Here is a 47583-nt window from a genome sequence, read left to right as displayed (position 1 = left end):
CCTGTCCGCTGAAATTCAAATGCCAGCGAAAGAGGATCATCTTTTGCTGGGGATCGTTTCGTCATGCTGCTTCCCGCTTTGGATAAATTGGGCCGGTCGAACTGAGCCAAGCCAAAGTCTCATGAGACTCCGATGCCTTAGGTTTGTTAATCTCTAACAAAAGAGTGTTTCGAAATCCTAACTGTGGGGAGTGGCGTTATGTTGGGCGGATATGCGGGGAAACTACTACGGGTCAATCTGAGTAGGGGGAGTTGCGAGAATCAACCGTTGCCGGACGAAGCCGTGCTGAGGAAGTATGTCGGCGGAATCGGCCTCGGGATGCGTATCCTCCTCGATGAAACTCATGCCGGCATGAATGCGACAGACCCGGATGCACCGTTCATGATGATGAACGGCCCCCTGGCCGGGACTTCAGCGCCAAGTTCGTCCAATCTCGCCATCGTCTCGTTGAATTACGACACGCCTTACGCGGTGGCGACAGGCCATAGCCACGGCTTTTGGGCGGCCTATCTCAAACATGCCGGCTATGACGGCATCGTGTTCACCGGCAAGGCCGACAAGCCGGTCTATCTTTGGGTCGATGATGACAAGGTCGAAATTCGCGATGCGTCACACCTTTGGGGCAAGGACACGCGCGAAACGGAGCGTCTGATCAAGCGTGAGTTGGGCGATGAAGAGAAAATCAGCGTCGCTTGTATTGGCCCGGCGGGGGAGGCCATGCTGCACGGCGCCTCGGTAAAGAATGACCGCAATCACGGCGCCCATAAAGGCGGCATCGGTGCGGTCATGGGTTCCAAGTTGCTGAAGGCGGTGGCAGTGCGTGGCACCGGCACGCCAGCGCTGGTTGATGCCAATGGATTCGCTGACGTGACGAAGAGATGGGACGATTCAATTACCGCCGAGCGCAAGCCAGGGGAAGGCACACCGGCTGTTGGTTCGCTGCTGAAGGAAGGCGGCATTACCCGTATTTATACCTATGTTGCGGCAGAGAGCATGATCGGCTGCAAGAATTTGACCGATCCGAATTGGGGCGAGAGTTATGCCCAGAAGTTTGTCGACAGGGCGGCCGAAGATTGGACTGTGGTGCCGAAGGAATCCTACAATTGCAGCATCGCCTGCGCCTATGACTGCACCATCAACAGCGGCAAATTCGCCGGCTTTACCGCGAGCATGTGCGGCGGCGGTGAGAATATCGAAGGCGCGGCGGCAATGATTGGTATCGAAGATCCCGATGAAGCCTTGGCGTTGACCGATCATTTTGACGGCATGGGGATCGATTCATCGGTCGCCGGAGCCCTGATGGGCATGTGCTATGAGCTTTACGAGCGCGAGCTATTGTCGCCTCAGGACACCGGCGGCCTCGAGCTGAATTGGGGAAATTTCGATTCTGCGGTGACGCTTATCGACCAGATGTGCAGCGGCGAGGGGTTCGGCGGGCGCGTTCTGACCAAAGGCCTCAAGGAAGCGGCGGCGCTATTGGGCCCGCCGGCGGAAGCCTGCGTTCTTCACATCCGTGGCAGCGGCATCAATTTACATGATTGGCGACCGGCTTGGAGCGTCCTACTCGGCCAAATTGTGGCTGGAGCTGGCGTTTGTTGGCAAGGTCCGGGCGTTGATGCGTGGACCACAGAACCTGACCTCGGCTATACCGAAATCGCCGAGCCCTTCATTACCGAAGGCAAGGCCGAGGCAGTAGCCAAGACCCAAGCGAAAAAATTATGGGAAGATTCGCTCGGCGTGTGCTGGTTTGCCTGTTGGGGCGTGAAGGGCGTGCTACCTAATTCTGCCAAAGCCATTGAACTGGCCACTGGTTGGAAGGGTTTTGATCAGGCCGAGGCCCTAGCGGTCGGTGAACGCTTGATCAATATGCAGCGCATCATCGCCATCAAACGCGGCTTTACGGCCAAGGATGAGTTCGATGTTTCCGACCGGCTGTTGGAAGCGCCGACCGAAGGCAGGGCGGCGGGAAAGACCATCAAGCCGCATCTTGAAGGCATGGTGAAAGATTATTACGGTCAGATGGGCTGGGAAGATAACGGCCGGCCAACCGTGGCGACGCTGGAGAGGGTCGGCCTCGCCGGCGAGCTCTAAAGCACGGCTTAGGGGCAGCTCGGCATTTGTGGGCCGGGGCCGCCGAGCGCAAGGTAGCGCTCGCGTCCTAGCCCCAGAGTCTGATCGACGTTTGTGGCGACATAGACCACTTCATGATGCAGGCGATTGTCTTCGCCAAGCGTGATTTCGAGGACGTAATTGTTGGCAATCGCCTGACGGTTTTCGTCGAGCGAAACGCGCCCCGCCGGGGTCTCGAAGCTCAGCTCTGCCAGCGCCTCGCGAAATACGGTCTGCCCGCCAGAAAGCTCGCCATCCACCGCATCCAAGGCCAAGAGCGCGGCCTTGGTGTTGACGTAGTAGCTAAAGGCGAAGAGGGACGGTACCTCGGCGGCGTCAGGATACCGCGCGCGATAGTCAGCAACGAATTGTTGCCAGCCTCTGCCCCGATCGCCGTCGGCAAGCGGAGACGCGGAAATCGCACCCGACAGGTCAGCATGAAACAACGAGTTGCGGCCGAGCAGGGCGGGATCGAAGGTAACTGACCCGCCGATGATCGGAAGCGTGCCGCCATCTTTCCAATATTGCGTGAGAAATTCCGCCGTGGCGCTGCCGTCGAGCGTGATGAATATCGCATCGGCTTCGACGGCGGCGAGCTGCGCAGTGATTGCGGCATAGGGCTTATCGCTGAGCGGCAACCAATAATGCTCAGCGACACTGCCTCCCAGAGCGCAGAATTCAACCAGGAACCCCATCACTTGGATGTAGGGAAAAGAATAATTTTCGCCCAATGTGACAATTCGGCGATAGCCTTTGTCAGCATACGCGTATCTGCCGAGGCCGGCCATCCATTGCGCCGCATCCGTGGTAAAGCGGAAAAAGTTTGCCGCCGGGTCGAGCAAGGTTAGGTCGCGCGCCGCTGAGGCGCCGTTCAAAAAGGTGATCGCGGGGGCGGTTTTAGCGAACGCCTTGAGGGCCTGGCCTTCGCCGCCGCTGAGCGGGCCGACGATAATTTTCGCCGCGCTTTCTGTCGCCAGGGATTGCGCCCGAGCCTGGACCGCCTCGGGCGCGCCATCGCCGGTTTCGAAGATGAGTTGCACTGGCCTGCCGCCGGCACGGCCGTCGAATTCAGCCAACGCCAGTTCAGCGCCGCGTTTGGCCTCAATGCCGTATTCGGCATATGGCCCGCTCTGCGCCGCTAAAACGCCAATATGGATGGCGTCTTCGGCTTGTGGTGCGGTGGCCGCTAACGCACCGCCTAAAGAGCTTACGGCGAGGAATATCAACAGACGGAAAAAAGCGGTCATAGGCGGATATACGTATCGCAGGCGGGGCGAAGGATTCGCCAAATTGATCGCTGCCAAATGGCCGGGATGAAATGAAAAGACTGGCGAACTGTAAACACGGCGCTGGGAATTTCGCAATGTGAATTGAAATTAGATCGCCGGGAGATACGCGATATAGTTGGCGGCGATATTTGCGTCGCGGCGAGAAAATGGCTGAGCCTTATGAAATACAGAATCGCTATCGATACCGGCGGTACCTTCACCGATATCGTCGTCGCCGATGACAACGGCGCGCTCACCCTCGGCAAAGCGCCGAGCACGCCGGAACGCAGCTCGGGCGGCGTGATCGACGGGCTAAAGGATGCGGCGCGCAACATGTCACTCGATCTAGCCGGCTTGATCGGAGGCACGGAAGTCCTGATCTACGGCACGACGTGGGCGACCAATGCGATCATCACCGGTAGCACCGCCAAAACAGCGATGCTGTTGACCGAAGGCTTTCCGGATATCTTGGTCTACCGCCAAGGCGGCAAGCTGCATCCGTTTGAAATGCAGATCGACCCGCTCAAGCCCTATGTACCGAGAAGCCTGACCGTTGAGGTGCCGGAGCGCATCAATGCCGAAGGCGGGGTTGAGAAGGCGCTTGACGAGGCGGCGGTGCGGCAATCTCTAAAGCGCCTCAACAAGCTCGGCGTTGAAGCGGTAGCAGTGTGTTTGCTGTGGTCGATCAAGAACCGGGCGCACGAGGTGCGCGTTGGCGAGCTGATCGAAGAAGAGATGCCGGGCACGCCTTTCACGCTGTCGCATCAGCTCAATCCGATCTTGCGCGAATACCCGCGCGCCTCCTCGACGGCCATCGATGCCTCGCTCAAGCCGCGCATGCAGGCGCATTTGAGAGAATTGCAGGGCGATTTGAATGCCATTGGTTTCGCCGGGGAAATGCTTGTCAGCACCGTCTCGGGGGGCGTGATGCATGTGGCGGATGTCGCCGAGCGGCCGATTTATATGGTCAAGTCTGGTCCGGCTATGGCGCCGCGCGCCGGCATCGCCTATGCCGAGGCGGAAAAACTCAGCACCGACGTGCTCGTCGTTGATACCGGCGGCACCACCTTCGATGTCAGCTTGGTGCGTAATGGCGAGGTCAAATTTACCCGTGAGACGTGGCTCGGGCCGCTTTTTTACGGACATAATCTCGGTCTGTCTTCGGTTGATGTCAGAAGCGTCGGCGCCGGTGGCGGGTCACTTGCGTGGATCGATTCAGGCGGGCTGTTGCGTGTCGGGCCAGGCAGTGCCGGCGCGGTACCGGGACCGGCCTGTTATGGGCGCGGCGGCACCGAGCCGACGGTGACCGATGCCGCCGTGGTACTGGGCTATGTCGACCCCGATCATTTTCTTGATGGGCGCATGCCGCTCGATAGTGAAGCGGCGCGTGCGGCGGTTGGCGGGATCGCTGCGGCGCTTGATTTGGCGCTTGATGAGGCGGCGTTTTCAATTCTCCGCATCGCCAGCGAATCGATGATCAAGGCGATCGAGGAAATTACCGTCAATGAAGGCGTGAACCCGCGCGAGAGTATTCTTGTCGCCGGCGGCGGCGCGGCCGGGCTAAACATATTGCCGATCGCCGAAGCGCTTGGCTGCCGTCAGGTGCTGCTGCCCAAGACAGCGGGCGTGCTGAGCGCCTGCGGTGCGCAATATTCCGATATCGTCGCCGAGTTCAGTGCCAGCCAATATGTCCGCACCGATCATTGGGACGGCGAACTGGTGGCCGACACGCTGGCCGACCTTGAAACCCAAATGGAGACTTTTGCCGACGGCTTGCGCAAGCGCGGAATCGTCGAGTTCCACAGCCAGTATTTCGTCGATGCGCGCTACCTCAATCAACAATGGGAAACCGAGATTGAATTGGCCGGAACCGATTTCGGCGAAGCTGGCGCGGTCGCGGCGCTAGTCGAAAAATTCCATGAGGTGCATGAGCGTCTCTACGGCGTCAAAGAAGAGAACGGCATGCTTGAATGCCTACATTGGAAAGCTCGCCTGACCGCGCTCCTGGAGAGGCCTTCGCCACAATCCTCGGGTGCCGAACGTGGTGGCGTGGCGAAGGCGGCGCGCCTCAAGCAAGCCTATTTCGGCGCTCATGGCCGGCTTGATACACCCGTCTACCGCGGCGCCGATTTGGCACCGGGCGCGGAATTTTCAGGTCCCGCCCTGGTCGAGGAACCGACCACCACCATTGTCGTCTATCCCGGCATGAAGGCACGGGTGAGTGCTGCCGGCAATTATATTCTCGACACGGCACCCGATGCGAAAGCGATACCTCTAGCTGATGATGCGCCGATAGATTCAGTGGATTTGGCGATCATGGCCAATCGCATCGACGCCATCTTGCGCGAAATGCAGGGCGTCGTGATGCGCACGGCACGCTCCGCCGTGATCGGCCAATCGCGCGATTTTTCCTGCTCCATCGTCACCGCGGAAAACGAATTGCTCGCCACCGCCGAGGGCATACCGGCGCATATCTTTGGCTCGCACCTGCAAACCGCGTCGATTGCGCGCGAGCATCCGGGGTACCGCGAAGGCGATGCCTATCTCCACAACGACCCCTATGACGGCAACAGCCATGCTGCCGATTGGTCGATCATGGTGCCGATGTTTCATGACGGCGAACATCTGTTTACCGTCACCGTCAAAGGCCATCAGGCGGATTGCGGCGATTCGATCCCCACCACCTACACGCCGCGCGCGCGCGACGTTTATGAAGAGGGTGCGCTGATCTTCCCGTGTGTACGCATTCAGCGCGATGGCAAGGACAATGAAGATATCATTCGTATCTGTCGGCGCCGCATACGGGTGCCCGATCAATGGTATGGCGATTATCTGTCGCAATTGGGCGCGGCTCGCATCGGGGAGCGGCGGCTGAAGCAGTTTACTGACAAATATGGCGTCGCCCGGGTGCGTCAGTTTGTCTCCGATTGGTTCGATTACGCCGAGCGCCGCGCGCTGCATGCCATTCAGAAGCTGCCTAAGGGCACGCTGATCAATTACGGCACGCATGATCCGGTCGAGCCGTTTCTGCCTGACGGAGTGGATATCACCGTCAAAGTGGAGATCGAACCGGACGCCGGCATGATCACAGTGGATTTGCGCGACAATCCGGATTGCATCGATGCCGGTCTCAATCTCACTGAGGCTTGCGCCAGCGCCAACGCAATCCAGGGCGTGTTTGAGAATTTGGAACCTGACCTGCCGGCCAATGCGGGCAGTTTTCGTCGTGTGAATGTGCTGTTGCGCGAGAATTGCGTTGTCGGCATTCCGCGCTTTCCGCATTGCTGTTCGCTGGCGACGACGAGCATCGCCGATGTGGTGGTGAACCTCACCCAATCCGCGTTCACCCAGCTCGGTGATGGCTACGGCATGGCGCAGGGCAATCTCTGTTTCGCTGCCGGCATGGGCGTTATTTCGGGAACCGATTGGCGGCGCGGCGGGGCGGATTATATTAATCAGGTCTATGTGATGGGCGGCGGCGGCCCGGCGCAGCCGGCCAATGACGGCATGATTTATCTTCTGACACCGGGCGGCGCTGGTCTGTTGCACCGCGACAGTATTGAGTTCGACGAACAGCGCTTTCCGGTGATGGTCCGCTCGCAACGCCTATTGGCCGATTCAGGCGGCGCTGGGCGGCAGCGCGGCGGACCCGCGACCGAGGTGATCTTCGGCCCCAGGCATGACCCGATGACGATCAGCATCATGGGCGGCGGCACGATAAATCCACCGCAGGGCGTTCTTGGCGGGCATGACGCCAATCACGCCTATCACGGCCATATAAAAATAGACGGTTCGGAAGAATTTCAGCCCAACGGCGTGATGCTGACACTCGGTGCCGGCGAATTCGTGCGCTCGATAGACAATGGCGGCAGCGGCTATGGCGAGTCGCGCAGCCGCAAGGCCGAAGCAGTGCTAGAAGACGTCGTGGAAAAATTTGTTACGCACGAGACTGCGGAAAACCTATACGGTGTGGTGCTGACCGGCAGCGCTGAAGACGGCACCCTGGCGATCGACGCCGATGCCACAATCGCTCGGCGCGGCGCGCTGGCGGCAGAGTAGGGGAGGCGCCGCCATGAATCTCTATCGCTTGCTTGCCCAGCGCGCGGAAGAAGGCCGGCCAATCCGTATCGGCATTATCGGCGCCGGAAAATTTGCCACCATGTTTCTTGCCCAGGCGCGGCACACCCCGGGCATGCATGTGATGGCGATTGCCGATCTCGATGCCGAGCGTGGACGGACAGCGCTCGCCGCAGCCGGGTGGCCCGCCAACGCCGCCGAGGCGCCGAGCTTCGCCGCTGCACGCAAGACCGGCGCCACACATATCACCGACGACGTCGACGCGCTGATCGCTGCCGACGGCATGGAACTCGTGGTCGACGCCACCGGCAATCCACCGGCCGGCATCGCCCACGCTCTGGCTTGTCTCGAGCACGGTCGTCATATCGTGATGGTTAATGTCGAGGCCGACGCCCTGGCTGGTCCGCTATTGGCGCGCCGGGCCGAGGCGGCCGGGCTGGTTTACAGCCTGGCTTACGGCGATCAACCAGCGCTCATCGCCGAGCAGGTGGACTGGGCACGGGCCAGCGGCTTCGAAGTGGTGGCGGCAGGGAAGGGCACGAAATATTTACCGGGCTATCATCATGTTACGCCCGACGATGTCTGGTCGCATTACGGCATTGATGCCGATCATGCAGCGGCGCATGGGCTTAACGCGCAGATGTTTAATTCCTTTCTCGACGGTACCAAATCGGCGATTGAAATGACCGCCGTCGCCAACGCCACGGGCTTGACCCCGGCGCCTGGAGGATTGAGCTTTCCGGCATGTGGGGTTTCCGAATTGGCCAAACAGCTTCGCCCGACTGCGGATGGCGGACTCCTCCACCACAAGGGACAGGTGGAGGTCATCTCCAGTCTCGAGCCTGGCGGCGGTGATGTTATCGGCGACCTGCGCTGGGGGGTATATGTCGTGTTCGAAGCGCCGAGCGATTACGCGGTGACAAGTTTTCAGGAATACGGCATCCCGACTGACCCGAGTGGACGCTACGCGGCAATGTTCAAGCCGTTTCATTTGATCGGCTTGGAGCTTGGCATATCGGTCGCCAGTGCCGCGCTGCGCGGTGAAGCCACCGGCGCACCCAACGGTTTCCGCGGCGACGCCGTGGCCACAGCAAAAAATAATTTGAAGGCCGGGGATACGCTCGACGGTGAAGGCGGATACACGGTTTACGGCACGCTGATGCCGGCGGCTGCGAGCCTGGCGGCGGATGGCCTGCCGATTGGCTTGGCACATGGTGTTAGGCTCAGGCACGCAGTCGCCCGGGATGAAAAAATCCGCTGGTCCGACGTCGATATTGATTTAACATCGCAAGCGGTCACAATTCGCCGTGAGATGGAAGCAACCTTCGCGCCTTCAGAGGCGAAAGCAAATTAAGGAGCGGGCCATGCCCAAGGTTTTGACTGACGCAGCCATCGCGCAATATGAGAGAGACGGCTTCTATCATCCGATCCGCGCGCTGGACGCGAACGAGGTGGCACACTGCCGGCGCGACGTGGAAATGGTCGAGCGCGAACGCATGGAGGAGATCGGCGGCGCCTTTCGGCATAAACCGCATCTACTGTTGAAGAGTCTCGACGCTGCGGTGCGCAACGAGACCATCCTCGATGTGGTGGAAGATTTAATTGGCCCGGATATATTTTGCTGGGCGTCCCTGTTCTTCAACAAAGATCCCGGTAATTTGCGCTATGTGGGATGGCATCAGGATTCGACTTATTGGGGTCTGAGCGGGCCCGAAGTGGTCAATGTGTGGTTGGCACTATCGCCAGCGACCGTGGCATCGGGCGCCATGCGGATGATTCGCGGCTCACATTTGGAGGGGCAGTTATCGCACCGCGAGACGTACAATAAGAATAGTTTGCTGACCCGTGGCCAAGAGGTTGAAACAGAAATCGACGAGGACGCGGCGGTGGATATCGAACTCGAGCCGGGCGAGGTTTCACTCCACCATATTCGCACCATCCATGGCTCCGGTCCAAACAAGGGCGATGATCGGCGTATGGGCTTTACCATCCGCTATATCCCGACGCATTTGCATCAAATTCACGGTCGGGACCGCGCGCTGTTGGTGCGCGGCAAAGACGAATTCGGCCATTTTGACCATGAAACGCCCCCAGACGCCGACCTGTCGGAGAACGCCATCGCGCACTACATCGCGGCAAATGAGAGCCACAATGCGATCCTCTATAAAGGCGCGGCCGAAAAAGGCGTTTATAACCCTAAGGACGCTATTTCTGCGCCTTGACGACTCGCTTCACGGTACGCAGGAACGCGACCAGCGCAGCGATATCGGCCTTTTCCATGTTGGCATACAATCCGTATGGCATGAACGGGTGGATTTGACTGCCGTCGGGGCGTACGCAGTTAGTTAACGCGGCAATGATTTCCACATTGCTCCAGGCGCCGATACCGGTGGCCAAGTCGGGCGTTATTTTGGGAATGCGCACGGTGAATGGCTTTTCCTCGAGGACAAGGCCGCCGGCAAGCTCCATATTCACGATGAGGCGCATATCTGGGGGTCGCGCATGTTGTGACAATTGCCGCAAGTGACGACACCGTTCACGAGTTAGGCGCCGCGCCCGAGCAGCGCGTCATTTGCGTGCGACGCAGCGGCGCTCGTGAGGCTCATCGCCACGACGATAAATCCAAATATTGCTCTGCGAATCATTTTCAAGCCCCATTTAGCGGCAGCCATTTTTACGTTTTCTTAACCGCTATATTACAAATGATATTTGCTATATCCCAAATGGAATCATAGCGGACACCGGGGTCGTCGAATTTTGGTGGAAAATCACAAGAAAGAGGATTTGCATAGAGAGTCGGCGCGCAGGGTCGCCGAGGCGGGCCGTTTGCGCCGCGCCGGAGATTTGCGGCAGAGCGAAGCTGCGGCGCGCGAAGCGGTGGAGATTGATCCCGATAATCGGGCGGCGGCGCTGACTTGTCTCGGACAGGCATTAAGCGATCAGGGCCGCTTGGAGGAAGCCGTCAACGTCTATCAGGAATCTCTGTTGGTGAATTTCAACCAACCGCTGGTTTATGCAGCTTTGGCTCGCGTCTTCTTAAGCCATAGAAAGCCGGAAGAAGCTCTTCCCTTGGCAGACAAGGCGTGCGAACTGGCGCCCGGCCTCACCCCGACAAAAATCATACGGGCGGATGTGCTTGAGCATATGGGACGAGAGGAAGAGGCCTTTGATGAGCTACGTCTCGCGTTCAGCAAGGCTTCCCGCGATCGTGAAATTATCATCGCACTTAGCGAGTTTGTGGCCAGACACGGTTTGAGCGATGACATGCGTCGGCGGGGCGGCTGGCAGGAATGTGAAGCGGCTGCTATCGCCGCTTTCCACGGCGGATGCATGGATGGCCGAAAATTGGCTGCGGCGGCAGGTGAGATTCTTTCAGCCAAATATGGCCTCCAGACCGAGCACGGCAAGATCGATAGCGGGATCGTGGAGCGGCTCTCCGAGGACGAGCTTTTCATTCGACTGATGCAGGAGTGCATCAATTGCGACCCGGTGATCGAATCATTTTGTGTTCGTTTGCGGCGCAAATTGTTGATGGATTATCGGGGCAGCGAGGAACTGCCGCCGGCGGTTGCGCGCTTGACCGCCGCCGTGGCGTTGCAAAACCATCTGAACGGCTATGTCGCCTGCAGCGCTACGAAAGAAGAAATTATTTTGGAGGCGGAAGAGCAGCGGTTGGGTAAATTCGTTAAAAACTCTCGAACCGGCGTAAGTGGCGCGGCGCGGGCCGCGCTGCAGCTCTACGCGATGTACCGGCCTCTAGCGGCGCGACAAGACGCTAACAGGTTGCTGGACCTGCCGCTCGGCGGCGAGGCGGGGCGACTGATATTGCTTACGGTACGAGAGGGGCGCGACCTGGCGGCTGAGGCCGCGCGCATAGAAGCATCATGCCCCTCTGTGAGCCGGGCACAGAGGGTACCGGAGCCGGCGGTACTTCCCTGGCTGCATATCACGCGGCCGCAGCCGGGGTTACTAATGTCCTTCCTACGCCACCGGGTTCCCCGGTTTACACCGCCAGAGTGGAGTGCCGGAGCGTGCGACATTCTGTATCCGCGCTGTGGCTCCGGCCAGGAAGCTGTCGGCACGGCATTGGCCATGCCGGGTTGCCGGATATCAGCCGTCGACGCCAATATCGAAGCGCTTGCCTATGGCGCCCATCGGGCGCTCAAGCTCGGCGTCGGCAACATTGTGTTTTCCGCGGAAGACGCGATATCGGCGGCGGCTGGGCAAAAATACCATTTTATCGATGCGCGCCGAGGCAACAGCTTTGCGTCGCTCCGCATTCTGGCCGGTCTATTGCTGCCTGGCGGTCTGCTGCGATTTGACGTGGCCTGCACGGAGCGCAGTGCAATGTTGCGATCGGCATTCGAGTTTGGTGCCCAGCATGCGCAAGGCAGCTTGCAGGCTGCGCGCCGGGATATTCTGCGGGATAGCGGTAGTGCCAGCGTATTTTTACAGCGGCGGAGAGAGTTTTATGACTTGAGCGGGTGTTTTGGCCTCATCGCTGAGGCTGAACAGGGCGGGGCGGGCGCAGAAGAATTAGCCGATGCGCTGTCCCAAGAAGATTTGCTGCTCGTTGGGCAGTTCGCATCTTCGGCTTTGCGCGCGGAATATCAAACTGGTCGCCCCGACGACCCCGACATAAAGGACTTGGCAAAGTATGAGGCGTTCATGCGTCAAAATTCTGAGATAAGCGGCGGCATGTTTCGACTGCTGTGCCAAAGACAGGAATAATCCAGTCCCATGGCACCGCGTTTGCCCTCAAACCGCATATTCCGTTAGCATGGCGGTAGATTAGATTTTCATCCAAATTGGGGAAAACGCATGACCAGAACTATGATCGCCGCCGTGGCCCAGATGGGCCCAGTCGCTCGGGATGAAAGCCGCGTCCACGTTGTTGACCGGTTGATTGCGCTAATGCGCGAGGCGCATGGGCGCGGCGCTAAACTTGTCGTTTTTCCCGAACTGGCGCTTACCACTTTCTTTCCTCGCTGGTTATTGGATAGCCAAGAAGAAATAGACAGCTATTTCGAGACCGAGGTGCCGTCAAACGAGACCCAGCCGTTGTTTGAAGTCGGCAAAGAACTGGGTATTGGGTTTCATCTTGGATATGCCGAAAAATTGACCGGCGACGACGGCGCGACGCATTATTTCAACACCGCTATTTTGGTTGATGAAAAAGGCGAGATTGCCGGCAAATATAGAAAAGTGCATCTGCCCGGCCATTCCGAACCGCAGCCCGGCCAATCGCACCAGCATTTGGAGAAACGCTATTTTGAAGTCGGTGATCTAGGATTTCCAGTGTTCCGTTCGATGGATGGAATCATGGGCATGTGCATATGCAACGATCGCAGATGGCCGGAGACTTACCGGGTCCTCGGCTTACAAGGCGTTGAGGTCGTAATGCTCGGCTACAACACGCCGAGCACCAATCCGTTCGCCAAGACCGAAGCGCCGCATCTGGGCATGTTCCACAATCATCTCTCCATGCAAGCTGGCGCCTATCAGAACGGCACCTGGGTGCTGGCCAGCGCCAAGGCTGGAATCGAAGAGGGCATCCATCATATGGGCGGCAGCTGCATTATTTCTCCGACCGGGGAAATCGTTGCACTGACGGCGACCGAGGGCGACGAGGTGATCACCGCCGAATGCGATCTCGACCGCGGCAAATATATCCGCGAGACGATTTTTAACTTCGACGCCCATCGCCGAATCGAGCATTACGGTCTCATTACTGAACGCACGGGCGCCATTCCACCGCCCGAAAAATAACCAAATCCGGCCTGATAGGCGCGGCCATCACGGTCGGCTAACGGGTCGTGATACGGGTGTCGGCGCGCCGACTCGATGAACATCCAATTGGCAAAAGTGAATCGAAATCGGTTAACTTCTGCCCGCAAGACACCCATCAGTGCATATATGCCATATCCGATGTAAACGCGTTGTTGGCATCACATATGAACCACGACGGCGTATATTAAGGCCTTAATCTTTCCTGCGAAATAAACTGTAACTATCTGAAAGAAAATGGGTTATCAGAATTTTGTCTGGAAAATTTACGACTTTTTCGGGCAAAACAGAAATTTGTTGAAATACTTGCCATCCACAGGCTTAGAAATTCCATCGCAGATAGCTTGTTTACAAATCGAACGAGATGATGTCGGATCAATCATCGGGTCTAGATTATTCTGATCATCATCCGATTACCTTGGAATTAACGAGGGAAGTAGGGGCATGCCTGACGTATTAGATACTGTAAAGAAATGGATGGGACAACTTGTCGAAGTGGGCATGTTGCTCATCGCGCTCGGCATAGTTCTTCAAATCCTGTTTGGAAGAACTGTGGCCTTCTTACCGGGCGATATTGTCGGCAACATCACGCGTGTTGTGGGCGAAATGGGCGACGATGGATTGGCCGGACTGATTGCCTTAGGTATCGTCATCTGGCTCTTCTGGCGGCGTAAAACACTGTCCAGCTGAGGCTAGGCGACACAAAGAAAAGGCTGCTCGCTTCCGTGCACCGCGCGACTTTTATTGCGGTGCATGAGGCGGAAGCCGAGTTACAGACGAGAGAACCGGGTTGTCGGACTGTTCCGGCAACCCGGTTTTTTTAATTGGAGAAACCGAACTGGGGTATGGCGGTCATCCACCAGGGCGAGCCCATGATGATGACCATCGCGATGACCGCGAAGATTAATTTTTTTCTATTCCCGCCGGGCTTTGAGTCACCGTCGGACTCACGCCAGCCGTAGTTGGAAGAAGATTCCGGTTCTTGAGAGCTCATGGAATTGCGCCTCATCATAAATGTTCAATAACCGAATCATCCGATAAATTGCTTTAATATTCAAGACTGAGTTATTTTTATCATTGGCTTTCGAGACTTTTAGAATAAATTTCGCTCTTGCGTGACCCGGGCACCGGCCAATTCGCCGTCAAATCTTCTGCGAAAACTTCGTTCGGAACTCAATCCTTAGGGGCCATCGTGGCACGAACGGCAGCAAAATCGCCGCGCGGATTCTGCGATGAGGGAAGCGCCTTTACGAACGGGAAAAGTTCGATTTTGGCGACCTCAAAAATACGCCGCAACTCCTTAACCGGGTCGGGATGCTCATCGACTCGTAAATCAACAAGCGGGAAGACTTCCGGTCCGCGGACGATTACTGCGGCGGATTGGCGGCCGCGGCGGTCGCCGCCGGCCGCTTGGCCGGCCTCGAGCGCCATTAAGAGACGCTCCCCAAGAGTTGGCGCGGTGGCGCATAAAAACACTCTTTCCATCGCAGCAAGGGTGTCCTCGCCGACCAACATATTGCCTTGCACGCTGTAGTCCGCCCCCGTCCGGTGGCCGGACCAGCCGTCGGTATCGCGCCCGGTAAAGGCGGCCGAGCCGCCGTTGACATCCACTACCCCCAGTTGGCGCAGTTCGGCATCGGTTTCTTCGGAAATCACATGGTCAAGCGCTTGGTCCGCGCTTTCCCCTCGCGCCATGCGGTCGAGAATCAGCGGTCCGAGACTGGGATTGACCCAAGCTTGGGTGGAAACAGCGCCGGCGCCAAAGCGAACAAACGGGCACAGACTGCCGACAGCTGGAACTTTGGTGGAAACCGCGACGCCGAGGGTGCCGTCGTGGGGGTCCCGCGCGGAAATGGAAAATGTTGTGAGATTGAGGGCCATATGCACTCCGGTTGATAGGAGAAAAAAGGTTTATAGCGCCGTAAGAGCGCTGAGAAACAGGGTAAAGCGCTTTCCCTTAAGCTGACGCTCCCCCTGAGCGGTCAAATTTGCTATGGTGCGGGCCGTTATCGGACGTAGGGCTTAGATCAGGAGCACGCCTAATGGGAATTCGCCTCGGTATGATTACACCGTCGCTCAACACCGTCTTGGAGCCGGTGACGTATGGGTTGCTGCATGATTTACCCGATGTGAGCGCGCATTTCAGCCGTGTCCGGGTGACGCAAATCTCGCTTGATGAAAATTGTGCCGATCAGTTCGCGGCGGCGCCGATGATCGAGGCGGCGCGCCTGCTGATGGACGCCCATGTCGATGCCATCTGCTGGAATGGCACCGCCGGCGGTTGGCTCGGCGTTGAGAACGATGCCGCGCTCTGTGCGACGATCAGCGAGGCGGTTGGTGTTCCGGTAACCAGCGCTACCCAGGCCGTAACCGGCCTGTTCCGCGAAGCTGGAGTAACGAAATTTGGCCTGGTCACGCCCTATGTTGACGAATTGCAGCGCCAGATCGTCGCCAAATATTCTGACGCCGGATTCGAATGTGTCGGTGAAGCGCATCTTGGCCGCGATGACGGCTATAATTTCGCCCAGATCGAAGACGACACGTGGAGCAGGTTGATTCGCGAGGTCGCCGCGAGCGGGCCGCAGGCAATTACCACCATGTGTACCAATATCAGCGGCGCACCTTTGGCCGAGCCTATGGAACGCGAAACCGGAATCCCGTTGGTCGACAGCATTTCGGCCTCGCTCTGGGATACGATGAGGCTGGCTGGCGCAAATCCGGCGCGTATCACCGGCTGGGGCAAGATGTTTGCCGGTTTTTCCGCTGCTGCCTGACGGTAAATTGTTCACCCGATTGTCCCGCTTTGCATTGTGGCTTGCCGTTGTAATGCTGATCGCCAATCCGCTTGGCGCCGAATCGGCCGACGAACAGGCTGCATCGACGGATTGGCTGCGCAGGCTGGCCGAAAGCGGCACCTCAGAAGGCCAAATGATCCTGCTCGATCAGGCCATGCAGGGTTCTGCCGAGGCGCAGTACGCGCTGGCTATCCTTTTTCGCGGCGACTCTGGTATTCCCGCTGACATGAATCAGGCGCGGCACTGGTACCAAGCGGCAGCGTCGCGGGGCCATGCGGCGGCATTGGAAAGCCTGCGCTATCTCGCCAGCGAGGGCGACGGCGCGGCGTTTTATGCCTTGGGTGTGCTTAACCGTGACGGCCTCGGCGTGCCGCGCGACTTAGATAAGGCGCGGCAAGCCTTCCTTTGGGCAGGCGAGGCTGGTCACGTTGAGGCGCTGTTCGCAGCCGCGGACATGTTGTCAAACGGCATGGGCGGCACCACCGACACCGCCACGGCGCGCGCTACCTATGCGCAGGTTGTGCGCCTCTGCCGGAGCGCCCTGAAGATGGACGGCGAGGGAAACAACGACGATCGCGCTGCGATCGACATACGCACCGCGGCACAATATTGGATCGCCAAAGTATATCTGCTCGGGGCCGGAGAATTTGAGCGCGATGCGGTAGCGGCGGCTTTGTGGTTTGCTGATGCCGCGAGCTCGGGGCTAGGTTCTGCACAGTACGAATTAGGGCGCCTCTATCTGCAAGGTCGCGGCGTGCCGCTCGATCGGGAGAAAGCGCTGGTCTGGCTCGAATACGCGGCAGCACAAGGCGTCAAGGGCGCGGCCGAAGAAATCGCTCAAATCAATAACTAGGGGAACATTCATGACCGGCTTCAACATCGTGGCAACCAATCACACCAGCTTCACAGTGTCCGATATGGATCGTTCATTGGGCTATTTCTGCGATGTGCTCGGGTTTGAGCTATTGAACCGCTCGCCGCGCGATATTGCCTTTATCGAACGCGTCGTGGCGATTCCCGGTGCCGATATCGAGGTCGCTTATGTCCAGGCGCCTGGTCATCGCTTGGAATTAATCGAATATCGCGCACCGGACGGCCGCCGTCAGGTGGAATCACGCCCCTGTGATACCGGCTTCGCCCATGTCGCCTTCGATGTCGATGATATCGACGCGGTTATCGCCGCTTCCGAGAAGGCCGGCGTCAGGCCACTTGGGCCGCCGCAGGATCTCCATCACGGGCCGAACAAGGGTGGCCGGGTTGTTTATACGCGCGACGCCGACGGCATCACCGTGGAATTCATCCAGCCGCCGAAATAGCGCTGCTTCGGCGCATTTCACACCACCGGCGAGCCATAACCCCAGCTGTAGGGCACCGGTCCAGAGAGCGCCACGACGTCGCCGTCCTTCAGCAGGTGCCCGATTTCGATGCCGCCGTTCAGGTCAGGCGTCACGTCGCGACCATTGACCATGGCGATATGTACCCGCCCTGCCGGCAATGCGATTTCGCGCAGCAAATCGCCAAGCGTGCTGCCGGCGGCCATGCTCAGGGTTTGTGGCTCCAACGGCGCGTCATTGTGATGCGCCAAGGAATTGAACAATCTCACTTCAGTTTGAATAATCAGGCTGGGCCGATTGTGGCCGATCGACGGCGTACTCATAAATCCTCCCGCTTCGCGTGGTTTACACGCCGTAGATAAACCATTTGATCGGGAGTTTTATTGATTCGGATCAAAGTAGAGCGGCGGCGATCTCGTCCCATTCCAAAGAGAGGTCGCCGGTATGAACCGGTTCGCCGGCGCGGCGATACCAATATTTGGCGTTCGAAAGATCGCCTTCGACGCGGTGTAAATAGGCATGTACCCAATCGCCGGACTTGCCCTTGGCCGCCTGGGCCAGTTCATGCGCACGGACCCATTCGCCTTTCGCGGCGAACCACAAGGCTTGTAGCCCCAGATCGGCGATCTCTGCCGGCGGTGCATTGCCGCCAACCGACTGTTTGAATTCAGATATATTCATCGCCCACGCCGCCGCTCATTTGGTGCCGGCTGCAGGGGTCGAACCCGCGACCTCGTGATTACAAATCACGCGCTCTACCAACTGAGCTAAGCCGGCACTGGGCGGAAGATAATCGTCCCTCGGTGCGCCGACAAGCGTGGATGAAGCGGGGCTGGTGAGAGATAGTGGCGCTGAACGAGGGATGAGGAATGAAGCCATGGCTGATTCGTTGCGCTTGCCGGCGTTGGATCCGATGACCGTCGCCAACAGGCGGGAACCCGACTACCCGGGGGAGTTTAAAAATATTGTCGCGGGGCGGGCACGTCGGGCGCTTGGGGACGCAGTTGGATTGCAACAATTCGGTGTGAATTTGGTGATGTTGGCGCCGGGAGCGGCCTCAGCGCAACGCCACTGGCACAGCAAAGAGGATGAATTCGTGATAATTCTGAACGGCGAAGTCGTGCTGATCAGCGACAGCGGTGAGCAGACCCTCAAGGCTGGCGATACGGCGGGATTTCCTGCCGGCACCGCGGATGGCCATCATCTCGTGAACCTGGGTTCAGAAGATGCCCGATATCTCGAAATTGGCAGCCGGGTCGCCGGCGATGTGGTGAGTTACCCGGATATCGACTTGGTCTATCTGGGTGACGAAGGAATATTCACTGACAAGCTTGGAAAGGCATACTAAAAATCTTATCTAAAATATTCGAAAAATTTTTTAAACCATTGAATAACAAATAGATTAATCACTTTGTGTTAGCTGGTAAAGCGCCACTGCGGCGGCGTTGGAAACGTTCAGGCTGTGCATGGAATCGGTCAGTTTTATCGCTGCCAGGGTGTCACAATTCTCGCGTGTTAAGCGTCTCAGACCGCTGCCTTCAGCGCCCAACACCAGTGCCACCGGATGTCTCACCGATTCTCCGCCAAGCCGTATGCCGGCTGCCGAATCGAGGCCGATTAGCCAATACCCCATATCCTGTAACTGGCGCATGGCGCGTGACAGATTGGTGACTCTCACCAGAGGTACGGTTTCGAGCGCTCCGGAGGCCGCCTTGGCCAGTGCACCGGTAGCGGCAGGGGAATGGCGCTCTTGAAGGATCACGGCGCGCGCGCCGAAGGCGGCGGCGGAACGCAATATCGCTCCGACATTGTGCGGATCGCTCACCTGATCGAGTAGCAGCACGGGTGCTCTGCCGCCGTCGCGTGAGCAAGCTTCATTCAGGGAAAGAGCGGGTAAAGGCGCGCATTCGAGGAGAAGGCCCTGATGCACGGCTCCTGAAGGCAACATGGCGTCGATTTCCGGGCGTGCCACGGTCCGGCACTCTTTCACGCCGCTTTCCAACTCCGACAATTCGGGCAACTCAGCGTTATTTGCGAGCGAATTTCGCGCTTCGGGGGTGATCAGCAGACGTCGATTTCGCCGCGCCGGGTTGGTGAGCGCCGCCACCACTGGATGAAAGCCGTATATTTGTTCCGCCGCCGCCGATTTGGCGGTCTTTTCCTGCGGATTTTTGGCACGATGGTTTATTCGTCTATTGCGGGTCATGTTGGTGGCTATTATATTGCCCAACAGAACATCATTCTAACTATTCCGAGGCGTCGATTTGACGGGCAGACGGCGGGTGCCGTACGCCCGGATTGTGCGTTGACAAACTAACGTTTCTGCCCATTATGCGCTGTTCCGTATTCTGGGGAATTCCTCGCTTGCGCGGAGGGGTGGCCGAGTGGTTAAAGGCAGCAGACTGTAAATCTGCCGACGTACGTCTACGTAGGTTCGAATCCTACCCCCTCCACCAGGCCGTGATGACCTGATGAAGAGAGTAAGTTCGGCGTTGGACGGCGAAATGGAGGGTTAAAGAATTTTCAGGCGGGTGTAGCTCAATGGTAGAGCTCCAGCCTTCCAAGCTGGTCACGTGGGTTCGATTCCCATCACCCGCTCCAAAAATTCCGATCTCGGCCTGCAGAGGTGCCGAGGCGAAGGACGCGAAGGTGAGACGGCCCAAAGGCGAAAATCGCGAAGACAACAGTTTGAAGACAGCGGTATTTAGGACGAAAGAAAATGGCTAAACAGAAATTTGAACGTACGAAGCCGCATTGCAATGTGGGCACGATTGGGCATGTCGATCACGGCAAGACGACGTTGACGGCAGCGATCACCAAGGTACTTGGCGAGGCAGGCGGTGCGGTATTTGTTCCGTTTGATCAGATTGACAAGGCGCCGGAAGAGCGGGAGCGCGGCATAACGATTGCGACGGCGCATGTTGAGTATGAAACGACGGCGCGGCATTACGCGCATGTTGATTGCCCGGGTCACGCGGATTATGTGAAGAACATGATCACGGGCGCGGCGCAGATGGACGGCGCGATTTTGGTGGTGTCGGCGGCGGATGGCCCGATGCCGCAAACGCGCGAGCACATTTTGCTGGCGCGTCAGGTTGGTGTCCCGGCGCTGGTGGTTTTCATGAACAAGGTCGATCAGGTAGACGACGAGGAGATTCTTGATCTGGTTGAGCTTGAGGTTCGCGAGCTGTTGTCGATGTACGATTATCCGGGCGACGATATTCCGATTGTACGGGGTTCGGCGCTGGCGGCGCTTGAGAGCCGTGACGACGCGATCGGCAAAGAGATGATCATGGAACTGATGCAGGCGGTGGATACTGCCATTCCGCAGCCGGACCGGCCGATCGACAAGCCGTTTTTGATGCCGATTGAGGATGTGTTCTCGATCTCAGGGCGCGGCACGGTTGTGACCGGGCGGATTGAGCGCGGTGTCATCAAGGTTGGCGACGATATTGAGATTGTCGGCGTTAAGGACACGATGAAGACGGTGTGCACCGGGGTGGAGATGTTCCGCAAGCTTCTGGATTCGGGCGAGGCAGGCGACAATGTGGGCGTTTTGTTGCGCGGCACGAAGCGCGAGGAAGTAGAGCGCGGCCAGGTTCTGGCGAAGCCCGGGTCGATCACGCCGCACACCAAGTTTGAAGCGGAGACCTATATTCTGACCAAGGACGAGGGCGGCCGTCATACGCCGTTTTTCTCGAACTATCGTCCGCAGTTTTATTTCCGTACGACCGACATCACGGGGACGATCGAATTGCCGGAAGGCACGGAGATGGTGATGCCGGGCGACAATGTGAATATGAAAGTTAACTTGATTGCGCCGATTGCCATGGATGAAGGCCTGCGCTTCGCAATTCGCGAAGGCGGCCGTACCGTGGGCGCAGGCGTTGTCGCTAAAATTATGGAATAGAATACCAGCCGCGGTCACCCCAGGGTGGCCGTTTTTGGTTTCACAACAGGACCTTGAATATGGCCATAGATAGCCAAAATATACGCATCCGATTGAAAGCGTTCGATCATCGAATCTTGGATTCTTCAACGGGTGAAATCGTCAATACCGCGAAGCGCACTGGTGCACAGGTTCGTGGCCCAATCCCGCTACCGACACGGATTGAGAAATATTGTGTGCTGCGCTCACCGCATATTGATAAAAAATCACGTGAACAGTTCGAAATCCGTATACATAAGCGCTTGCTCGACATTATCGACCCGACACCGCAAACCGTCGATGCGTTGATGAAACTCGACCTTGCCGCCGGTGTCGACGTCGAGATTAGACTTTAGGAAGCGAAGAAATGTCTGGGCCTCAAACAGCACGCCGACGCACCGGGGTGATCGCGCAGAAAATGGGCATGACGCGCATTTTCACCGATGACGGCCGGCATGTTCCGGTTACAGTTCTTAAGATGGATGCGTGCCAGGTGACGGCGCAGCGGACACAGGAAAGTCATGGCTATACCGCGCTGCAACTCGGCGCCGGCAAGGCCAAAGTCAAGAATGTTAGTGGCGCCATGCGCGGTCACTTTGCCAAAGCACGTGTTGAACCAAAGCGCACTGTTGTTGAATTCAGGGTTAGCGAAGATGCGCTCATAGATGTTGGCCAAGAACTTCTTGCCGATCATTTCGCCACGGGCCAATTTGTTGACGTTGTTGGCACCTCCATCGGCAAGGGTTTCGCCGGTGCCATGAAGCGCCATAATTTTTCCGGCCTCCGGGCCAGCCACGGCGTCTCGGTTTCGCATCGTTCGTTAGGCTCGACCGGCCATTGCCAGGATCCCGGTAGGGTATTCAAGGGCAAGAAAATGGCCGGGCATATGGGCGCGGTTAGGAACACGGTTCAAAATTTGGAAATCATTTCGACAGACAGCGACCGCGGCTTGATTCTCGTTCGTGGCGGTGTGCCGGGACCAGAATCTGGAATCGTGTTTGTGTCTGATGCGGTCAAGTTGGATCCGCCGAAAGATGCACCCTTTCCGGCTTCTGTACGGGATTCCGGTTCGAGCGAATCGGACCCGGCAAGTGCGGGGGGTGAAGAGAGCGCAGGCCCTGAGGAATCAGTTATAGCTGGAGAAGCAGCCCCTGAGGCTGCCGAAGAGACTGCATCTAAAGAGACCACGAGCCCACCCGCCGACGAAGAGAAGGTCTGACCCGATGAAGGTCAAAGTCACAGATTTAGAAAACAAGGATGCCGGAGAGATCGAACTCTCCGACAGTGTGTTCGGCGTTGCTGTACGGTCTGACCTCTTGCATCGCGCCGTTCGCTGGCAGTTGGCCAAACGCCAGGCCGGTACGCACAGCACAAAGACTGTCGGCGAGATCAGTGGCACCACACGCAAGCCGTGGAATCAGAAGGGCTCGGGTCGTGCGCGCGCCAGTTCCCTGCGATCACCGCAGTTCCGCGGCGGCGCGGTCATCTTTGGCCCGACCCCTCGCAGTCACGCACATAAGCTTCCAAAAAAGGTTCGCCGTTTGGCTCTCCTTTCAGCGCTTTCGAGTAAGCAAGCCGAGGGCAAACTTCACGTTCTCGATTCTGCATCTATGAAAGATGGCAAGACGGCCGCTCTGGCGCGTCATTTAACGAAGCTTAAAATGACTTCTACCGTCCTCCTTATTGACGGACCAGAGATCGATAAAAATTTGGCATTCGCGGCGCGCAATCTTGTCGGTTTTGATGTTTTGCCGCAGCAGGGTGCGAACGTTTACGACATTTTACGGCGCGATATTTTGGTTTTGACCCGGGCTGCCATAGAGCATTTGGAGGCACGCCTGACATGAGCAAGGACGTCAAGGAGCGCTGGTACGATATAATTCTCGGCCCCCTTGTGACGGAGAAATCCACGCAAGGCAGCGAGAACAATCAAGTAACGTTTAAAGTGTCGCTAGATGCGACCAAGCCGGAAATCAAGAAGGCTGTCGAGAGCCTGTTTGAGGTCAAAGTCAAACAGGTGAACACAATTCGTATGAAGGGCAAGGTCAAGCGCTTCAAAGGCCATCTGGGTAAACGGTCAAACTGGAAGAAAGCAGTCGTATCGCTCGCTGAAGGCGAGACGATCGATATGATGACTGGGGTCTGAGCATGGCGCTGAAAACCTTCAATCCGACCACTCCGAGCCGCCGCGAACTGGTGCTCGTTGACCGTTCTGCGTTGTGGAAAGGTAGGCCGCTTAAAGAACTTACCGAAGGTCTGCACAAGAAGGGCGGGCGGAATAATATGGGCCGCATCACCGCTGATCATCGCGGCGGTGGGCACAAACGGCGCTACCGACTCATCGATTTTAAGCGCACGAAGCATGATGTTTGGGCGACGGTCGAGCGGCTTGAATATGATCCGAACCGTTCGGCGTTTATCGCCCTTGTACGATATGAAGATGGTGAGAACGCCTATATTTTGGCGCCACAACGCTTGGCGCCAGGGGATAAGGTTATCTCCGGAAATCAGGTCGATATTAAACCCGGCAATGCCATGCCGATGAAAAACATTCCGGTCGGCACAATTATTCATAATATTGAGATGAAGCCAGGCAAGGGCGGCCAGATCGCTCGCGCAGCCGGCAGTTATGTGCAGCTGGTCGGCAAGGATCAGGGCTATGCGCTCCTTAAAATGTGCTCCGGCGAGCAGCGTATGGTGCGCGCAGACTGCATGGCAACGGTTGGCGCAGTGTCTAATCCCGATCATCAAAACGAAAACAGTGGAAAGGCCGGCCGCTCTCGGTGGCTTGGCAAACGCCCGCATGTGCGCGGCGTGGCGATGAACCCGGTTGACCATCCCCATGGCGGCGGCGAAGGCCGCACCTCAGGTGGTCGCCATCCTGTTTCGCCTTGGGGCAAACCGACCAAAGGCAAGCGCACACGCAGCAATAAAGAGACCGACCGCTACATTCTGCGGCGCCGGCGTCCGTAGCGACGGGGAGAGTAAAAATGTCACGTTCCTTATGGAAAGGCCCGTTTGTCGATGGCTATCTGCTAAAGAAAGCAGAAGTAGCCCGCGCTTCCGGCCGCAAAGATGTTATCAAAACCTGGTCGCGGCGCTCAACAATCTTGCCGCAATTCGTCGGCTTGACGTTCGGCGTCTATAACGGCCGCAAATTTCTACCTGTCTTGATCAACGAAAACATGGTCGGTCACAAATTGGGCGAATTTTCCCCGACGCGGACATTTTTTGGCCATGCCGGCGACAAACGGGCGAAAAGGGCTTAATCATGGGTAAGCCAGCACGCAAACGTTCTTTAGCGGAAAATGAAGCCAGCGCTGTGCTTCGCAATATTCGCATCAGCCCACAGAAATTGGGCTTGGTTGCTGAAACGATCCGCGGTCAGAATGCCGACGTCGCGTTGAGCAGCTTGACCTTTTCCCGGCGCAGGATATCCGGCGCCGTGAAAAAGTGCCTGCAATCGGCTATCGCCAACGCAGAAAACAACCACGAACTCGATGTTGACCGTCTCATCGTGGCTGAGGCAAATGTCAGCAAGGGATTGGTGATGAAACGCTGGCGTCCGAGAGCGCGTGGGCGAACCGGACGCATCTTGAAACCTTACAGCCACCTGACCATTGTCGTGCGCGAGCGCGCCGAGAGTACATAACGTGCGCGAGCACGCGGAGAGGACATAATGGGTCAAAAGGTAAACCCAATCGGGCTTCGGCTCGGAATCAACCGCACGTGGGATTCCCGCTGGTACGCGGACTCCGACTATAGCCGGCTGTTGTTTGAGGATTTGAATATCCGCAAATTTCTGTTCGATAAGCTAAGCCAGGCTGGAATCGGCAGAATTGTGATCGAGCGACCGGCGAAAAAGGCGCGCATTACAATTCACACCGCGCGCCCGGGCGTGGTCATTGGCAAGAAGGGCGCCGATATCGACAAACTGCGCCTCGATGTCAGTAAATTGACCGGCAGCGAAGTGCATTTGAATATCGTCGAAATCCGCAAACCCGAGATCGAAGCGAAGCTGGTAGCCGAAAATATTGCCCAGCAGTTGATGCGCCGGGTCGCTTTTCGTCGTGCCATGAAGCGCGCCGTTCAATCGGCAATGCGGCTCGGAGCGGAGGGTATTCGTATCAATTGCGGCGGCCGTCTTGGCGGCGCAGAAATTGCCCGCACAGAATGGTATCGCGAAGGTCGTGTGCCGTTACACACGCTGCGCGCCGATGTCGATTATGGCTGTGCGTCGGCGTTAACCGCGTACGGAATCTGCGGCGTTAAGGTTTGGATTTTCAAGGGTGAAATTCTTGCCCACGACCCTATGGCGCAGGACAAACGCGCCCAGGAACATGCGACGCCGCGCTAGAGAACGAGTGTAAAGATCATGCTACAACCGAAATCAACTAAATACCGCAAGGCGCACAAAGGCCGTATTCACGGCCTGGCTAAGGGCGGAACTCAGTTAAATTTTGGCGCCTTCGGCATGAAGGCGCTAACCCCGGGCCGCATGACCGCGCGTGAACTGGAAGCTGGCAGGCGAGCGATCACACGCCACATGAAACGTACTGGTCGCGTTTGGATTCGTGTGTTTCCAGATGTTCCTGTATCCAGCAAACCAGCTGAAGTCCGCATGGGCAAAGGCAAGGGCAGCACAGAATTTTGGATCGCACGGGTTAAGCCGGGCCGCATTCTTTATGAGATCGACGGCGTAACCGAGGAAGTTGCGGCAGAGGCGTTTCGTCTGGCAGCGGCAAAGCTTCGGGTTAAGACCAAGTTGGTCGCACGCGTTATAGAAGGGGTCTGAGACGTGAAAATTGAAGACACCCGAAGCATGACCCCGGACCAATTGAAGGGCGAATTGCTGACATTGAAGAAAGAGGCCTTTAACCTGCGTTTTCAGCAGGCTATTGGCCAATTGGAAAATACCGCGCGCATGCGCGAAGTGCGACGCGATATCGCCAGAGTGAAGATGGTTCTGGGTGATCAGCGACGCAGCAGCGCTGCATCGTAGTCGGGAAAGGAAAGAAGCATGCCAAAGAGGATCATGCAGGGGACGGTCGTGAGCGATAAGGCCGAGAAAACGGTTGTCGTTCGTGTCGACCGGCGCTTTATGCACAGCCTGTATAAGAAAGTTATTCGTCGTTCTAAGCGCTATACCGCGCATGACGAAGCCAATACTCATAGCGTTGGCGATGTTGTGCGAATTCGTGAATGCCGGCCCATCTCGAAGCGCAAGCGCTGGGAAGTAATCGGCGATACCTCCGGTAGCTCGACTTGAGCACCCGGCGGTAGATTACAGACAAGGATTGTTGAACCATGATCCAGATGCAAACAAATTTGGACGTTGCCGATAACTCCGGTGCTCGGCGTGTCCAATGTATTAAGGTGCTTGGTGGCTCGAAGCGGAGATTTGCATCGGTCGGAGATCAGATCGTGGTGTCCGTGAAAGAAGCTATTCCGCGCGGCAAAGTTAAAAAAGGCGAAGTTCATCGTGCGGTTATCGTACGGACCGCCAAGGAGATCAGGCGTAACGACGGCACCGCAATCCGTTTTGATCGCAATGCGGCCGTATTGCTGAACCCCCAGGGTGAGCCCATCGGCACACGTATCTTTGGCCCGGTAACTCGTGAATTGCGGACCAGAAATTATATGAAGATTATCTCGCTGGCGCCCGAAGTTCTCTAGGCGCGCGGGACGAAATTGAGCAGGAAACGATGGCAAAGCGTAAAATAAAAAAGGACGATGAAGTGATCGTCCTCACCGGTCGCGACAAAGGGAAGCGCGGCACGGTCAAGAAGGTGAACGTGAAGGATAGTCGGCTTGTGGTCGATGGCATCAACATGGTCAAACGCCATGTTCGGCCATCACAGACCGACCCACAGGGCGGCATTCAAGAACGTGAAGCCGCTATTCATATATCCAATGTGGCGCTTATTGATCCGGTGGAAAACACCCACACTCGCGTCGGTTACCGCATCTTGGACGATGGCCGAAAGGTCCGTTTCGCCAAGCGTTCGGGGGAGGTCATCGATGCCTGACAAAAGCGCAATGCCACGTTTAAAAGTCGTTTACGAGACCGAAATTTGCCCGAAATTGATGGAGCAGTTTGGCTATAAAAACCGCATGCAACTGCCAAAACTCGAGAAAATCGTCATCAATATGGGCGTTGGCGAAGGGTCGGCGGACAAAAAGAAAATTGAAGCGGCCGTCCGCGAAATGACACTGATCGCTGGGCAGAGGCCGGTTGTGACCAAGGCTAAGAAATCGATCTCGACATTTAAGGTTCGCGAGGGCATGGATGTCGGATGCATGGTTACGTTGCGGCGCACCAGAATGTATGAATTTCTTGATCGTCTGGTGACGATCGCACTGCCTCGGGTTCGCGATTTTCGCGGCCTACCAGCAAGGAGTTTTGACGGTCGGGGCAACTATGCGCTCGGGCTAAAGGAGCAGATCGTTTTTCCTGAAATCGAATATGACCAGGTGGATGAAGTGCGCGGCATGGATATCGTTATTTGTACGACTGCCGCGACGAACGAGGAAGGCCGTGCATTGCTGACCGCCTTCCAGCTGCCGATCATTGTAAATAGCACACAATAGAAGAGAGAGTAGAATGGCCAAACAAAGCGCCATACAGAAGAACAATAGGCGAAAACGGATCGTTGCGCGCGATGCCGAGAAGCGCGCGGCATTAAAAGCCATCATGCGCGATCTGACGATTCCCGGTGAGGAACGTTTTTCAGCGATGCTCAAATTGTCGAGCTTGCCGAAAAATGGTGCCAAAATACGGGTCCGCAATCGCTGCGCTTTGACCGGACGCCCGCGTGCCGTCTACCGTAAGTTTGAACTTTCCCGCATTGCGATGCGCGACCTTGCCTCGTCTGGATATATTCCGGGCATGGTCAAATCGAGCTGGTGAGGGCGCTTTATGACAATGAGTGACCCAATTTCCGACATGATCACCCGCATTCGTAACGGCCAGCGGGCGCATAAAAGCTCGATCAGCACACCCGCTTCGAATATGCGCGGCGCAGTTTTGGATGTACTGCAAAAAGAAGGCTACATTCGCGGCTATACCAAAGACGAATCCGTGGCCGGGAAGCCGAGTTTCGAGGTCGAGCTGAAATATAGTGAGGGCCAACCGGTGATTGTTGAGATTAAGCGAATCTCACGTCCTGGACGGCGGGTATATTCAGGCGTCGGGGATATCCCCCGGATCTATAACGGCCTCGGCATATCGATTATTTCGACATCGCGCGGTGTATTGTCGGATATCGAAGCTCGCAAACAGCATATCGGCGGAGAAGTTCTCTGCCACGTGTTTTAGAGGCCTAGGAGGGCGTAATGTCTCGCATCGGGAAAAGTCCGGTTGCAGTGCCTAGTGGCGTCGAGGTCCGTATCGCGGAGAACGACATTACGGTTAAAGGCAAATTGGGTGAGCTGCATATGGCGATTGCGTCTGAAGTACGCATCACCAGAGAAAATGATCAGCTTTTGTTTGAACCAAAAGACGATTCCAATCGAGCTCGTCAGCTATGGGGTTTCTACCGGGCGAACGTGAACAATATGGTTCAGGGCGTCAGCGTTGGCTTTACCAAGAGTCTCGAAATACAAGGCGTCGGCTACCGCGCTGCGATTCAAGGCAAGCGATTGAAGCTCGATCTCGGGTATAGCCATTCCGTTCTTTATGACATCCCGGATGGCATCACCATCACGTGTGAAAAACCAACCGATATTGCCGTAACCGGCCGGGATAAACAGATTGTCGGCCAAGTGGCGGCAGATATTCGCTCATTTCGTAAACCTGAACCCTATAAGGGCAAAGGTATTCGTTATGTGGGCGAGTATGTGCGGCGCAAAGAAGGCAAGAAGAAGTAGGCAAGGACATGTTACGAAAACAAGAACTACACGAACGTCGAAAAACACGCTCGCGCACCAGACTGCGTCGATTGGGCAACGACCGCCCACGCCTTTCGGTATTCCGATCTGGAAAGCATATCTATGCGCAAGTTATAGACGAGGACCAGGGAAAGATCGTCGCGGCTGCTTCAACGGTTGAAAAAGATACCCGTTCTGAATTGAAGAACGGGTCCAACAAAGAAGCGGCAGGCAGAATTGGCAAGACGATCGCAGAGCGGACTCTCGCAGCCGGCGTAACCGCGGTCGTTTTCGACCGTGGTGCTTACAGATATCATGGTCGGGTCAAAGCCCTGGCCGAAGCCGCCCGCGATGGCGGGCTGAACTTTTAGGAAGTAGTTTTATGGCACGACCGGACATGGGCGCCCGTTTAAGGGGCGATCGGGAAGATCCAGAGTTTGCGGATAAGTTGGTTTATATCAACCGCGTCTCAAAAGTGGTCAAGGGTGGCCGGCGCTTCAGTTTTTCAGCGCTTGTCATCGTCGGTGACCGGCGCGGTCGCGTTGGATTCGGCACCGGCAAGGCGCGCGAAGTACCGGAGGCCATCCGCAAGGCGACCGAACAGGCCAAACGCAAATTGATACGGGTACCGATGCGCGAGGCACGTACATTGCATCACGATATCGAAGGGCGTTTCGGCGCTGGCCGGGTGGTGATGCGCTCCGCCCCGGCAGGCACAGGTATTATTGCCGGTGGACCAATGCGTGCGGTTTTTGAGATGGCCGGAATGAAGGACGTCGTGGCCAAATCAATCGGGACATCGAACCCACATAATATGGTCCAGGCGACATTTGACGGATTTGAACGCTGCGTGTCACCGCGCAGCATTGCCGCCAAACGCGGCAAAAAGGTAAGCGAAATTTTCGGGCGCGAAGAGCCCGCGGAACAGACGGGCTAGAATCATGTCTTCACCGACAAGCGGTAAAATCCGCGTTACTCAGATAGGCAGCCCAATCGGCCGCCTAAAATCACAGCGAGCGACGCTAATCGGGCTTAGCCTCAACAAAATGAACCGTACGCGGGTGCTGGAAGATACTCCTTCGGTGCGTGGTATGGCGTTGAAGATCCGCCATCTTGTGCGGATTGAACCGGTGAACGAAGGAAGCGGATCATGAAGCTAAATGAACTATCCGCACGGCCGGGCGCGACGAAAGCCAAACGGCGTGTCGGCCGCGGCATCGGGTCGGGCAAAGGCAAGACAGCAGGAAGCGGCCATAAGGGTCAAAATTCTCGCTCGGGCGTCAGCCTTAACGGGTTTGAAGGCGGTCAAATGCCTTTTTACCGCCGTATGCCAAAGCGCGGTTTCACAAATATTTTCCGCAAAGAATATGAAATTCTCAATGTCGGGCAGCTTCAGAAGGCTGTAGATGACGGCCAATTGGACGCAAAGAACATGGTCGATGAAGCTGCGCTAAAAGCCTCCAAGCTGGTGCGTGGCTCCAGCGATGGCGTGCGCATCTTGGCGAAGGGCGAGCTTACCGTTGCACTACAGATTGACGTTGCCGGCGCTTCGAAAGCGGCAATGGCGGCAATCGAAAATGCCGGTGGCAAGATTACTGTCCGGCCCGCCAAAATACTGCCCGCGGATTCAAAAAAATCCATACGGAGAGCCGCTAGAAAGATATATAAAACCGATGATGAAGCCGCAGCGCCGGCCAAGACACAAACCGGAGACGGCAAAGCTAGTTAAGGTCCGACAGACGGATAACCACGGATAATCAATGGCGTCAGCAGCCGAACAACTCGCGGCAAATTTGAATTTCGGCGCTTTTGCAAAAGCGAAAGAACTTCAAAAGCGTCTGCTCTTTGCGTTTGGCGCGTTGGTCGTTTATCGCCTGGGCACCTATATCCCGCTGCCTGGGATTGATACCAATGTAATTGCCGAAGTATTTGAGCAGCAGGCCGATGGCATTCTCGGCATGTTCAACATGTTCGCCGGCGGTGCTCTCGGGCGCATGACGATTTTCGCTCTCAACATCATGCCATACATATCTGCCGCAATTATTATCCAGTTGGGCACTGCGGTGGTCCCCTCCCTCGCGCAATTGAAAAAGGATGGGGAGGCCGGGCGCAAGAAGATCAATCAATATACCCGCTATGGCACCGTTTTTCTGGCCGCCATACAGGCCTATGGAATTGCCGTCGGCCTCGAGAGTTTCCAGGGTCAAACCGGCGGTGCCGTGTTGGAACCGGGCATGTTTTTCCGTCTGACTACCGTGGTGACGCTCACCGGCGGCACCATATTTCTGATGTGGCTGGGTGAGCAAATAACCGCGCGCGGTATCGGCAATGGCATTTCACTGATTATCTTTGCCGGCATTGTCTCCGAATTGCCGCGCTCCCTAGTGAATACGTTGGAATTAGGCCGGACCGGCGTACTCTCTGGCGGTATATTGGTCGTTCTTATCGTCATGGTGCTGGGCGTGATTAGTTTCATCGTTTTCATCGAACGATCGCAGCGCCGAATCGTCGTGCAATATCCCAAGCGCCAGGTTGGACGGCGCATGTTCGGCGGCGAAAATTCACATTTGCCGTTGAAGCTCAATACCGCCGGCGTGATTCCGCCAATTTTTGCTAGTTCCATCCTACTTCTGCCGATCACCGCAATCAGCATGAATGCGGGACAGGGCCCTGGCTGGCTAACGGATGTGGCGGGCTTCCTCGGGCGCGGCCAGCCGATGTATATGCTGCTCTATGCTGCGGCAATTATCTTTTTTACGTTTTTCTATACCTCCGTCGTCTTCAATCCGACGGATACGGCGGATAACCTCAAGAAGAATGGCGGCTTTGTTCCGGGCATTCGCCCGGGTAAGAATACCGCGGCCTATCTCGATTATGTGCTCACGCGCCTGACGGTTGCTGGCGCACTCTATTTGACCGCCGTCAGCCTTCTGCCCGAGCTATTGATTTCACAATATGCAGTGCCGTTCTATTTCGGTGGCACCAGCCTATTGATCGTGGTGACGGTGACCATGGATACGGTCGGCCAAATTCAATCCCATTTGCTGGCACATCAGTATGAAGGACTGATCAAGAAGTCCAAATTGCGGGGTTCGCGGCGGTGAATCTCATACTTCTGGGCCCCCCAGGAGCCGGTAAAGGCACTCAAGCACAGCGTCTGATGGCGCATTACGGCATCCCACAACTCTCTACTGGTGAAATGCTGCGCGCTGCTGTGGCCGAAGGAAGTGAATTGGGCAAACAGGCGAAATCAATCATGGAAGCTGGCGATCTGGTGCCGGACGATCTTATGATCAAACTTATTTCGCAGCGTATTGGACGCGATGATTGTGCAAATGGGTTCATTCTTGACGGATTTCCGCGCACCACTGCTCAGGCTGAGGCGCTCGACGAAATGTTGGCCGAGCGGAAATTACAATTGGACAAGGTGATCGCGATTGCGGTCGACGAACAAGCGTTGATCGAGCGCATTTCCGGACGCTTCAGCTGCGCCGATTGCGGCACTGGATATCACGATTCGTTTAAACAACCGGTTGCCGAGGGTGTGTGTGATAAATGCGGCGGCGCAAATTTTGAGCGCCGCAAGGATGACAACAGGGAAACCGTTGAAGCGCGATTGCGCACCTACCACCAGCAAACTGCACCGATTATACCCTATTACGAGCTAAATGGCCGCCTTGTGCGAGTCGATGGGATGGCTGAAATCAACACCGTCGGCGACGCCATATTGGCTCTTTTATAAGGTGCTAGAGGTGATTGACTTAGCGGCATGGTTTGTCGATAATCCCGCCCAGTTTGGGCACGCGCCCCGGGAGTTTTCCGTGGCGCGCCTTTTGTTCTGCGAGGAGTACTGATCTTGGCCCGAATTGCTGGCGTCAACATCCCAACAAACAAGCAGGTCGGCATCTCGTTGACCTATATATTCGGGATCGGCCGTACCAAAGCGCTCGAAATTCTGACAACTGCCGGCGTTCCGGCAGATCGCCGGGTGAACGAGATGAGCGACGCCGATGTCGCCAAAGTGCGCGAAATCGTCGACCGGGATTACACGGTCGAGGGTGATCTGCGCCGCGCCACCGCGATGAATATCAAACGTCTGATGGATTTAGGCGTTTATCGTGGCATCCGCCATCGCCGCGGACTACCGGTGCGCGGCCAACGCACCCATACCAATGCGAGAACGCGCAAAGGCCCGGCGCGCGCAATCGCCGGCAAGAAGAAGTAGGACTGAACCATGGCCAAACCAACATCCGTCCGCAAGCGCGAACGGAAGAATATCTCTTCCGGCGTCGCACATGTTAATTCCACCTTCAATAACACCATGATCACCATCACCGACGTGCAGGGAAACACAATTTCCTGGTCATCGGCAGGCGGAATGGGCTTTCGCGGGTCACGCAAATCGACCCCCTATGCCGCTCAAATGGCCGCAGAGGATGCCGCAAAGAAGGCGGCGGAACATGGTATGAAATCGCTTGAAGTCGAAGTGAAGGGGCCGGGGTCCGGTCGAGAATCGGCGCTCCGTGCGCTGCAAACAGCGGGTTTTATCGTCACTGCAATCCGTGATGTCACACCAATCCCGCATAATGGCTGCCGGCCGCGCAAACGCCGCCGCGTCTAACGAATAAATGGGTGCGCTCCGGCGCACTTATGAGCGCCGTCGAAGACGGCAATTAAGTAGCAAACCGCAATTTCCGAGCGATTTTCCGCTCACCTATTCTGTGAGGTCGTATCCGTGATCCAGAAAAACTGGCAGGAACTTATCAAGCCGTCGAAATTAGCTATTTCACCCGACGGAGACAGTAAAAACATAGCAATCCTAGTCGCCGAACCGCTCGAGCGCGGCTTTGGCGTGACGCTCGGTAACGCCCTCAGGCGTGTTCTGTTGTCATCGTTACAGGGTGCCGCAGTCACGGCCATTCAGGTTGAGGGCGTACTGCACGAGTTTTCGACCATCCCGGGCGTGCGCGAGGATCTCACTGACATCGTCCTCAACATTAAATCTCTGGCGCTGCGGATGCACGGCGAGGGTCCAAAACGACTTACGCTCAAGGCAACAAAGCCCGGTGAAGTAACAGCTGGCATGATCGAAACCGGCCATGACGTTGAAATCATGGACCCGGATCTGGTGATCTGCACGCTAGACCAAGCGGCAAATCTGAGCATGGAATTGACCGTGCAAACCGGCAAGGGATATGTCGCGGCGGTACAGAACCGGCCGGAAGACGCTCCGATTGGGTTCATCCCCGTCGATGCGCTTTATAGCCCTGTGAAGAAAGTCGCTTACAAGGTTGAGAATACACGTGTTGGGCAAGTCACCGATTATGACAAGCTGTCGATGACCATCGAAACCAACGGCACGGTCACGCCGGAAGATGCCATCGCACTGGCCGCCCGTGTTATTCAGGACCAACTGCAGCTTTTTATCAATTTCGAAGAGCCGCGCGAAGCTCATCGCGAGGAGCATGCGGTCGAGCCGGAATTCAATCCCAACCTGTTGAAAAAGGTCGACGAGTTGGAGCTTTCCGTACGCTCCGCCAACTGTCTCAAGAACGACAACATTATTTATATCGGAGATTTGATTCAGCATTCCGAATCAGAAATGCTACGCACCCCTAATTTTGGCCGTAAATCCTTAAACGAGATCAAGGAAGTGCTCAGCCATATGGGGCTGCATCTGGGCATGGAAGTGGCCAGCTGGCCGCCAGAAAATATCGAAGAGATGGCAAAAAGGCTGGAAGAGCCTTATTAAGAAGAGGCGCCACGGCGCAAGGAGAGAGAGATGCGGCATCGCAATAGTGGGCGCAAACTAAACCGGACATCGAGTCACCGTAGGGCGATGCTTCGCAATATGGCAACGGCGTTGTTAAAACATGAGCAGATCAAAACGACCCTACCGAAGGCCAAAGAACTTGGCCCGGTAGTGGAACAAATGATTACGCTCGGAAAGCGCGGAAGCTTACATTCCCGACGCCAGGCGCTTAGCTACCTCATGGACGAGGCGATCGTCCGCAAATTGTTCGACGGTTTGGCCGAACGCTATGAAAGCCGGGCAGGGGGCTATACCCGAGTGCTTAAGGCGGGCTTCAGGTATGGCGATTCAGCGCCCATGGCCTATATCGAATTAGTGGACCGAGATGAAGATGCCAAAGGCCTCGATTCCGGGCCGGACATGAGCCTCGATGAGATGGAGGAGGAAAAAGTTTCTGCCTGAACAGGCGAGAAATTTTAGCTCCGCAGATATACAGGGCGGCCCCAATGGGGCTGCCCTTTGTCGTTGTGCAGCGTTAGATTGACAAAGATGGCAAAACAGGCCGCCCCTTCTTTATTCGACAAAGATGCGCCACGACCTCTGGCGGAGCGCATGCGCCCCGGTCAGCTCGATCAGGTTGTCGGCCAGGATCACCTGTTGGGCGAGCAAGGGGTTCTCGGCCGTATGGTCGCTGCAGGGCGGCTCGCCTCTCACATCCTGTGGGGCCCGCCGGGCTGCGGAAAAACGACTATTGCCCGTCTCCTTGCGACCCATTCGGATCTTGAGTTTGAACCCCTGAGCGCCGTTTTCTCCGGTGTCGCTGATTTACGCAAAATTTTCGAGCGCGCCCGTGAACGCCGCCAGTCCGGGCAGGGTACGATGTTGTTCGTCGATGAAATACATCGCTTTAACCGCGCGCAACAGGATGCATTCCTGCCGGTTGTCGAAGACGGCACGGTGACCCTCGTCGGCGCGACCACGGAGAATCCATCGTTCGAGCTGAACGGCGCACTCCTGTCACGTTGCCAGGTGCTGGTTCTGCGCCGCCTCGATGATGAGGCCCTGGCCGAATTGATGGAGCGCGCCGAGGCGGCGGAAGAGAGGCCCCTGCCGCTCGACGATCAGGCCCGCGTTGCCCTGCGCGCCATGGCGGACGGAGATGGCCGCTTCCTGCTCAACATGGTTGAGGAGCTCTTCGCGTCAGGGGTACGGGACAGGATGGACAACAAGGCGCTGGCCGAGGCGGTCCAACGCCGCGCTCCGCTTTACGACAAGGCGCAGGAGAGCCATTACAATTTGATCAGCGCGCTGCACAAATCTCTGCGCGGTTCAGATGCGGACGCTGCGCTTTATTGGCTGACCCGCATGCTGGCAGGCGGCGAGGACCCCAACTATATCGCGCGGCGTTTGGTGCGCTTTGCGTCAGAGGATGTTGGCCTGGCCGAACCCGGTGCGCTGCCGCAAACCATGGCGGCGTGGCAGGCCTATGAGCGCCTGGGTTCGCCCGAAGGGGAGTTGGCGCTTGCCCAGGCCGTGCTCTATCTGGCGACAGCGCCCAAATCCAACGCTGCGTATAAGGCCTTGAGTGCGGCCATGCGCACAGCACGGGAAAGCGGCTCGACCATGCCACCGAAGCACATCCTCAACGCCCCGACTGGCTTGATGAAGGATTTGGGATATGGCGACGGCTATGTCTATGATCATGAAACAGAAGACGCATTTTCCGGCCAGAATTATTTCCCCGACGATTTGCCGCGCCAAGAATTTTACCGCCCGGTGGAGCGCGGATTTGAACGTGAAATCAAGAAACGCCTCGATTATTGGAACAAGCTGCGCGACGATGGCGGCGAGCAGGGCCGGAGAAGCGAATGAAGTTAGTTCTAGCGATCGCGTTCGGTGGCGCCGTCGGCTCTGTCGGTCGCTATTATGTCGCTGACCTCGCGGAGCGTTGGTTTGCTTCATTCCTGGGTACCGGTTTTCCCTACGGCACGGTCGTGGTCAATGTGCTGGGCTCATTCATATTCGGTGCTTTGATCGAAAGTTTTGCCGTAACATTGATGCCCAGCGCCGAGATTCGGGCATTGGTATTTGTCGGTGTCCTCGGCTCGTTCACGACCTTTTCGGCCTTCTCATCGGACAGTTATTTGTTGCTGGAGCGTGGCGAGACCGGAAGGGCACTGCTTTATATTTTCATTTCGGTCGCCATATCCCTGGGTGCCTTTTTTGTTGGACTTCGTCTATTGCGATTGATCCTCGCATGAGCGGTGTAAAAACCCTTTTGGTGGCCGCTGACGACGCCGATATCAGGCTCGACCGGTGGTTTCGAAGCCGTTATCCAGGCCTCAGCCATGGCAGACTTGAGAAGCTTTTACGCACCGGCCAAATCCGAGTCGACGGGCGCCGCGCCAAGGCGAGTCTGCGTCTCGTCGTTGGAAGTGAGGTGCGGATACCGCCGCTCGCGGCCGAAACAGGTGCCCCCGCAAGAGGCAGATCCAGCGCGCCCGCGCCGAGTGACGCGGATTTAGCGGCGGCCCAGGAATGGGTCATCTACCGCGACGAAATGATGCTGGCGATCAACAAACCCGCGGGTCTCGCCGTGCAGGGCGGCTCGGGCGTAACACACCATGTCGATGCTTTGCTGGATGGCCTGCGCTTCGGCGCCGACGACCGCCCTCGGCTGGTGCACCGGCTCGACAAGGACACCAGCGGCGTGCTGTTGCTGGCGCGCACTGCCGCCGCCGCACGTCATTTGACAAAATGGTTCCGCGACCAGGAACTACGCAAGGTGTATTGGGCGCTGACTATCGGCCGGCCCGATCCTGGGCGCGGACGTATCGATGCGGCGATCGCCAAGAAAACCACCCCAACAGGAGTTGAACGCGTTGTTCCAGCGCCGGACGGGGCCGACGCGACGACTTTTTACGCGACGGTTGAGGCCGCAGGAAGCAGCATGGCCTGGCTGGCGCTCTCGCCGCGAACTGGGCGCACCCATCAATTGCGCGTGCATTGCGCGGAAGTTCTAAACTGCCCAATTCTTGGCGATAAGAAATATCCCGCCGAATCAGACCCGTTGGAAACGATCGGATTTGGTGCCGGCTTGCACCTCCACGCCCGGTCACTGAGTCTGCCACATCCGGGTGGCGCCGGCGCACGGCGCGCGCGCCTTGTTCTGGTGGCGCCGCTGCCGCCGCACATGGCAAGAACCTGGCAACATTTGGGATTCGATCCGGGCACGGACGGCGATCCCTTTGCCGAACTGAACACATGACGCAGCTCGTCATGTTTGATTGTGACGGCACGTTGGTTGATAGCCAGTACGTCATCATCGATTCCATGCAAGCCGCCTTTCGCGCGCACGGCGTCGCGCCACCGGCGCCCGAGGCAGTAAAAAGGATCGTTGGATTGTCTTTGCCGCAAGCCATCGGCCAACTGCACGGCGACGCAGATGTCACGACAATCGAAAGCCTAGTGGCGGCCTATAAGGAATGTTTTCTTGAATTGCGTGCCAGCCCCAACCTGCACGAGCCGTTATTTGCCGATGTCGTCGAGACGCTCACGCTTCTGGAAGAGACCGGATACGTTCTTGGCATTGCCACCGGGAAATCCCGACGCGGCTTGTCCGCGATCTTGGAAACCCATGGTCTCGCCAGGCATTTTGCAACTTTGCAAACTGCGGATGATGCGCCCAGCAAACCGCATCCCGGCATGTTGGAGCGTGCGATGGCTGAAACCGGCATGGACAAGGATGAAACCGTGCTTATCGGCGATACGGTGTATGACATCGAAATGGCCTTAAATGCCGGTGCCAGTGCGTTCGGCGTGGCCTGGGGCTATCATGACGTGGTCGAGCTGAAAGCAGCCGGAGCCGATCTGGTACTTGATCAATTGGTTGATTTACCACCTGTTTTGAAACAACGGCGACGGAAAGTGTAAGCGATGCGGATTCGATGGTGGCATGGCGTTGTAGGAATTATCGGACTGATCTTCCTAGTCGTGGTCGTTGGCGTCGTTTTGTTGAGCGTTCAGGATGTTAACAAATTTAAAGACCTGCTGGCCCGCAAAGTGAGTGAAAAAACCGGCCGTGAACTCACGATCGCCGGAAATTTCGACCTATCGATATCTTTCAGCCCGTCGATCACGGCGGACAATGTGACGTTTGAAAATGCCGCCTGGGGCACGCGCCCCGAAATGCTGAAACTCGGCCATGTGGAGGCCAAGGTCGCGTTGTTCCCCATGCTGAGTGGCGATATCGAAATCGAACGCCTTATTCTTGAAGATATGGATCTACTGGCCGAAACCAATGAAGACGGCGTCGGTAATTGGGTTTTCGGCGACAAGCGACACGAAGACAGAGACGACGGAGAAGATGATTCGGGCGGCGATCTCCCGGTCATCGATGACCTCCGTATTGATAATGCGTTGGTGCATTATCGCGACGGTCAGACTGGTGAGCGCCATGTGGTTATGATCGCCCACGCCGAAGCCGATGGTGGCGGCGCGAGCGGCGGGAATTTTGCCTTGGAAGGCGTGTGGAACAACAGTCCCATCGATGCCTCTGGCAGCATTGGCCCCGGCGATGAGAATGTTGCGGTGGCGTTCGTGATTGAGATGTTCGGCGCCAAAACAGAGATGTCGGGTACGGTTGGCGAGTTGGACGAATTCGAGGACGTAGCGTTGCATGTCCGCGTGGCCGGCGAAAAACTATCTGATCTCAATGTGATCGCCGGGTCTCTCCCTGCTGTCGGCCCGTATGCACTTCAAGCCGACCTGCGGGACGGTGCGAATGGCACATACATACTAGAGAATTTTAAGGCGCAAATTGCGGAGAATGATCTGGCCGGCAGGCTCGAACTTTCGTCCGGCAAGCGGCCACGTCTCACGGCCGATTTGACTTCAGCATTACTCGACCTCGATGCGTTGCTGGCGAAAGCTAATGGCGATGCGCCAGTGCCAAGCTCAGACGTTAGCGACGCTGACGCAACGGGCGAGGCCGGCACCTCGCCTGAGGATGCCGGGCAGAAGCGGGTGTTCTCGGAAGAGCCGCTAAATTTTGCCGCGCTCGACGAGGCAGACGCGCGGGTGTCTCTGAAAGTTTCGGAACTACGCTATCGCGGCTTGTCTTTGCGGGATGCGAAGCTCGATCTTGAGCTGGAACAAGGATTATTGCGAATCGAACCCGTGCAGGCGGGCCTAGGCGACGGCGACGTGGTGGCACGGATCGAGCTTCAAAGCCGCTCTGCACGTCCAGAATTGCAGCTCGAATTTGGCTTAATTGACGTGGATCTCGCCGCCGTCAAACCGCTGTTCGACCTTAGCGATATCATCAGTGGGCCGCTCGATCTGGAGATTGTGCTTGCCGGACAGGGCCGTTCGGCGCACGAAATAGCTGCGACTCTCGGTGGCCGGGTCAATCTGGAGATTGGCGCCGGCACCATCCCCAACGCCTATGTCGATCTCATTGCTGCCGATTTGTTGCGCTTTATCGTGCCCGGCGCTGAGGGCGATGCAGCGCAACTGAATTGCTTTGTCGCCCGCTTTGACGTGAAGAATGGTGTGGCCCTCAATACGGCCCTACTGTTCGATACCGCTCTCACAACGACTGCGGGGAAAGGACAAATCGACCTTGGTCGCGAGTTGGCCGATCTAACCGTCGTGCCGCGTCCGAAAGATCCGTCGCTCTTGAGTCTCGCCATTCCGGTCGTCATCGATGGACCGCTTCTTGATCTCAGTTATAATCTCAAGAAAGAAGAAGCGCTTCTCGGCCTCGCGGGTACTGTGTTGGGAACGGCGTTAATGGGACCGTTTGGCATCTTGATCCCCTTGGTCAGCGCGGGCTCCGGTGACGAAAATCCGTGTATTACGGCGCTTGAGCAACCCGCCCAAAATGAACAAGGCGCCAAAGAGACGCCCGCCAAAGCTGTCGAAGAGCTGTTGGACGGCGTTCTCGGCATCTTCGATTAGCGGAATGAAAAAGCGCTTCTACAAGAACGCCGCGGTAGAGAAACTGGATGACGGCTTTACAGTGGCGCTCGATGGCCGCTCCATAAAAACGCCGGCCAAACTACCTCTGGTGATCAGCATTGAAGAGTTAGCCGAGGCGGTGGCGGCGGAGTGGCGTGCGCAAAACGGCGAAATTCGCCATGAGACCATGCCAATGATGCGATTTGTCTGCACCGCGCTTGACCGGGTTACGCCCAGCCGAGCGGCGGTGATCCTTGAGACGATTAAATTTGCTGAGACTGATCTGCTCTGTTATCGGGCGGCACAGCCGGAAGAACTGGCGCGGCGTCAGCTGGAGCATTGGCAACCACTTCTTGATTGGGCTGAAACCCATTACGGCGCCGGTCTCAACACGACAACGGGGCTGACGCCTATTGCCCAGGATGAAGCTTCTTTGGCGCGTCTGCGCGCGGCAGTCGAGGCTGAGAGTGACCTTACCTTGACCGGTTTACATGTCGCGACCGCGGCAAGCGGCTCCCTTGTAGTTGCTCTGGCGCTGTTGGAACGGGAAATCGATTCGCAGCACGCTTGGGCGACTTCTCATATCGATGAGCGTTGGCAACTCGAGCGCTGGGGCGAGGATGAGGAGCTTTTTGAGCGTCTGGAAGGACTGCGAAGGGAAATTTCCGCTGCGGGCGAATTTCTGGCATTGTCACGCTCTTGAGTCGGCGAGCGTAAGGGAATTTGAATGCAGGATATCATCCGGCAATTGGAGGAAAAGCGGGCAGCGGCGCGCCAAGGCGGCGGCGAAAAACGCATTGCCGCGCAGCATGCGAAGGGCAAACTAACGGCGCGCGAAAGGTTGGAACTGCTGCTCGATAGCGGATCGTTCGAGGAATATGACATGTTCGTCGAGCATCGCTGCAGCGATTTCGGCATGGCCGACAGCGTCATCCCTGGTGACGGTGTCGTGACCGGCCACGGAACCGTGAACGGGCGGCTGGTCTTTGTGTTCAGCCAGGACTTCACAGTCTTTGGTGGCTCGCTCAGCGAAGCCCATGCCGAAAAGATATGCAAGATCATGGATCAGGCGATGAAAGTCGGCGCGCCGGTGATCGGGCTTAACGATTCCGGCGGCGCGCGCATCCATGAGGGCGTTGCCTCACTTGGCGGCTATGCCGAAGTATTTCAGCGCAACGTGTTGGCCTCCGGCGTGGTGCCGCAAATTTCCGTAGTCATGGGGCCATGCGCCGGTGGGGCGGTCTATTCTCCGGCGATGACCGACTTTATCTTCATGGTCGAAAACAGTTCCTACATGTTCGTCACCGGCCCCGACGTGGTGAAAACCGTCACCCATGAACAAGTCAGCCATGAGGAATTGGGCGGCGCCATCACCCATACAGCCACTTCCGGCGTTGCCGACCGGGCATTTGGTGACGATGTGGAGACGCTCGCCGAAGTGCGCCGTTTTATCGACTTTCTGCCGGCCTCCAACCGCGAGCAAGCGCCGACATGGCCGAGCGAAGATCCGATCGATCGCCCCGATCCATCGCTCGACACGTTGATCCCGGCCGATCCGCAAAAACCCTATGATATGAAGGAGCTGATTGGAAAGATCACCGATGAAGGCGATTTTTTCGAAACCAAGCCAAATCATGCACAAAACATCATCACCGGCTTCGCCCGCATGGGCGGCGCGACAATCGGCATCGTCGCTAATCAGCCCATGGTTCTGGCCGGCTGCCTCGATATCGCCTCGTCGCGGAAAGCCGCACGATTCGTCCGATTTTGTGATTGCTTCAACATTCCAATTCTCACCCTGGTCGATGTGCCGGGCTTCCTGCCGGGCACCGATCAAGAGCATAACGGCATTATCACCCATGGCTCAAAACTGCTTTATGCCTATGCCGAGGCGACGGTGCCCAAGGTCACGTTGATCACCCGCAAAGCCTATGGCGGCGCCTATGACGTGATGAGTTCCAAGCATCTCAGAGGCGACGTCAACTATGCTTGGCCAACCGCCGAAATCGCCGTTATGGGCTCGAAGGGCGCGGTCGAAATCATCTTCCGCGGCGCGCTGGATGATCCCGAGGCGGTGGAGCGCCAGACAGAAGAATACCGCAACAAGTTCGCAAACCCGTTCATCGCAGCCCATCGCGGATATATCGACGACATTATCATGCCGCATAATACACGCCGGCGCCTGGGCCGCGCCTTCGCCATGCTACGCAATAAGAAGCTCGAAAATCCGTGGAAAAAACACGGCAATATTCCGCTCTAACTAATAAGAGAACGGCGTCACGCCTATGTTTAAAAAAATCCTGATTGCCAACCGGGGCGAAATCGCCTGCCGCGTTATTCGTTCGGCGCGGGCGATGGGAATCGCCAGCGTTGCGGTTTATTCCGATGCCGATAATGGTGCTCTGCACATGCGCGAGGCCGATGAAGCCATCGCGATCGGACCGGCGGCGGCGAACGAAAGCTATCTGAAGATCGAAACGATTATCGCGGCGGCCAAGCAGAGTGGCGCCGATGCGGTACATCCGGGCTATGGTTTCTTATCTGAGAACCCCAACTTTGCCGAGCGCTTGGCGGCGGAGGGCATTGTTTTTATCGGCCCGCCGGCAGCAGCCATCGCCGCAATGGGCGACAAGATCGCGGCCAAGAAAATAGCGCAGAAGGCCGGTGTCAACATTATCCCCGGGCATAGCGAAGCGATTGAGGCCGGGGAAGAGGCAGAAGCGATTGCCCTGAGCATTGGCTATCCGGTGATGATCAAGGCGGCAGCTGGCGGCGGTGGCAAGGGCATGCGCGTCGCGACCTCACCGGATATGTTTGCCGAGAGCATCGCTTCGGCTATCCACGAAGCTAGCCAGGCATTTGGCGACGGTCGCGTTTTCATCGAGAAATTCATCGAGGAACCGCGCCACATAGAAATCCAAATTCTCGCCGACAGCCACGGTAATATTGTGCATCTCGGTGAGCGCGAATGCTCCATTCAGCGCCGCCATCAGAAGATCATTGAGGAAGCGCCGAGCCCATTGCTTGACGACGCGACACGCCAAGCCATGGGAGAGCAGGCCTGCGCACTGGTGCGGGAGGTGGGCTATGTCTCCGCCGGGACGGTCGAGTTCGTCGCCGATCAACAGCGCAATTTCTATTTTCTTGAGATGAATACGCGCCTTCAGGTTGAGCATCCGGTTACTGAATATGTCACCGGCATCGACTTGGTCGAACAGCAGATCAAAGTCGCTGCCGGTGAAAAACTTGCTGTAACCCAGGGCGACATAAAGCTGAACGGCTGGGCAATGGAGTGCCGGCTTTACGCGGAAGACCCGGTGCGTGGCTTCATGCCGTCAATTGGACGCTTGGTTCGCTACCGCGAGCCGGTGCCGAGCACAAATGTTCGGGTCGATAGCGGCGTCTTCGAGGGCGGCGAAATCTCGATGTACTACGATCCGATGATTGCAAAACTGGTCAGTCACGGGGCTGACCGGGCCGGCGCCATCGCCACCATGCTGGAAGCACTAGACGCGTATCAAGTACAGGGCATTTCCAACAACTTGACGTTTCTTGCCGCCATCATGGGTCACCCGCGCTTTGCAAAAGGCGAACTCAGCACGGCCTTCATCGAAGAAGAATATCCCGATGGCTTCACACCGCTGGCCGGCGAATCTGAATTGGCAGTGCTGGTGCCGGTCGCCGCAGCGATCGAGTATCGCTTGCGCGCGCGTCGGGCAAAGATATCTGGCCAAACTGGTCAGCGCTCTTTTGCCGGACCCGAGGAACTGGTCGTGTCCATTGAGGCGGAAGATCACGCCGTGACATTGACCCCATCCGGGACCCCATCCGGCGCAGCTATGGTGATCGCCTGGAACGGCCGGGAAATGCTGCTCGAAAGCGATTGGCGGCCCGGTGAAACTATATTTTGCGCTGCATTGGACGGCGCCGCAGTCACCGTTCAGGTGGCGCAACGCGGCACCCGCCTGCATTTGGCGTGGCGCGGCGCGGAAGCGCACATCACAGTGCAGAGTCCGCGCGCGGCTGAACTGGCGGCGCGCATACCGAAACGTGAGCCCGCAGACCTCTCGCGCTTTCTACTCTCACCGATGCCCGGCCTCATGGTTTCTCTGGCCGTCAATGTGGGCGATGAAGTGCGCGTTGGCCAGGCGCTCGCGGTGGTCGACGCGATGAAAATGGAAAATGTGCTGCGCGCCGAGCGCGATGGCGTGGTCGCGCATATCAAGGTCGCCCAGGGCGACAGTCTCCGCGTCGATCAAGTGATCATGGAATTTGCCTAAAGCTCATGTCCGTGGTTCCCGAAGACGGTGAAATCGCCTATTCGGTGCGTATTACCGGTCGCGTGCAGGGAGTGTGGTATCGCGGTTGGAATTGCGACGAGGCGGTTCAGCGCGGCTTGAGGGGATGGGTGCGCAATCGCGTTGACGGTAGCGTCGAGGCGCTGTTCGCTGGCCCCGTCGGTTCTGTCGAGCAAATGATCAAAGCCTGCTGGCAGGGGCCACCTGCCGCAGAAGTTGTAAAAATTGAGGTAGAGGCGGCGGACACGCCGGGCCAGGGCGGCTTCGAACAGCGCCCGTCGGCGGAATAATTCAGGCGCCGAACAGAGTATCAAAGTTTTTCTTCAGTACGGCATCGACTTCGCTCATATCGACTTGGACGCCCAGTGCTTCGAGTGATGTCACGCCATGCTCAGGGACGCCGCAAGCGATGATGCTATCATAATGGCTGAGATCTGGGGCCACATTCAGCGAAACGCCATGATACGTCACCCAACGGCGCACGCGGATGCCGATTGCCGCGATTTTCGCTTCCTTGCCTTGGCCGAGTGAGACCCAAACACCGACCCGACCCTGGCGTCGTTCACCGGTGACGCCGAATAGGGCCAAGGTATCGATCAACCATTGTTCCAGATTGCGCACGAACTGGTGCAAATCGGCGCCGCGGCGCTGCAGATCCAGCATCGTATAAACAATCCGCTGGCCGGGGCCATGATAGGTATATTGGCCACCGCGCCCGGTGCGATGCACCGGAAACGCGTCGCGGTCCAGCAAATCGCCCTCGTTGGCGCTGGCGCCTGCCGTATAGAGCGGCGGGTGCTCGAGCAGCCAGATCAACTCCGGCGCGCCGGCAGCGCGAATCTGCGCCACCCGCAGCTCCATCTCCTGCACGGCTTCCCCATAGGCAATCGGCGCCACACTGGTTTTCCATTCGATAGCAGGCGGCGCGGCATTCGTATTCTCGGGTTGCGGCAAGGTAAATCCTTTCGTATTGAATAGAGAATGTAATGCAGTGCGCTATCTGGCACTATTATCAAATCAAACGTCTTATTCCGCAGGGGAGAACTAATTATGACCGACTATTTCGAGCGCTCGCTCATTCTGCATGAACAACTTCGTGGCAAGATTAGCGTCAGTAACAAACTCCCCATCGGTAGTCGTGACGATCTATCGCTTGCCTATACACCGGGTGTTGCGCGGCCTTGCGAGGTTATCGCGGCGGACCCCGAACAGGCCCGCAAGCTCACCATTAAAGGAAATTCCGTGGCGGTCGTCACCGACGGTTCGGCGGTGCTCGGGCTTGGCGACATTGGCCCCTTGGCGGCGCTTCCGGTGATGGAAGGCAAAGCCCTTTTGTTCCGCGAATTTGCCAAGATCGACGCCTGGCCGATTTGCCTCAACACCAAGGATCCGGCAAAGATCATCGAGACATGCCGGCTGATCGAACCGGTCTTCGGCGGCATCAATCTGGAAGATATTTCGGCACCGCGCTGCTTCGAGATCGAGGATGCATTGCAGGATCTCGGCATTCCCGTCTTTCATGATGATCAGCATGGCACGGCCATTGTCTTGCTGGCGGCCCTGATAAATTCATCGAAGGTCACCGGCAAGAAGTTGAACGAGCTTCAGGTGGTTATCAACGGTGCCGGCGCAGCGGGCTCCGCAATCGCCAAGCTCATTCGTGGCGTCGGCATCCCGAAAAGTGAAATTCAGCCGGTGGCGGACGTCATCATCTGCGATTCCAAGGGAGCGATCAGCGCCAATCGCGACGACCTCAACTCTTCTAAGCAAGGCATGCTCGAATACACCAATGTCAACAATCGCTCGGGTACGCTTCAGGAAGTGATCAAGGGGGCTGACGTTTTCATCGGTGTCTCACGCGGCAATGTGATTGGCGCGGACGATGTCAAAAACATGGCCAAGGGTTCAATCATTCTCGCGATGGCCAACCCGACACCGGAAATCATGCCGGATGAGGCGCGCAAGGGTGGGGCCGCCATTATCGGCACCGGGCGCAGCGATTTTCCCAATCAGGTCAATAATGTGCTGGTTTTCCCGGGCATTTTCCGCGGCGCCTTGGATGCCGGTGCGCCGGTCATCAACGGCGAAATGAAAATCGCCGCCGCCGCCGCTCTCGCCGCGGATGTCGACGAGCCAACAGCCGAGATGATTCTGCCGCATCCGCTCGATCGCACCGTCGCACCCAATATCGCCAAGAAAGTTCGCGCCGCAGCGAAGGCTTCGTTGTAACGCTACTTTCTCGTTTGCCGCGCTGCGCGAGTGCAAGTTGCGCAGGCTCGGATATACTGCGGTTTCACAACAACAAGTAAGGGTATGTGATGCCGCAGGATCTGAGAGAGGCCGCGCTGGCGTTTCACCGCTCGCCAAAACCGGGCAAGCTCGAAATTCGGGCGACCAAGCCGCTC

Annotated in this window: 58 protein-coding genes and 3 tRNA genes (1 of these 61 only partly in view); 52 read left to right on the top strand and 9 right to left on the bottom strand. The window is 57.2% G+C overall.

The window, feature by feature from the left end; translation table 11 throughout:
- The first annotated feature begins 198 nt into the window (after window positions 1-198).
- Complete coding sequence (locus O3A94_02475; protein ID MDA1355115.1) at window positions 199-2091, top strand: hypothetical protein; 1893 nt, start codon at window positions 199-201, stop codon at window positions 2089-2091.
- Between the two features lie 8 nt (window positions 2092-2099).
- Here O3A94_02475 and O3A94_02470 read toward each other — a convergent pair whose 3' ends face one another.
- Entirely contained in the window at window positions 2100-3356 is a 1257-nt protein-coding gene (locus O3A94_02470) for an ABC transporter substrate-binding protein (GenBank protein ID MDA1355114.1), read from the bottom strand.
- A 201-nt stretch (window positions 3357-3557) separates the two neighbouring features.
- Here O3A94_02470 and O3A94_02465 point away from each other — a divergent pair, with 201 nt between their 5' ends.
- The 3 genes from O3A94_02465 to O3A94_02455 are packed head-to-tail and all read left to right on the top strand — an operon-like array spanning window position 3558 to window position 9676.
- Entirely contained in the window at window positions 3558-7436 is a 3879-nt protein-coding gene (locus O3A94_02465) for a hydantoinase B/oxoprolinase family protein (GenBank protein MDA1355113.1), read from the top strand.
- 13 nt (window positions 7437-7449) lie between these two features.
- A complete protein-coding gene (locus O3A94_02460) occupies window positions 7450-8808 on the top strand; it encodes a Gfo/Idh/MocA family oxidoreductase (GenBank protein ID MDA1355112.1) in 1359 nt (452 codons plus the stop codon).
- 10 nt (window positions 8809-8818) lie between these two features.
- On the top strand, window positions 8819-9676 hold the full coding sequence (locus O3A94_02455; GenBank protein ID MDA1355111.1) for a phytanoyl-CoA dioxygenase family protein: 858 nt from the start codon (window positions 8819-8821) through the stop codon (window positions 9674-9676).
- On the opposite strand, the gene O3A94_02450 is transcribed toward O3A94_02455, so the two are convergent.
- Entirely contained in the window at window positions 9660-9941 is a 282-nt protein-coding gene (locus O3A94_02450; GenBank protein MDA1355110.1) for a hypothetical protein, read from the bottom strand. The genes O3A94_02455 and O3A94_02450 overlap by 17 nt on opposite strands.
- Window positions 9942-10238: 297 nt before the next feature.
- Here O3A94_02450 and O3A94_02445 point away from each other — a divergent pair, with 297 nt between their 5' ends.
- The 3 genes from O3A94_02445 (at window position 10239) to O3A94_02435 (ending at window position 13931) form a co-directional block, all read left to right on the top strand.
- Window positions 10239-12185 carry a tetratricopeptide repeat protein gene (locus O3A94_02445; protein ID MDA1355109.1) on the top strand — a complete coding sequence of 649 codons (1947 nt, stop codon included), beginning with the start codon at window positions 10239-10241 and terminating at the stop codon, window positions 12183-12185.
- 90 nt (window positions 12186-12275) lie between these two features.
- Entirely contained in the window at window positions 12276-13223 is a 948-nt protein-coding gene (locus O3A94_02440; GenBank protein MDA1355108.1) for an N-carbamoyl-D-amino-acid hydrolase, read from the top strand.
- Between the two features lie 462 nt (window positions 13224-13685).
- Window positions 13686-13931 (top strand): hypothetical protein, encoded by a 246-nt coding sequence (locus O3A94_02435; protein MDA1355107.1) that lies wholly within the window; start codon window positions 13686-13688, stop codon window positions 13929-13931.
- Between the two features lie 130 nt (window positions 13932-14061).
- Here O3A94_02435 and O3A94_02430 read toward each other — a convergent pair whose 3' ends face one another.
- Window positions 14062-14235, bottom strand: a complete 174-nt coding sequence (locus O3A94_02430) for a hypothetical protein (GenBank protein ID MDA1355106.1) — start codon at window positions 14233-14235, stop codon at window positions 14062-14064.
- Window positions 14236-14414: 179 nt separating this feature from the next.
- Entirely contained in the window at window positions 14415-15122 is a 708-nt protein-coding gene (locus O3A94_02425; protein MDA1355105.1) for a DUF1028 domain-containing protein, read from the bottom strand.
- A gap of 161 nt (window positions 15123-15283) precedes the next feature.
- Here O3A94_02425 and O3A94_02420 point away from each other — a divergent pair, with 161 nt between their 5' ends.
- Genes O3A94_02420 through O3A94_02410 form a run of 3 tightly spaced genes read left to right on the top strand, consistent with a single transcriptional unit; the run spans window position 15284 to window position 17352 of the window.
- Window positions 15284-16015, top strand: a complete 732-nt coding sequence (locus O3A94_02420) for an aspartate/glutamate racemase family protein (protein ID MDA1355104.1) — start codon at window positions 15284-15286, stop codon at window positions 16013-16015.
- Window positions 15990-16889, top strand: a complete 900-nt coding sequence (locus O3A94_02415; protein ID MDA1355103.1) for a tetratricopeptide repeat protein — start codon at window positions 15990-15992, stop codon at window positions 16887-16889. Before O3A94_02420 ends, O3A94_02415 begins: the two co-directional genes overlap by 26 nt.
- 10 nt (window positions 16890-16899) lie before the next feature.
- Window positions 16900-17352 carry a VOC family protein gene (locus O3A94_02410; protein ID MDA1355102.1) on the top strand — a complete coding sequence of 151 codons (453 nt, stop codon included), beginning with the start codon at window positions 16900-16902 and terminating at the stop codon, window positions 17350-17352.
- 17 nt (window positions 17353-17369) lie between these two features.
- Here the strand turns inward: O3A94_02410 and O3A94_02405 are convergent, their stop codons facing one another.
- From O3A94_02405 to O3A94_02395, 3 genes are all read right to left on the bottom strand, one after another.
- Complete coding sequence (locus O3A94_02405) at window positions 17370-17693, bottom strand: MoaD/ThiS family protein (protein ID MDA1355101.1); 324 nt, start codon at window positions 17691-17693, stop codon at window positions 17370-17372.
- A gap of 70 nt (window positions 17694-17763) precedes the next feature.
- Entirely contained in the window at window positions 17764-18051 is a 288-nt protein-coding gene (locus O3A94_02400) for a hypothetical protein (protein MDA1355100.1), read from the bottom strand.
- A 20-nt stretch (window positions 18052-18071) separates the two neighbouring features.
- Window positions 18072-18147: transfer RNA gene (locus tag O3A94_02395), tRNA-Thr, on the bottom strand.
- A gap of 100 nt (window positions 18148-18247) precedes the next feature.
- On the opposite strand from O3A94_02395, the gene O3A94_02390 reads away from it, so the two are divergent.
- On the top strand, window positions 18248-18718 hold the full coding sequence (locus tag O3A94_02390) for a cupin domain-containing protein (protein ID MDA1355099.1): 471 nt from the start codon (window positions 18248-18250) through the stop codon (window positions 18716-18718).
- A gap of 54 nt (window positions 18719-18772) precedes the next feature.
- Here the strand turns inward: O3A94_02390 and rlmB are convergent, their stop codons facing one another.
- On the bottom strand, window positions 18773-19576 hold the full coding sequence (gene rlmB, locus O3A94_02385) for a 23S rRNA (guanosine(2251)-2'-O)-methyltransferase RlmB (protein MDA1355098.1): 804 nt from the start codon (window positions 19574-19576) through the stop codon (window positions 18773-18775).
- 164 nt (window positions 19577-19740) lie between these two features.
- On the opposite strand from rlmB, the gene O3A94_02380 reads away from it, so the two are divergent.
- The 39 genes from O3A94_02380 (at window position 19741) to O3A94_02190 (ending at window position 45468) form a co-directional block, all read left to right on the top strand.
- Window positions 19741-19826 (top strand) — tRNA-Tyr (locus O3A94_02380).
- Window positions 19827-19897: 71 nt separating this feature from the next.
- Window positions 19898-19971 (top strand) — tRNA-Gly (locus O3A94_02375).
- Window positions 19972-20089: 118 nt separating this feature from the next.
- A complete protein-coding gene (gene tuf / locus O3A94_02370) occupies window positions 20090-21280 on the top strand; it encodes an elongation factor Tu (GenBank protein MDA1355097.1) in 1191 nt (396 codons plus the stop codon).
- Between the two features lie 65 nt (window positions 21281-21345).
- Window positions 21346-21654, top strand: a complete 309-nt coding sequence (rpsJ, locus tag O3A94_02365; GenBank protein MDA1355096.1) for a 30S ribosomal protein S10 — start codon at window positions 21346-21348, stop codon at window positions 21652-21654.
- Window positions 21655-21665: 11 nt separating this feature from the next.
- Window positions 21666-22517, top strand: a complete 852-nt coding sequence (gene rplC, locus O3A94_02360; protein MDA1355095.1) for a 50S ribosomal protein L3 — start codon at window positions 21666-21668, stop codon at window positions 22515-22517.
- A gap of 4 nt (window positions 22518-22521) precedes the next feature.
- Window positions 22522-23145 (top strand): 50S ribosomal protein L4, encoded by a 624-nt coding sequence (gene rplD, locus O3A94_02355; protein MDA1355094.1) that lies wholly within the window; start codon window positions 22522-22524, stop codon window positions 23143-23145.
- Window positions 23142-23444, top strand: a complete 303-nt coding sequence (locus O3A94_02350; protein ID MDA1355093.1) for a 50S ribosomal protein L23 — start codon at window positions 23142-23144, stop codon at window positions 23442-23444. The genes rplD and O3A94_02350 overlap by 4 nt, the downstream gene beginning before the upstream one ends.
- Before the next feature lie 2 nt (window positions 23445-23446).
- Complete coding sequence (gene rplB, locus O3A94_02345; protein MDA1355092.1) at window positions 23447-24271, top strand: 50S ribosomal protein L2; 825 nt, start codon at window positions 23447-23449, stop codon at window positions 24269-24271.
- Window positions 24272-24288: 17 nt separating this feature from the next.
- Window positions 24289-24567 (top strand): 30S ribosomal protein S19, encoded by a 279-nt coding sequence (gene rpsS / locus O3A94_02340; GenBank protein ID MDA1355091.1) that lies wholly within the window; start codon window positions 24289-24291, stop codon window positions 24565-24567.
- Between the two features lie 2 nt (window positions 24568-24569).
- The gene (rplV, locus tag O3A94_02335; GenBank protein MDA1355090.1) at window positions 24570-24950 is read left to right on the top strand and encodes a 50S ribosomal protein L22; all 381 of its coding nucleotides are present in this window, start codon (window positions 24570-24572) and stop codon (window positions 24948-24950) included.
- A 27-nt stretch (window positions 24951-24977) separates the two neighbouring features.
- Window positions 24978-25655: a 30S ribosomal protein S3 gene (gene rpsC / locus O3A94_02330; GenBank protein MDA1355089.1), complete on the top strand. Its 678-nt coding sequence runs from the start codon at window positions 24978-24980 to the stop codon at window positions 25653-25655.
- Between the two features lie 18 nt (window positions 25656-25673).
- Complete coding sequence (rplP, locus tag O3A94_02325) at window positions 25674-26093, top strand: 50S ribosomal protein L16 (protein ID MDA1355088.1); 420 nt, start codon at window positions 25674-25676, stop codon at window positions 26091-26093.
- Window positions 26094-26120: 27 nt separating this feature from the next.
- Window positions 26121-26300: a 50S ribosomal protein L29 gene (rpmC, locus tag O3A94_02320; GenBank protein ID MDA1355087.1), complete on the top strand. Its 180-nt coding sequence runs from the start codon at window positions 26121-26123 to the stop codon at window positions 26298-26300.
- A gap of 18 nt (window positions 26301-26318) precedes the next feature.
- A complete protein-coding gene (gene rpsQ, locus O3A94_02315) occupies window positions 26319-26567 on the top strand; it encodes a 30S ribosomal protein S17 (GenBank protein MDA1355086.1) in 249 nt (82 codons plus the stop codon).
- A 38-nt stretch (window positions 26568-26605) separates the two neighbouring features.
- Window positions 26606-26974 (top strand): 50S ribosomal protein L14, encoded by a 369-nt coding sequence (gene rplN, locus O3A94_02310; GenBank protein ID MDA1355085.1) that lies wholly within the window; start codon window positions 26606-26608, stop codon window positions 26972-26974.
- Window positions 26975-27003: 29 nt separating this feature from the next.
- Complete coding sequence (rplX, locus tag O3A94_02305) at window positions 27004-27327, top strand: 50S ribosomal protein L24 (GenBank protein MDA1355084.1); 324 nt, start codon at window positions 27004-27006, stop codon at window positions 27325-27327.
- Window positions 27320-27889, top strand: a complete 570-nt coding sequence (gene rplE / locus O3A94_02300; protein MDA1355083.1) for a 50S ribosomal protein L5 — start codon at window positions 27320-27322, stop codon at window positions 27887-27889. Before rplX ends, rplE begins: the two co-directional genes overlap by 8 nt.
- 13 nt (window positions 27890-27902) lie before the next feature.
- Window positions 27903-28208, top strand: coding sequence for a 30S ribosomal protein S14 (gene rpsN / locus O3A94_02295; GenBank protein ID MDA1355082.1), 306 nt, complete (start codon window positions 27903-27905; stop codon window positions 28206-28208).
- 9 nt (window positions 28209-28217) lie between these two features.
- On the top strand, window positions 28218-28616 hold the full coding sequence (gene rpsH / locus O3A94_02290; GenBank protein ID MDA1355081.1) for a 30S ribosomal protein S8: 399 nt from the start codon (window positions 28218-28220) through the stop codon (window positions 28614-28616).
- A 17-nt stretch (window positions 28617-28633) separates the two neighbouring features.
- Entirely contained in the window at window positions 28634-29167 is a 534-nt protein-coding gene (gene rplF / locus O3A94_02285; protein ID MDA1355080.1) for a 50S ribosomal protein L6, read from the top strand.
- 8 nt (window positions 29168-29175) lie between these two features.
- Window positions 29176-29538, top strand: coding sequence for a 50S ribosomal protein L18 (rplR, locus tag O3A94_02280; protein MDA1355079.1), 363 nt, complete (start codon window positions 29176-29178; stop codon window positions 29536-29538).
- An 11-nt stretch (window positions 29539-29549) separates the two neighbouring features.
- A complete protein-coding gene (gene rpsE, locus O3A94_02275; protein ID MDA1355078.1) occupies window positions 29550-30104 on the top strand; it encodes a 30S ribosomal protein S5 in 555 nt (184 codons plus the stop codon).
- Window positions 30105-30108: 4 nt separating this feature from the next.
- Window positions 30109-30321, top strand: coding sequence for a 50S ribosomal protein L30 (rpmD, locus tag O3A94_02270; protein MDA1355077.1), 213 nt, complete (start codon window positions 30109-30111; stop codon window positions 30319-30321).
- Complete coding sequence (rplO, locus tag O3A94_02265; GenBank protein ID MDA1355076.1) at window positions 30318-30896, top strand: 50S ribosomal protein L15; 579 nt, start codon at window positions 30318-30320, stop codon at window positions 30894-30896. Before rpmD ends, rplO begins: the two co-directional genes overlap by 4 nt.
- 31 nt (window positions 30897-30927) lie before the next feature.
- A complete protein-coding gene (gene secY, locus O3A94_02260; GenBank protein MDA1355075.1) occupies window positions 30928-32271 on the top strand; it encodes a preprotein translocase subunit SecY in 1344 nt (447 codons plus the stop codon).
- Window positions 32268-32909 (top strand): adenylate kinase, encoded by a 642-nt coding sequence (locus O3A94_02255; protein MDA1355074.1) that lies wholly within the window; start codon window positions 32268-32270, stop codon window positions 32907-32909. Before secY ends, O3A94_02255 begins: the two co-directional genes overlap by 4 nt.
- 114 nt (window positions 32910-33023) lie before the next feature.
- The gene (gene rpsM, locus O3A94_02250) at window positions 33024-33392 is read left to right on the top strand and encodes a 30S ribosomal protein S13 (GenBank protein ID MDA1355073.1); all 369 of its coding nucleotides are present in this window, start codon (window positions 33024-33026) and stop codon (window positions 33390-33392) included.
- Window positions 33393-33401: 9 nt separating this feature from the next.
- Window positions 33402-33788: a 30S ribosomal protein S11 gene (gene rpsK, locus O3A94_02245; GenBank protein ID MDA1355072.1), complete on the top strand. Its 387-nt coding sequence runs from the start codon at window positions 33402-33404 to the stop codon at window positions 33786-33788.
- 114 nt (window positions 33789-33902) lie between these two features.
- The gene (locus tag O3A94_02240) at window positions 33903-34919 is read left to right on the top strand and encodes a DNA-directed RNA polymerase subunit alpha (protein MDA1355071.1); all 1017 of its coding nucleotides are present in this window, start codon (window positions 33903-33905) and stop codon (window positions 34917-34919) included.
- 30 nt (window positions 34920-34949) lie between these two features.
- Window positions 34950-35381, top strand: a complete 432-nt coding sequence (gene rplQ, locus O3A94_02235; protein MDA1355070.1) for a 50S ribosomal protein L17 — start codon at window positions 34950-34952, stop codon at window positions 35379-35381.
- 87 nt (window positions 35382-35468) lie between these two features.
- Window positions 35469-36791, top strand: coding sequence for a replication-associated recombination protein A (locus O3A94_02230; protein ID MDA1355069.1), 1323 nt, complete (start codon window positions 35469-35471; stop codon window positions 36789-36791).
- On the top strand, window positions 36788-37180 hold the full coding sequence (gene crcB / locus O3A94_02225; protein MDA1355068.1) for a fluoride efflux transporter CrcB: 393 nt from the start codon (window positions 36788-36790) through the stop codon (window positions 37178-37180). The genes O3A94_02230 and crcB overlap by 4 nt, the downstream gene beginning before the upstream one ends.
- Window positions 37177-38187, top strand: a complete 1011-nt coding sequence (locus O3A94_02220) for an RluA family pseudouridine synthase (protein ID MDA1355067.1) — start codon at window positions 37177-37179, stop codon at window positions 38185-38187. Before crcB ends, O3A94_02220 begins: the two co-directional genes overlap by 4 nt.
- Window positions 38184-38852: an HAD-IA family hydrolase gene (locus tag O3A94_02215; protein ID MDA1355066.1), complete on the top strand. Its 669-nt coding sequence runs from the start codon at window positions 38184-38186 to the stop codon at window positions 38850-38852. Before O3A94_02220 ends, O3A94_02215 begins: the two co-directional genes overlap by 4 nt.
- A gap of 3 nt (window positions 38853-38855) precedes the next feature.
- Complete coding sequence (locus O3A94_02210) at window positions 38856-40880, top strand: AsmA family protein (protein MDA1355065.1); 2025 nt, start codon at window positions 38856-38858, stop codon at window positions 40878-40880.
- A 4-nt stretch (window positions 40881-40884) separates the two neighbouring features.
- Entirely contained in the window at window positions 40885-41583 is a 699-nt protein-coding gene (locus O3A94_02205) for an ATPase (GenBank protein MDA1355064.1), read from the top strand.
- 24 nt (window positions 41584-41607) lie between these two features.
- Window positions 41608-43140: an acyl-CoA carboxylase subunit beta gene (locus O3A94_02200; protein ID MDA1355063.1), complete on the top strand. Its 1533-nt coding sequence runs from the start codon at window positions 41608-41610 to the stop codon at window positions 43138-43140.
- A 25-nt stretch (window positions 43141-43165) separates the two neighbouring features.
- On the top strand, window positions 43166-45160 hold the full coding sequence (locus O3A94_02195; protein ID MDA1355062.1) for an acetyl/propionyl/methylcrotonyl-CoA carboxylase subunit alpha: 1995 nt from the start codon (window positions 43166-43168) through the stop codon (window positions 45158-45160).
- A 5-nt stretch (window positions 45161-45165) separates the two neighbouring features.
- Window positions 45166-45468, top strand: coding sequence for an acylphosphatase (locus tag O3A94_02190; GenBank protein ID MDA1355061.1), 303 nt, complete (start codon window positions 45166-45168; stop codon window positions 45466-45468).
- Window position 45469: 1 nt separating this feature from the next.
- Here the strand turns inward: O3A94_02190 and lipB are convergent, their stop codons facing one another.
- The gene (gene lipB, locus O3A94_02185; GenBank protein ID MDA1355060.1) at window positions 45470-46132 is read right to left on the bottom strand and encodes a lipoyl(octanoyl) transferase LipB; all 663 of its coding nucleotides are present in this window, start codon (window positions 46130-46132) and stop codon (window positions 45470-45472) included.
- Between the two features lie 96 nt (window positions 46133-46228).
- Between lipB and O3A94_02180 the strand changes: the two genes are divergently transcribed.
- The gene (locus O3A94_02180) at window positions 46229-47407 is read left to right on the top strand and encodes an NADP-dependent malic enzyme (GenBank protein ID MDA1355059.1); all 1179 of its coding nucleotides are present in this window, start codon (window positions 46229-46231) and stop codon (window positions 47405-47407) included.
- An 89-nt stretch (window positions 47408-47496) separates the two neighbouring features.
- A protein-coding gene (locus O3A94_02175) for an NADP-dependent malic enzyme (GenBank protein MDA1355058.1) crosses the window boundary here: on the top strand, window positions 47497-47583 show its beginning. It continues 2223 nt past the right edge of the window; the window shows 87 of its 2310 coding nt (coding positions 1-87); the start codon lies at window positions 47497-47499; its stop codon lies off the right edge, out of view.

It is taken from the genome of Pseudomonadota bacterium (assembly GCA_027624955.1).
Taxonomy (GTDB): Bacteria; Pseudomonadota; Alphaproteobacteria; order UBA828; family UBA828; genus PTKB01.
Note: the sequence above shows the minus strand (reverse complement) of the source record. Positions and strands in the feature narration are given on the sequence as shown.

Coding starts and splice junctions, on each gene's coding strand:
- O3A94_02215 (MDA1355066.1), top strand. CDS start 38,184: ATGACGCAGCTCGTCATGTTTGATTGTGACGGCACGTTGGTTGATAGC.
- O3A94_02435 (MDA1355107.1), top strand. CDS start 13,686: ATGCCTGACGTATTAGATACTGTAAAGAAATGGATGGGACAACTTGTC.
- rpsH (MDA1355081.1), top strand. CDS start 28,218: ATGACAATGAGTGACCCAATTTCCGACATGATCACCCGCATTCGTAAC.
- rpsK (MDA1355072.1), top strand. CDS start 33,402: ATGGCCAAACCAACATCCGTCCGCAAGCGCGAACGGAAGAATATCTCT.
- O3A94_02465 (MDA1355113.1), top strand. CDS start 3,558: ATGAAATACAGAATCGCTATCGATACCGGCGGTACCTTCACCGATATC.
- rplN (MDA1355085.1), top strand. CDS start 26,606: ATGATCCAGATGCAAACAAATTTGGACGTTGCCGATAACTCCGGTGCT.
- rplP (MDA1355088.1), top strand. CDS start 25,674: ATGCTACAACCGAAATCAACTAAATACCGCAAGGCGCACAAAGGCCGT.
- O3A94_02210 (MDA1355065.1), top strand. CDS start 38,856: ATGCGGATTCGATGGTGGCATGGCGTTGTAGGAATTATCGGACTGATC.
- rpmC (MDA1355087.1), top strand. CDS start 26,121: ATGACCCCGGACCAATTGAAGGGCGAATTGCTGACATTGAAGAAAGAG.
- rplO (MDA1355076.1), top strand. CDS start 30,318: ATGAAGCTAAATGAACTATCCGCACGGCCGGGCGCGACGAAAGCCAAA.
- O3A94_02450 (MDA1355110.1), bottom strand. CDS start 9,941: ATGCGCCTCATCGTGAATATGGAGCTTGCCGGCGGCCTTGTCCTCGAG.
- rpsQ (MDA1355086.1), top strand. CDS start 26,319: ATGCCAAAGAGGATCATGCAGGGGACGGTCGTGAGCGATAAGGCCGAG.
- O3A94_02390 (MDA1355099.1), top strand. CDS start 18,248: ATGGCTGATTCGTTGCGCTTGCCGGCGTTGGATCCGATGACCGTCGCC.
- rplX (MDA1355084.1), top strand. CDS start 27,004: ATGGCAAAGCGTAAAATAAAAAAGGACGATGAAGTGATCGTCCTCACC.
- O3A94_02400 (MDA1355100.1), bottom strand. CDS start 18,051: ATGAATATATCTGAATTCAAACAGTCGGTTGGCGGCAATGCACCGCCG.
- rpmD (MDA1355077.1), top strand. CDS start 30,109: ATGTCTTCACCGACAAGCGGTAAAATCCGCGTTACTCAGATAGGCAGC.
- O3A94_02420 (MDA1355104.1), top strand. CDS start 15,284: ATGGGAATTCGCCTCGGTATGATTACACCGTCGCTCAACACCGTCTTG.
- rpsN (MDA1355082.1), top strand. CDS start 27,903: ATGGCCAAACAAAGCGCCATACAGAAGAACAATAGGCGAAAACGGATC.
- rplV (MDA1355090.1), top strand. CDS start 24,570: ATGGGTAAGCCAGCACGCAAACGTTCTTTAGCGGAAAATGAAGCCAGC.
- rplE (MDA1355083.1), top strand. CDS start 27,320: ATGCCTGACAAAAGCGCAATGCCACGTTTAAAAGTCGTTTACGAGACC.
- O3A94_02410 (MDA1355102.1), top strand. CDS start 16,900: ATGACCGGCTTCAACATCGTGGCAACCAATCACACCAGCTTCACAGTG.
- rplR (MDA1355079.1), top strand. CDS start 29,176: ATGTTACGAAAACAAGAACTACACGAACGTCGAAAAACACGCTCGCGC.
- tuf (MDA1355097.1), top strand. CDS start 20,090: ATGGCTAAACAGAAATTTGAACGTACGAAGCCGCATTGCAATGTGGGC.
- O3A94_02475 (MDA1355115.1), top strand. CDS start 199: ATGTTGGGCGGATATGCGGGGAAACTACTACGGGTCAATCTGAGTAGG.
- rplQ (MDA1355070.1), top strand. CDS start 34,950: ATGCGGCATCGCAATAGTGGGCGCAAACTAAACCGGACATCGAGTCAC.
- O3A94_02440 (MDA1355108.1), top strand. CDS start 12,276: ATGACCAGAACTATGATCGCCGCCGTGGCCCAGATGGGCCCAGTCGCT.
- rpsC (MDA1355089.1), top strand. CDS start 24,978: ATGGGTCAAAAGGTAAACCCAATCGGGCTTCGGCTCGGAATCAACCGC.
- O3A94_02195 (MDA1355062.1), top strand. CDS start 43,166: ATGTTTAAAAAAATCCTGATTGCCAACCGGGGCGAAATCGCCTGCCGC.
- rplB (MDA1355092.1), top strand. CDS start 23,447: ATGGCGCTGAAAACCTTCAATCCGACCACTCCGAGCCGCCGCGAACTG.
- O3A94_02425 (MDA1355105.1), bottom strand. CDS start 15,122: ATGGCCCTCAATCTCACAACATTTTCCATTTCCGCGCGGGACCCCCAC.
- rplC (MDA1355095.1), top strand. CDS start 21,666: ATGTCTGGGCCTCAAACAGCACGCCGACGCACCGGGGTGATCGCGCAG.
- secY (MDA1355075.1), top strand. CDS start 30,928: ATGGCGTCAGCAGCCGAACAACTCGCGGCAAATTTGAATTTCGGCGCT.
- O3A94_02200 (MDA1355063.1), top strand. CDS start 41,608: ATGCAGGATATCATCCGGCAATTGGAGGAAAAGCGGGCAGCGGCGCGC.
- O3A94_02190 (MDA1355061.1), top strand. CDS start 45,166: ATGTCCGTGGTTCCCGAAGACGGTGAAATCGCCTATTCGGTGCGTATT.
- rplD (MDA1355094.1), top strand. CDS start 22,522: ATGAAGGTCAAAGTCACAGATTTAGAAAACAAGGATGCCGGAGAGATC.
- O3A94_02205 (MDA1355064.1), top strand. CDS start 40,885: ATGAAAAAGCGCTTCTACAAGAACGCCGCGGTAGAGAAACTGGATGAC.
- rpsS (MDA1355091.1), top strand. CDS start 24,289: ATGTCACGTTCCTTATGGAAAGGCCCGTTTGTCGATGGCTATCTGCTA.
- O3A94_02460 (MDA1355112.1), top strand. CDS start 7,450: ATGAATCTCTATCGCTTGCTTGCCCAGCGCGCGGAAGAAGGCCGGCCA.
- O3A94_02455 (MDA1355111.1), top strand. CDS start 8,819: ATGCCCAAGGTTTTGACTGACGCAGCCATCGCGCAATATGAGAGAGAC.
- O3A94_02405 (MDA1355101.1), bottom strand. CDS start 17,693: ATGAGTACGCCGTCGATCGGCCACAATCGGCCCAGCCTGATTATTCAA.
- O3A94_02230 (MDA1355069.1), top strand. CDS start 35,469: ATGGCAAAACAGGCCGCCCCTTCTTTATTCGACAAAGATGCGCCACGA.
- rpsE (MDA1355078.1), top strand. CDS start 29,550: ATGGCACGACCGGACATGGGCGCCCGTTTAAGGGGCGATCGGGAAGAT.
- rplF (MDA1355080.1), top strand. CDS start 28,634: ATGTCTCGCATCGGGAAAAGTCCGGTTGCAGTGCCTAGTGGCGTCGAG.
- O3A94_02470 (MDA1355114.1), bottom strand. CDS start 3,356: ATGACCGCTTTTTTCCGTCTGTTGATATTCCTCGCCGTAAGCTCTTTA.
- O3A94_02350 (MDA1355093.1), top strand. CDS start 23,142: ATGAGCAAGGACGTCAAGGAGCGCTGGTACGATATAATTCTCGGCCCC.
- O3A94_02180 (MDA1355059.1), top strand. CDS start 46,229: ATGACCGACTATTTCGAGCGCTCGCTCATTCTGCATGAACAACTTCGT.
- crcB (MDA1355068.1), top strand. CDS start 36,788: ATGAAGTTAGTTCTAGCGATCGCGTTCGGTGGCGCCGTCGGCTCTGTC.
- rlmB (MDA1355098.1), bottom strand. CDS start 19,576: ATGACCCGCAATAGACGAATAAACCATCGTGCCAAAAATCCGCAGGAA.
- O3A94_02220 (MDA1355067.1), top strand. CDS start 37,177: ATGAGCGGTGTAAAAACCCTTTTGGTGGCCGCTGACGACGCCGATATC.
- O3A94_02430 (MDA1355106.1), bottom strand. CDS start 14,235: ATGAGCTCTCAAGAACCGGAATCTTCTTCCAACTACGGCTGGCGTGAG.